The organism is Arsenophonus sp. PmNCSU2021_1, assembly GCF_036919435.1.
Lineage (GTDB): Bacteria > Pseudomonadota > Gammaproteobacteria > Enterobacterales > Enterobacteriaceae > Arsenophonus > Arsenophonus nilaparvatae.
Map to the genome: position 1 here is coordinate 391,016 of NZ_JAZHPL010000011.1, position 52,135 is coordinate 443,150.

At 47.2% G+C, this 52,135-nt stretch carries 76 protein-coding genes and 2 pseudogenes (1 of these 78 only partly in view); 26 read left to right on the forward strand and 52 right to left on the reverse strand.

The window, feature by feature from the left end; translation table 11 throughout:
- From V3224_RS27855 to V3224_RS27915, 13 genes are all read left to right on the forward strand, one after another.
- Window positions 1-1,120 (forward strand): phage tail sheath subtilisin-like domain-containing protein (locus tag V3224_RS27855; RefSeq protein ID WP_334473684.1); only part of this gene is annotated, 1,120 nt, incomplete at its 5' end.
- Between the two features lie 43 nt (window positions 1,121-1,163).
- Window positions 1,164-1,688, forward strand: a complete 525-nt coding sequence (locus V3224_RS27860) for a phage major tail tube protein (protein ID WP_334469187.1) — start codon at window positions 1,164-1,166, stop codon at window positions 1,686-1,688.
- A 25-nt stretch (window positions 1,689-1,713) separates the two neighbouring features.
- Complete coding sequence (locus V3224_RS27865; protein WP_334469186.1) at window positions 1,714-2,037, forward strand: phage tail assembly protein; 324 nt, start codon at window positions 1,714-1,716, stop codon at window positions 2,035-2,037.
- Window positions 2,006-2,134 carry a hypothetical protein gene (locus V3224_RS27870; RefSeq protein ID WP_334470379.1) on the forward strand — a complete coding sequence of 43 codons (129 nt, stop codon included), beginning with the start codon at window positions 2,006-2,008 and terminating at the stop codon, window positions 2,132-2,134. Before V3224_RS27865 ends, V3224_RS27870 begins: the two co-directional genes overlap by 32 nt.
- Before the next feature lie 34 nt (window positions 2,135-2,168).
- Entirely contained in the window at window positions 2,169-4,607 is a 2,439-nt protein-coding gene (locus tag V3224_RS27875) for a phage tail tape measure protein (protein ID WP_334469184.1), read from the forward strand.
- A complete protein-coding gene (locus V3224_RS27880) occupies window positions 4,607-5,488 on the forward strand; it encodes a phage tail protein (RefSeq protein WP_334469182.1) in 882 nt (293 codons plus the stop codon). Before V3224_RS27875 ends, V3224_RS27880 begins: the two co-directional genes overlap by 1 nt.
- 14 nt (window positions 5,489-5,502) lie before the next feature.
- Entirely contained in the window at window positions 5,503-5,745 is a 243-nt protein-coding gene (locus V3224_RS27885) for a tail protein X (protein WP_334469180.1), read from the forward strand.
- Complete coding sequence (locus V3224_RS27890) at window positions 5,733-6,917, forward strand: phage late control D family protein (RefSeq protein ID WP_334469178.1); 1,185 nt, start codon at window positions 5,733-5,735, stop codon at window positions 6,915-6,917. The genes V3224_RS27885 and V3224_RS27890 overlap by 13 nt, the downstream gene beginning before the upstream one ends.
- The gene (locus tag V3224_RS27895) at window positions 6,914-7,555 is read left to right on the forward strand and encodes a phage baseplate assembly protein V (protein ID WP_334469539.1); all 642 of its coding nucleotides are present in this window, start codon (window positions 6,914-6,916) and stop codon (window positions 7,553-7,555) included. The genes V3224_RS27890 and V3224_RS27895 overlap by 4 nt, the downstream gene beginning before the upstream one ends.
- Window positions 7,556-7,575: 20 nt before the next feature.
- Complete coding sequence (locus tag V3224_RS27900) at window positions 7,576-7,938, forward strand: GPW/gp25 family protein (RefSeq protein ID WP_334469176.1); 363 nt, start codon at window positions 7,576-7,578, stop codon at window positions 7,936-7,938.
- The gene (locus V3224_RS27905; protein WP_334469174.1) at window positions 7,929-9,053 is read left to right on the forward strand and encodes a baseplate assembly protein; all 1,125 of its coding nucleotides are present in this window, start codon (window positions 7,929-7,931) and stop codon (window positions 9,051-9,053) included. Before V3224_RS27900 ends, V3224_RS27905 begins: the two co-directional genes overlap by 10 nt.
- Window positions 9,043-9,609: a phage tail protein I gene (locus V3224_RS27910; RefSeq protein WP_334469172.1), complete on the forward strand. Its 567-nt coding sequence runs from the start codon at window positions 9,043-9,045 to the stop codon at window positions 9,607-9,609. The genes V3224_RS27905 and V3224_RS27910 overlap by 11 nt, the downstream gene beginning before the upstream one ends.
- A gap of 95 nt (window positions 9,610-9,704) precedes the next feature.
- Window positions 9,705-10,781, forward strand: a complete 1,077-nt coding sequence (locus V3224_RS27915; RefSeq protein WP_334473686.1) for a phage tail protein — start codon at window positions 9,705-9,707, stop codon at window positions 10,779-10,781.
- 10 nt (window positions 10,782-10,791) lie between these two features.
- On the opposite strand, the gene V3224_RS27920 is transcribed toward V3224_RS27915, so the two are convergent.
- The 5 genes from V3224_RS27920 to V3224_RS27940 are packed head-to-tail and all read right to left on the reverse strand — an operon-like array spanning window position 10,792 to window position 14,499.
- Window positions 10,792-11,874, reverse strand: a complete 1,083-nt coding sequence (locus V3224_RS27920; RefSeq protein WP_334473226.1) for a gp53-like domain-containing protein — start codon at window positions 11,872-11,874, stop codon at window positions 10,792-10,794.
- On the reverse strand, window positions 11,861-12,451 hold the full coding sequence (locus tag V3224_RS27925) for a YmfQ family protein (RefSeq protein ID WP_334472974.1): 591 nt from the start codon (window positions 12,449-12,451) through the stop codon (window positions 11,861-11,863). Before V3224_RS27925 ends, V3224_RS27920 begins: the two co-directional genes overlap by 14 nt.
- 5 nt (window positions 12,452-12,456) lie before the next feature.
- A complete protein-coding gene (locus V3224_RS27930; RefSeq protein WP_334472975.1) occupies window positions 12,457-13,527 on the reverse strand; it encodes a baseplate J/gp47 family protein in 1,071 nt (356 codons plus the stop codon).
- Complete coding sequence (locus V3224_RS27935; protein ID WP_334472977.1) at window positions 13,517-13,927, reverse strand: phage GP46 family protein; 411 nt, start codon at window positions 13,925-13,927, stop codon at window positions 13,517-13,519. The genes V3224_RS27930 and V3224_RS27935 overlap by 11 nt, the downstream gene beginning before the upstream one ends.
- Before the next feature lie 5 nt (window positions 13,928-13,932).
- The gene (locus V3224_RS27940) at window positions 13,933-14,499 is read right to left on the reverse strand and encodes a phage baseplate assembly protein V (RefSeq protein WP_334472979.1); all 567 of its coding nucleotides are present in this window, start codon (window positions 14,497-14,499) and stop codon (window positions 13,933-13,935) included.
- A 47-nt stretch (window positions 14,500-14,546) separates the two neighbouring features.
- Here V3224_RS27940 and V3224_RS27945 point away from each other — a divergent pair, with 47 nt between their 5' ends.
- The gene (locus tag V3224_RS27945) at window positions 14,547-14,927 is read left to right on the forward strand and encodes a hypothetical protein (protein WP_334472981.1); all 381 of its coding nucleotides are present in this window, start codon (window positions 14,547-14,549) and stop codon (window positions 14,925-14,927) included.
- On the opposite strand, the pseudogene V3224_RS27950 reads toward V3224_RS27945, so the two are convergent.
- The 19 genes and pseudogenes from V3224_RS27950 to V3224_RS28040 form a co-directional block, all read right to left on the reverse strand.
- Window positions 14,924-15,986 (reverse strand): annotated as a pseudogene (locus tag V3224_RS27950) (phage baseplate assembly protein). The gene V3224_RS27945 and the pseudogene V3224_RS27950 overlap by 4 nt on opposite strands.
- Window positions 15,983-17,305, reverse strand: a complete 1,323-nt coding sequence (locus tag V3224_RS27955; RefSeq protein ID WP_334472982.1) for a DNA circularization protein — start codon at window positions 17,303-17,305, stop codon at window positions 15,983-15,985. Before V3224_RS27955 ends, V3224_RS27950 begins: the two are co-directional and overlap by 4 nt.
- Window positions 17,306-17,357: 52 nt before the next feature.
- Window positions 17,358-17,609, reverse strand: coding sequence for a hypothetical protein (locus tag V3224_RS27960; protein ID WP_334472983.1), 252 nt, complete (start codon window positions 17,607-17,609; stop codon window positions 17,358-17,360).
- Window positions 17,610-17,614: 5 nt separating this feature from the next.
- The gene (locus V3224_RS27965) at window positions 17,615-17,866 is read right to left on the reverse strand and encodes a hypothetical protein (protein WP_334472984.1); all 252 of its coding nucleotides are present in this window, start codon (window positions 17,864-17,866) and stop codon (window positions 17,615-17,617) included.
- 22 nt (window positions 17,867-17,888) lie between these two features.
- Window positions 17,889-19,772, reverse strand: a complete 1,884-nt coding sequence (locus tag V3224_RS27970; protein ID WP_334472985.1) for a phage tail tape measure protein — start codon at window positions 19,770-19,772, stop codon at window positions 17,889-17,891.
- An 84-nt stretch (window positions 19,773-19,856) separates the two neighbouring features.
- Window positions 19,857-20,180 carry a phage tail assembly protein gene (locus tag V3224_RS27975; protein ID WP_334472987.1) on the reverse strand — a complete coding sequence of 108 codons (324 nt, stop codon included), beginning with the start codon at window positions 20,178-20,180 and terminating at the stop codon, window positions 19,857-19,859.
- Complete coding sequence (locus tag V3224_RS27980; protein ID WP_041866670.1) at window positions 20,177-20,542, reverse strand: phage tail tube protein; 366 nt, start codon at window positions 20,540-20,542, stop codon at window positions 20,177-20,179. The genes V3224_RS27975 and V3224_RS27980 overlap by 4 nt, the downstream gene beginning before the upstream one ends.
- Complete coding sequence (locus tag V3224_RS27985) at window positions 20,542-22,041, reverse strand: phage tail sheath subtilisin-like domain-containing protein (protein WP_334472989.1); 1,500 nt, start codon at window positions 22,039-22,041, stop codon at window positions 20,542-20,544. Before V3224_RS27985 ends, V3224_RS27980 begins: the two co-directional genes overlap by 1 nt.
- Window positions 22,038-22,313 carry a DUF2635 domain-containing protein gene (locus V3224_RS27990; RefSeq protein ID WP_334472990.1) on the reverse strand — a complete coding sequence of 92 codons (276 nt, stop codon included), beginning with the start codon at window positions 22,311-22,313 and terminating at the stop codon, window positions 22,038-22,040. The genes V3224_RS27985 and V3224_RS27990 overlap by 4 nt, the downstream gene beginning before the upstream one ends.
- Window positions 22,310-22,849 carry a phage tail terminator protein gene (locus V3224_RS27995; RefSeq protein ID WP_334472991.1) on the reverse strand — a complete coding sequence of 180 codons (540 nt, stop codon included), beginning with the start codon at window positions 22,847-22,849 and terminating at the stop codon, window positions 22,310-22,312. The genes V3224_RS27990 and V3224_RS27995 overlap by 4 nt, the downstream gene beginning before the upstream one ends.
- The gene (locus V3224_RS28000) at window positions 22,839-23,372 is read right to left on the reverse strand and encodes a hypothetical protein (RefSeq protein WP_334472992.1); all 534 of its coding nucleotides are present in this window, start codon (window positions 23,370-23,372) and stop codon (window positions 22,839-22,841) included. The genes V3224_RS27995 and V3224_RS28000 overlap by 11 nt, the downstream gene beginning before the upstream one ends.
- On the reverse strand, window positions 23,359-23,742 hold the full coding sequence (locus V3224_RS28005) for a phage head closure protein (protein WP_334472993.1): 384 nt from the start codon (window positions 23,740-23,742) through the stop codon (window positions 23,359-23,361). The genes V3224_RS28000 and V3224_RS28005 overlap by 14 nt, the downstream gene beginning before the upstream one ends.
- Window positions 23,739-24,056, reverse strand: coding sequence for a head-tail connector protein (locus tag V3224_RS28010; RefSeq protein ID WP_334472994.1), 318 nt, complete (start codon window positions 24,054-24,056; stop codon window positions 23,739-23,741). Before V3224_RS28010 ends, V3224_RS28005 begins: the two co-directional genes overlap by 4 nt.
- A 63-nt stretch (window positions 24,057-24,119) precedes the next feature.
- A complete protein-coding gene (locus V3224_RS28015) occupies window positions 24,120-25,391 on the reverse strand; it encodes a phage major capsid protein (protein WP_334472995.1) in 1,272 nt (423 codons plus the stop codon).
- Window positions 25,392-25,403: 12 nt separating this feature from the next.
- On the reverse strand, window positions 25,404-26,261 hold the full coding sequence (locus tag V3224_RS28020; RefSeq protein ID WP_334472996.1) for a head maturation protease, ClpP-related: 858 nt from the start codon (window positions 26,259-26,261) through the stop codon (window positions 25,404-25,406).
- A 15-nt stretch (window positions 26,262-26,276) separates the two neighbouring features.
- A complete protein-coding gene (locus tag V3224_RS28025; protein ID WP_334472997.1) occupies window positions 26,277-27,605 on the reverse strand; it encodes a phage portal protein in 1,329 nt (442 codons plus the stop codon).
- Window positions 27,605-29,353, reverse strand: coding sequence for a terminase large subunit (locus V3224_RS28030; RefSeq protein ID WP_334472998.1), 1,749 nt, complete (start codon window positions 29,351-29,353; stop codon window positions 27,605-27,607). Before V3224_RS28030 ends, V3224_RS28025 begins: the two co-directional genes overlap by 1 nt.
- Window positions 29,304-29,771, reverse strand: coding sequence for a phage terminase small subunit P27 family (locus V3224_RS28035; RefSeq protein WP_334473000.1), 468 nt, complete (start codon window positions 29,769-29,771; stop codon window positions 29,304-29,306). The genes V3224_RS28030 and V3224_RS28035 overlap by 50 nt, the downstream gene beginning before the upstream one ends.
- A gap of 162 nt (window positions 29,772-29,933) precedes the next feature.
- Entirely contained in the window at window positions 29,934-30,272 is a 339-nt protein-coding gene (locus V3224_RS28040) for an HNH endonuclease signature motif containing protein (protein WP_334473232.1), read from the reverse strand.
- Window positions 30,273-30,344: 72 nt separating this feature from the next.
- Here V3224_RS28040 and V3224_RS28045 point away from each other — a divergent pair, with 72 nt between their 5' ends.
- Both V3224_RS28045 and V3224_RS28050 read left to right on the forward strand, forming a co-directional pair.
- Complete coding sequence (locus tag V3224_RS28045; RefSeq protein WP_334473001.1) at window positions 30,345-30,848, forward strand: hypothetical protein; 504 nt, start codon at window positions 30,345-30,347, stop codon at window positions 30,846-30,848.
- Between the two features lies 1 nt (window position 30,849).
- Window positions 30,850-30,972, forward strand: a complete 123-nt coding sequence (locus tag V3224_RS28050; RefSeq protein WP_334473002.1) for a hypothetical protein — start codon at window positions 30,850-30,852, stop codon at window positions 30,970-30,972.
- Window positions 30,973-30,974: 2 nt separating this feature from the next.
- Here the strand turns inward: V3224_RS28050 and V3224_RS30425 are convergent.
- From V3224_RS30425 to V3224_RS28110, 13 genes and pseudogenes are all read right to left on the reverse strand, one after another.
- Window positions 30,975-31,103, reverse strand: a pseudogene (locus tag V3224_RS30425) (hypothetical protein); the annotation flags it as partial.
- Window positions 31,104-31,208: 105 nt separating this feature from the next.
- On the reverse strand, window positions 31,209-31,610 hold the full coding sequence (locus V3224_RS28055) for a hypothetical protein (protein WP_334473003.1): 402 nt from the start codon (window positions 31,608-31,610) through the stop codon (window positions 31,209-31,211).
- A 226-nt stretch (window positions 31,611-31,836) separates the two neighbouring features.
- The gene (locus tag V3224_RS28060) at window positions 31,837-32,250 is read right to left on the reverse strand and encodes a lysis protein (RefSeq protein WP_334473005.1); all 414 of its coding nucleotides are present in this window, start codon (window positions 32,248-32,250) and stop codon (window positions 31,837-31,839) included.
- Window positions 32,251-32,291: 41 nt separating this feature from the next.
- The gene (locus tag V3224_RS28065) at window positions 32,292-32,468 is read right to left on the reverse strand and encodes a hypothetical protein (protein WP_334473006.1); all 177 of its coding nucleotides are present in this window, start codon (window positions 32,466-32,468) and stop codon (window positions 32,292-32,294) included.
- Between the two features lie 13 nt (window positions 32,469-32,481).
- The gene (locus V3224_RS28070; protein ID WP_334473007.1) at window positions 32,482-32,619 is read right to left on the reverse strand and encodes a hypothetical protein; all 138 of its coding nucleotides are present in this window, start codon (window positions 32,617-32,619) and stop codon (window positions 32,482-32,484) included.
- Between the two features lie 46 nt (window positions 32,620-32,665).
- Window positions 32,666-33,238 carry a Rha family transcriptional regulator gene (locus V3224_RS28075; protein WP_334473008.1) on the reverse strand — a complete coding sequence of 191 codons (573 nt, stop codon included), beginning with the start codon at window positions 33,236-33,238 and terminating at the stop codon, window positions 32,666-32,668.
- Between the two features lie 211 nt (window positions 33,239-33,449).
- The gene (locus V3224_RS28080; protein ID WP_334473009.1) at window positions 33,450-33,947 is read right to left on the reverse strand and encodes a lysozyme; all 498 of its coding nucleotides are present in this window, start codon (window positions 33,945-33,947) and stop codon (window positions 33,450-33,452) included.
- Complete coding sequence (locus tag V3224_RS28085; protein WP_015873861.1) at window positions 33,940-34,131, reverse strand: phage holin family protein; 192 nt, start codon at window positions 34,129-34,131, stop codon at window positions 33,940-33,942. Before V3224_RS28085 ends, V3224_RS28080 begins: the two co-directional genes overlap by 8 nt.
- A 57-nt stretch (window positions 34,132-34,188) precedes the next feature.
- On the reverse strand, window positions 34,189-34,365 hold the full coding sequence (locus V3224_RS28090; protein ID WP_334473010.1) for an ANR family transcriptional regulator: 177 nt from the start codon (window positions 34,363-34,365) through the stop codon (window positions 34,189-34,191).
- The gene (locus V3224_RS28095; RefSeq protein WP_334473011.1) at window positions 34,362-34,739 is read right to left on the reverse strand and encodes a RusA family crossover junction endodeoxyribonuclease; all 378 of its coding nucleotides are present in this window, start codon (window positions 34,737-34,739) and stop codon (window positions 34,362-34,364) included. Before V3224_RS28095 ends, V3224_RS28090 begins: the two co-directional genes overlap by 4 nt.
- A 4-nt stretch (window positions 34,740-34,743) precedes the next feature.
- Window positions 34,744-34,929 carry a hypothetical protein gene (locus tag V3224_RS28100; protein ID WP_334473012.1) on the reverse strand — a complete coding sequence of 62 codons (186 nt, stop codon included), beginning with the start codon at window positions 34,927-34,929 and terminating at the stop codon, window positions 34,744-34,746.
- A gap of 3 nt (window positions 34,930-34,932) precedes the next feature.
- On the reverse strand, window positions 34,933-35,439 hold the full coding sequence (locus tag V3224_RS28105) for a phage N-6-adenine-methyltransferase (RefSeq protein WP_334473013.1): 507 nt from the start codon (window positions 35,437-35,439) through the stop codon (window positions 34,933-34,935).
- A 2-nt stretch (window positions 35,440-35,441) separates the two neighbouring features.
- On the reverse strand, window positions 35,442-35,681 hold the full coding sequence (locus tag V3224_RS28110; protein WP_334473014.1) for a hypothetical protein: 240 nt from the start codon (window positions 35,679-35,681) through the stop codon (window positions 35,442-35,444).
- A gap of 117 nt (window positions 35,682-35,798) precedes the next feature.
- Between V3224_RS28110 and vapB the strand changes: the two genes are divergently transcribed.
- A complete protein-coding gene (gene vapB, locus V3224_RS28115; protein WP_334473015.1) occupies window positions 35,799-36,035 on the forward strand; it encodes a type II toxin-antitoxin system VapB family antitoxin in 237 nt (78 codons plus the stop codon).
- Window positions 36,036-36,046: 11 nt separating this feature from the next.
- Window positions 36,047-36,433 carry a type II toxin-antitoxin system VapC family toxin gene (locus V3224_RS28120; RefSeq protein WP_334473017.1) on the forward strand — a complete coding sequence of 129 codons (387 nt, stop codon included), beginning with the start codon at window positions 36,047-36,049 and terminating at the stop codon, window positions 36,431-36,433.
- A gap of 220 nt (window positions 36,434-36,653) precedes the next feature.
- Here the strand turns inward: V3224_RS28120 and V3224_RS28125 are convergent, their stop codons facing one another.
- From V3224_RS28125 to V3224_RS28145, 5 genes are all read right to left on the reverse strand, one after another.
- On the reverse strand, window positions 36,654-37,505 hold the full coding sequence (locus V3224_RS28125) for an ATP-binding protein (protein ID WP_334473019.1): 852 nt from the start codon (window positions 37,503-37,505) through the stop codon (window positions 36,654-36,656).
- Window positions 37,502-38,398: a replication protein gene (locus V3224_RS28130; RefSeq protein WP_334473021.1), complete on the reverse strand. Its 897-nt coding sequence runs from the start codon at window positions 38,396-38,398 to the stop codon at window positions 37,502-37,504. Before V3224_RS28130 ends, V3224_RS28125 begins: the two co-directional genes overlap by 4 nt.
- An 80-nt stretch (window positions 38,399-38,478) precedes the next feature.
- Window positions 38,479-38,706, reverse strand: coding sequence for a hypothetical protein (locus V3224_RS28135; protein WP_334473023.1), 228 nt, complete (start codon window positions 38,704-38,706; stop codon window positions 38,479-38,481).
- Window position 38,707: 1 nt separating this feature from the next.
- Window positions 38,708-38,932 (reverse strand): hypothetical protein, encoded by a 225-nt coding sequence (locus V3224_RS28140; RefSeq protein WP_334473024.1) that lies wholly within the window; start codon window positions 38,930-38,932, stop codon window positions 38,708-38,710.
- 248 nt (window positions 38,933-39,180) lie between these two features.
- On the reverse strand, window positions 39,181-39,972 hold the full coding sequence (locus V3224_RS28145) for a BRO-N domain-containing protein (RefSeq protein ID WP_334473026.1): 792 nt from the start codon (window positions 39,970-39,972) through the stop codon (window positions 39,181-39,183).
- Window positions 39,973-40,088: 116 nt separating this feature from the next.
- Between V3224_RS28145 and V3224_RS28150 the strand changes: the two genes are divergently transcribed.
- Window positions 40,089-40,463: a DUF1640 domain-containing protein gene (locus V3224_RS28150; protein WP_334473027.1), complete on the forward strand. Its 375-nt coding sequence runs from the start codon at window positions 40,089-40,091 to the stop codon at window positions 40,461-40,463.
- A 5-nt stretch (window positions 40,464-40,468) separates the two neighbouring features.
- On the opposite strand, the gene V3224_RS28155 is transcribed toward V3224_RS28150, so the two are convergent.
- A complete protein-coding gene (locus V3224_RS28155; RefSeq protein WP_334473029.1) occupies window positions 40,469-40,993 on the reverse strand; it encodes a hypothetical protein in 525 nt (174 codons plus the stop codon).
- Window positions 40,994-41,027: 34 nt separating this feature from the next.
- Window positions 41,028-41,615 carry a DUF669 domain-containing protein gene (locus V3224_RS28160; protein WP_334473031.1) on the reverse strand — a complete coding sequence of 196 codons (588 nt, stop codon included), beginning with the start codon at window positions 41,613-41,615 and terminating at the stop codon, window positions 41,028-41,030.
- A gap of 78 nt (window positions 41,616-41,693) precedes the next feature.
- Here V3224_RS28160 and istA point away from each other — a divergent pair, with 78 nt between their 5' ends.
- Both istA and istB read left to right on the forward strand, forming a co-directional pair.
- Window positions 41,694-42,734, forward strand: coding sequence for an IS21 family transposase (gene istA, locus V3224_RS28165; RefSeq protein ID WP_334471107.1), 1,041 nt, complete (start codon window positions 41,694-41,696; stop codon window positions 42,732-42,734).
- Entirely contained in the window at window positions 42,721-43,482 is a 762-nt protein-coding gene (gene istB, locus V3224_RS28170) for an IS21-like element helper ATPase IstB (RefSeq protein WP_334467780.1), read from the forward strand. The genes istA and istB overlap by 14 nt, the downstream gene beginning before the upstream one ends.
- A gap of 68 nt (window positions 43,483-43,550) precedes the next feature.
- Here istB and V3224_RS28175 read toward each other — a convergent pair whose 3' ends face one another.
- The 5 genes from V3224_RS28175 to V3224_RS28195 form a co-directional block, all read right to left on the reverse strand.
- Complete coding sequence (locus V3224_RS28175; protein ID WP_334473032.1) at window positions 43,551-44,180, reverse strand: YqaJ viral recombinase family protein; 630 nt, start codon at window positions 44,178-44,180, stop codon at window positions 43,551-43,553.
- On the reverse strand, window positions 44,167-44,673 hold the full coding sequence (locus tag V3224_RS28180; protein ID WP_334473033.1) for a hypothetical protein: 507 nt from the start codon (window positions 44,671-44,673) through the stop codon (window positions 44,167-44,169). The genes V3224_RS28175 and V3224_RS28180 overlap by 14 nt, the downstream gene beginning before the upstream one ends.
- Window positions 44,673-44,960 carry a hypothetical protein gene (locus tag V3224_RS28185; RefSeq protein WP_334473034.1) on the reverse strand — a complete coding sequence of 96 codons (288 nt, stop codon included), beginning with the start codon at window positions 44,958-44,960 and terminating at the stop codon, window positions 44,673-44,675. Before V3224_RS28185 ends, V3224_RS28180 begins: the two co-directional genes overlap by 1 nt.
- A 49-nt stretch (window positions 44,961-45,009) precedes the next feature.
- Window positions 45,010-45,393, reverse strand: a complete 384-nt coding sequence (locus V3224_RS28190; protein WP_334473035.1) for a hypothetical protein — start codon at window positions 45,391-45,393, stop codon at window positions 45,010-45,012.
- 172 nt (window positions 45,394-45,565) lie between these two features.
- A complete protein-coding gene (locus tag V3224_RS28195; RefSeq protein ID WP_334473036.1) occupies window positions 45,566-45,838 on the reverse strand; it encodes a Cox family DNA-binding protein in 273 nt (90 codons plus the stop codon).
- Window positions 45,839-46,051: 213 nt separating this feature from the next.
- Here V3224_RS28195 and V3224_RS28200 point away from each other — a divergent pair, with 213 nt between their 5' ends.
- The 3 genes from V3224_RS28200 (at window position 46,052) to V3224_RS28210 (ending at window position 47,462) form a co-directional block, all read left to right on the forward strand.
- Window positions 46,052-46,369: a helix-turn-helix transcriptional regulator gene (locus V3224_RS28200; RefSeq protein ID WP_334473037.1), complete on the forward strand. Its 318-nt coding sequence runs from the start codon at window positions 46,052-46,054 to the stop codon at window positions 46,367-46,369.
- 194 nt (window positions 46,370-46,563) lie between these two features.
- Window positions 46,564-47,193, forward strand: coding sequence for a ParA family protein (locus V3224_RS28205; protein ID WP_334473038.1), 630 nt, complete (start codon window positions 46,564-46,566; stop codon window positions 47,191-47,193).
- Window positions 47,190-47,462 (forward strand): hypothetical protein, encoded by a 273-nt coding sequence (locus V3224_RS28210; protein ID WP_334473039.1) that lies wholly within the window; start codon window positions 47,190-47,192, stop codon window positions 47,460-47,462. The genes V3224_RS28205 and V3224_RS28210 overlap by 4 nt, the downstream gene beginning before the upstream one ends.
- A 61-nt stretch (window positions 47,463-47,523) precedes the next feature.
- On the opposite strand, the gene V3224_RS28215 is transcribed toward V3224_RS28210, so the two are convergent.
- Window positions 47,524-48,429: a replication initiator protein A gene (locus V3224_RS28215; protein WP_334473233.1), complete on the reverse strand. Its 906-nt coding sequence runs from the start codon at window positions 48,427-48,429 to the stop codon at window positions 47,524-47,526.
- An 860-nt stretch (window positions 48,430-49,289) separates the two neighbouring features.
- Between V3224_RS28215 and V3224_RS28220 the strand changes: the two genes are divergently transcribed.
- On the forward strand, window positions 49,290-49,757 hold the full coding sequence (locus V3224_RS28220; protein ID WP_334473040.1) for a hypothetical protein: 468 nt from the start codon (window positions 49,290-49,292) through the stop codon (window positions 49,755-49,757).
- Between the two features lie 171 nt (window positions 49,758-49,928).
- Here V3224_RS28220 and V3224_RS28225 read toward each other — a convergent pair whose 3' ends face one another.
- On the reverse strand, window positions 49,929-50,480 hold the full coding sequence (locus V3224_RS28225) for a recombinase family protein (RefSeq protein ID WP_334473041.1): 552 nt from the start codon (window positions 50,478-50,480) through the stop codon (window positions 49,929-49,931).
- A gap of 164 nt (window positions 50,481-50,644) precedes the next feature.
- Between V3224_RS28225 and V3224_RS28230 the strand changes: the two genes are divergently transcribed.
- Entirely contained in the window at window positions 50,645-51,229 is a 585-nt protein-coding gene (locus tag V3224_RS28230) for a gp53-like domain-containing protein (protein WP_334467938.1), read from the forward strand.
- A gap of 10 nt (window positions 51,230-51,239) precedes the next feature.
- Here the strand turns inward: V3224_RS28230 and V3224_RS28235 are convergent, their stop codons facing one another.
- Window positions 51,240-52,135, reverse strand: partial view of a phage tail protein gene (locus tag V3224_RS28235; RefSeq protein WP_334473688.1) — the 3' portion only. It continues 181 nt past the right edge of the window; the window shows 896 of its 1,077 coding nt (coding positions 182-1,077); its start codon lies off the right edge, out of view — the gene reads right to left on this strand; it ends in the stop codon at window positions 51,240-51,242.

Below are 52,135 nucleotides of genomic sequence, written 5' to 3' on the forward strand. Positions count from 1 at the left end.
CAGTGCCACACTGAGCCAGTTACCCGTGGGCGATATGGTGGTGAAAAGCGTCGATGGGCAGACCCCCTATCAGGTGGCGACCGACTATACCATGGCCGCCGCAACGGGCAACGTCACCCGTGTTACCACCGGCGGTATTGCCCAGGGGGCCACCGTCAGTGTGACCTATAACACCCCGGATGTCTCAAAAATCACCGCCGCTGACGTTTTGGGTGCCACCAATGCCGCCGACCAGCGTACCGGCATGAAAGCACTGGAAAATGCCGACAGCCTGTTTGGCTTTCGCCCAAAGCTGCTGATTGTGCCCGGCTTCTCGCACCAAAATGCGGTGGCTGCCGCCATGATTGCCCTGGCGCACCCCTGTGAAGCCATCGCCTATATTGATGCGCCTGCGGGGACGACGTTTGCCCAGGCGATAGCCGGACGCGGGCCACAAGGCACCATTAATTTTAATACCGCCTCTGACCGGGTACGCCTGTGTTATCCGCAGGTCAAGGTCTATGACAAGGCGACGAATCAGAATCGTCTGGAGCCGCTCTCAGCGCGCGCGGCGGGCCTGCGGGCAAAAATTGACCGGGAAAAAGGGTTCTGGTGGTCGTCTTCCAATCAGGAATTGATGGGCATTGTCGGGATTGAGCGCCCGTTAAGTGCGCGCATTGATGATGCCAATAGCGAGGTCAATCTGCTTAACCAGAACGGCATTACCACGGTGTTTAACCGCTTTGGTAGCGGATTACGCCTGTGGGGCAATCGCACCGCGGCCTGGCCGACCGTGACGCATCTGAAGAATTTTGAAAATGTGCGGCGCACCGGGGATATGATTAATGAATCTATCCGCCATTTCAGTCTGCAATATATTGATCGCCCCATTAATCAGGGGCTGATTGATGCGCTGACCGAATCCGTGAATGGCTATGGTCGGAGGTTGATTGCCGATGGGGCGCTGCTGGGTTTTCACTGCTGGTATGACCCGGCGAAGAACACCAAGGATGCGCTCAGTCTGGGGCAGTTGAAACTGAATTACAAATACACCCCACCGCCGCCGATGGAGCACCTGACCTTTGAGACGGAAATCACTAATGACTATCTCACCTTCCTGAAAAGTGGGGTTTCCACATGAGCGTGACGCACAGGGTCAATAAGATAACGATAAGGAGGAGATGATGGCGGGCAATGCACTGCATTTTATGACCAATGCCAACGTCTACCTGGACGGCAATAGCCTGATAGGTCGGGAAAAAGAAATCAAGCTACCGGAAATCAACGTGGTGCAGCAGGAGCATCAGGCGCTGGGGATGATAGGCAAAATTCAGTTACCGGCGGGGTTTGACAAGCTGGAAGGGGAGATTCACTGGACCAGCCTGTATGAAGAAGTGGCGCTGCGTACCGCCAATCCCTTCAAGGCGTATCCGCTGCAATGTCGCGGTAGCCTGCAGCGCTATAACCCGGCACAGGGTCGCCAGGATGAATTACCCGTCGCGGTGTTTATGACGGTGATGTTCAGCAAAAATAGTCTGGGCAGCTTTAAGCAGCATGAGGTGCCGGAGATGAGCAGCAGTTTTACCTGCAGCTATATCAAGCAGGTGATGGATGGCCAGGTGCTGCTGGAGCTGGATGTGATCGCCAATATTTTTAAAATCAACGGTGAAGATATGCTCACCGATTATCGCGCCAATCTGGGCGCTTGACAGTAACAGGTAAGGAATAACCCTCATGACACCGTCTTTACATTACACCTTGCAATACCCTTATGCCCTGGGCAGTGGTGAAAGGCTAACCCAGGTCAGCTTAAACCGGCTCAAGGTCAGTGACATCAAGGCGGTACGCCGCTTAAGTGAAAACGCCAATGACTGGGACAGTCTGTTGATTGCCCGTATGACCGGCCTGATACCGGAAGATATCGACAATATGGATTTGGTGGATTATCAGCAGTTGCAAGACCACTTTCGCCAGTTTGCGGGGCTGGATGCACTCGCCGAAGGCGCTGCGTCAGGCGCAGGCCCTGTTGGCGAGATGGTTCCGTTGGCAGCCGAGTGAGCTGGATGCGCTGACCGTGGTGGAATTTGAGGACTATTTACAGGAAGCCGCCGCCCAAATCCGGCAGGAGCACGGGCAACGCGGGACAAGTACTTAACCGTTAATCAGACGTAACACAGGCAGGTGACTCGGTGGCCAACACATTTTCGATTGGGGTGGTGATTAAGGGGGCGGTGGCCAGTGCCTTTCGCTCGGCGATGGGTGACTCCCGACGTAGCCTCAATCTGTTAGGGGACACCACCCGTCGTCTGCAGACTCGTCAGCAACAACTGACCCAGGCAATGACCCGCTACGGTCAGTTGGGCGGTCAGGCTGCGCGTAACCTTAATAGCGAGCTGGGTCGGGTGGGTCAGACACTTTCCCGTCTCGAGCAACAGCATCGCCGTTTGCATCACACTATGATGGCCAGTCAGATTGCCGGGCAACAACGACAGGCCCTGATGGGGCAAGGACTGGCGTTAGGGGCCACCACGGCGGCAGCGGTGGGCGCGGTCGCGCCGTCTGTCAAGCAGTCGATGACCTTTCAGGACAATCTGGTCGATATGGGTATCACCGCCGGTTACGACGGTGCCACCCAGGCGGCGCTGGGTAAAGATATCCGCGCCTGGAGCCAGCAATACAACCAGACGCAGGATGATTTACAGGCCGCCACCCGTGCGCTTATTGGCAATAACATTGACAGCCTGGACGCTATTCGCGCCTACCTGCCACACATCGCCCGCGGCGCAACCGCCACCCGCACCTCCGCTGAACTGTGGGCACAGGCGGCGGTGACCACCCAGCAGTGGTTGGGCATTGCCGCGAAAGATTTTGCTGTGGTACAGAACATCATGGCGCAAGGGGGTAAGGCTGGGTCATTTGAAATCGCTGACCAGGTGAAGTGGTTGCCGGAGCTGGCACCACAAATGGCCAACATAGCCCAGGGTAAAGCGGCGGTGGCCGAGATGGTCGCTGCCTTGCAGGTAGCCAAAATGGGTGCCGGTAGCACCGATAAAGCGGCGAACAATTTCAATAACTTTCTGGAAAAACTGTACGCCCCTGAAACTAAAAAACGTTTTGGTGATGTCGGTATCGATATTGAAAAATCACTCATGCAGCAAAAAGCGCACGGGATTTCGCCGATTGAAGGGATGATGAATACCCTGCAAACCTATCTGGCGCAAAAGAGTCCCGAGGCGCTGGCGCAATTTAAATCAGCGATGGCGCTGCAGGACGATACCGCCCGCGATAAAGCGTTACTGGCCCTGCAGCAGAACTTTGGCTTAGGTGAACTGTTTGCCGATATGCAGGTGATGGCCTTTGTGCGTCCGATGCTGGCCAATATGGACAAGTACCGGCAAATCCGCGCCCAGGCCCTGGCGGCCGCGGACAAGGATGTATTAGGCAGTGACTATAAAAAACGGCTTGAATCCCCCATTGAACAGATGAAAAAGTTAGGCATTGCCAGTCAGGATTTGTCGCTGAGTCTCGGTGATGCACTAAAACCAGCGGTAGAGAATTTAGCCGCCACGGTACTCCCTTATGTGAACGCCGCCAATGCCTGGGTCAAAACCCACCCCCAGCTGGTCAGTGGTATGGCTAAAACGGTGGGCGCGCTCCTGTTGTTTAAGGGGGGATTGTTGGCCACAAGGTTGGCGTTCAATCTGCTGGGTTCGCCGATACGCCTGCTGTGGGGCGGGTTTACCCGGCTGCGTACCGGTTGGTTATTACTCAGCACCGCCTTTGGCATGGGTGGGCGCTTAAGCCGCTTCGCGGGCAGTGCGGGACGATTAGGTAAGGTGTTGGCCGGCGGACTGGTGACGGGCCTGCGCCTCGCCGGACACGCACTGCTGTGGCTGGGGCGGGCACTGATGTTTACCCCTATCGGCCTGACTATCACCGCGATTGCCGCCGGCGCTTACCTGATTGTCCGCTACTGGACGCCGATAAGCGCTTTCTTTCAGGCCCGTTGGGCCGAGGTGAAACAGGCGTTTTCCGGCGGTATTGCGGGCGTTGGGGCACTTATCCTTAACTGGTCGCCAGTGGGTCTGTTCTATAAAGCCTTTGCCGGGGTGATGAGCTATTTCCATGTTGAACTGCCCGCCCATTTTACCGATGCGGGTCGCCAGCTGATTGAGGGTCTGGTCAACGGGATCAAGAGTCGTTTAACCGCCGCCAAAGAGACGATTGTCCATTTTGGTGACAGTGTGTCGGGCTGGTTTAAGGAAACGCTGGGGATCCACAGCCCTTCTCGTGTTTTCGCCGGATTGGGGGACAATATTGTGCAGGGGGCGGTGCTGGGCATTACCCGCACCACGCCCGCGTTAGAACGCGCCGTCGGCGGCCTGATGCCGCTGATGCAACCGCCGTCCCCGCGTGTGCCCCACTGGCCTGATACCCCGATCTCCCCTGCCGGTCAGGGGAAGGCTTTTTCAGGCATGCAGATCACCTTTGCGCCGCAGATTGTGATGAACGGTCAGTCGCAGACGACCCCGGCGGCGTTGCGTGATGCATTGGCTATCAGTGTGCGTGAGCTGGAAAAACGCCTGGCGCAGCTGATGCACCAACAACAACGGCGGGCCTTTCACTGATGCTGGCGATACTCGGTGAGATTGAAGTGCAGTTACAGACCGGCTTTACCGCGCTGGAAGCCATCCTTGGCGGTGAGTTTGCCGAGCAGGCGCGCATTGGCCGTAAACCGGGTCTGCAGTGGGTCGGCGACAAGTGCGATGAATACAGTTTAAGCGTGCGGTTTCATCAGCAGTACTGTCAACCGACCGCGCAATGGCAACGGCTACAGGCCGCCTGTCGTGCCCACCAGGCACTGGCGTTTGTGCTCGGCAATGGCGAGTACCTGGGGCATTTTGTGATCACCACGCTTACCGGTCGTACGGTGTTGGCGCATGCCGACGGTATCGCCCAATGCCTGGAGGTCGATATCAGTCTGCGTGAATTTACCGGCGATCTGCGCCAACCACTTAAGCCGCCGGCGATGGCCACGACACTGAACAGAAAAGCCGCCGGGCTAACCCGGGCAATAGCCACCGGTACACCGCTATCGCGGGCGGTGGGTCTGGCCCGTCAGGCGCAGTCGGCACTGGCCACGGCCTCACAGGCGATCCGGGTGGTGCGCCAGATGAAAACGGATCCGGTCGCGGCGTTAACGCGCCTCCCTGGGGTCATTACTAGCTTAGGTGAGGTGGCCACCCCGTTGATACAGGCGCAGCCGTTGTTGGCCGGCCTGGAAGCCCATTTTCCTGCGGCCAGTCAGCTGACCCGAGCGGCGGGCAAGGTGGCGACCACGGCCAGCCAGGCGAAAAACACGCTCAGTGCTCTGACCCCCGGTACCGGCCAGGCACTGCCCGGTGCACTGGATACGGTGGCCGGTCAGGTGGGCGGTGCCCTCAGTACCTGGAACGACGTCACCCCGCTGCTGAGCCGTCTGACGAGCCATCTGGTGACGCGCCGCTAAAGGAGAACAGGACGATGTTTGCAAGCCAACAGGAAGAAGAACATAAGCCAGGTGTCTGGCAGCATATTACCCGTGAGGGCGAGCGCTGGGATACGCTGGCCGCCTACTATTACGGTGACGCATTGGGCTATGTGCGGATCATTGCCGCCAATCCTGATATCCCCATTACACCGGTGTTGCCTGCCGGCATCACCCTGGCTATCCCGTTGATTAACGCACAGGACAGCGTTGAGGAGACACCGCCATGGTTGCGTTAATGACACAACGACAGCAGGCGGTACCGGCCCCGACCTGGACCCTGCATTATGGCCAAAAGGACATCACGCACGATATCACCCCGGACGTGCTCGGGATCCGCTTTACCGATCAGCTCAGTGGCCAGTCTGATGAGCTGACGGTCGAACTGGAAGACAGCGCCGGGCGCTGGCGTGGGGCCTGGTATCCGGGTAAAGGCGACACGCTCTCATTGGCGCTCGGCAGGGTCGGCGCGCCATTACGTCCCTGTGGCACCTTTTCGATTGATGAAATAGAGCTTAGTGGCCCGCCGGATACGGTGTCGCTGCGTGGGTTATCCGCTTCGGTGACCACCGCGCTGCGAACCCGGAGCTACCGGGCGTTTGAGCAGACCAGCCTGGCGGCCATCGCCCGGCGGATTGCCCAAAAACACCACCTGACACTGGAAGGGCTGATTGCGCCGCTGCCCCTTGACAGGGTCACGCAGCAACATGAAACCGACCTGGCTTTTTTGCGCCGGCTGGCGGAGGAGTACGGCTATATCGTTAAAGTCACGCCGAGCAGGCTGATTTTTTCTGAGCGCATCAGATTGCGAGAAGCCTCGCCAGTTAACGTCATTACCCCGCAAGCCGTCAGTCATTACAGCCTGCGCGATACGCTTAACCGTATCTACCAGCAGGGCAAGGTGAAATACCAGGACAGCCAGCGCAAACAACTGGTCACGGTCGGTATCAAGGCCGATGGCACGATAGGCGACGTGGCGCGAGAAACGGCGCCTCAAAAACAGGGACGTTCAACCAGCGCCGATACCTTAAGACTGCACAGCCGGGCACGGAGCCGGGAAGAAGCGACTGCCAAGGTGTGTGCGGGGCTGAACCGGCATAATGAATATCAACGGGTGGCGACGGTAGCGCTGGCGGGCAATACGGCGTATCAAGCCGGGTTAACCGTGCGCCTGGCCGATTTTGGTCGCCTGTCCGGGGTGTGGCTTATCACCGAAGTCCGCCATGCCCTGTCGCGCCAAAGCGGGTACACCTGTGAACTCACCTTGGGCCAGGGGCCGATGGCGCGCATGAACAGGAAAACGATTCGCGCGGATCAGTCGGCGACCCCACCGGTGATGGGGGTGAAAGCCGATGGCAGCGTGGGGCCGCTGAGTGAAAAAGAGATGACAATCGGAGAAAAGCCACCATGAAAGCACTGCAATTGATGTTCGGTACCATCAGCCAGATTGATGAGCAAAACGTCCGGGTACGGGTACGGCTGCCGACCTGTGATAACCTGCGCACCGCCTGGTTGCCGGTATTGCAACGCAACACCCAGGATAACAAGGATTACGGGCTACCGGATTTAGGTGAACAGGTGAGTCTGCTGCTGGATGCTGACGGTGATGACGGCGTGGTGTTAGGGGCGGTGTATTCCGAGGTAGACCCCCCCACGGTGGCAAACCGCGATAAACGTCGGGTGGATTTTGCCGACGGGACTTTTGTCGAGTATGACCGCAAAAACCACGCGATGGCTATCGGGGGCGAGATACAGGCCCTGACGCTGACCACCCAGACCACGGTGCTGATTCAAACGCAAAATGCGACGGTGAAGGCAAGTAAAACCCTGTTTTTGGATGCACCCGATACGGTCGCGACGGGCAACCTGACGGTGCAAAAGCAACTGACGTACCAGGGCGGCATGAGCGGTTCGGGCGGCAGTGGCGCGACAGCCATCATTGACGGCACGCTCCAGGCCAGCGGCGATATCCAGGCAGGTCGGGTGTCGCTGCAAGAGCATCAACATAGCAACGGGCATGACGGTAAACCCACCGGCAAGCCGTTATAAGTGAGGGAGGAACGCGTTTGATGAACACAATGACCGTCCTCAGCGCCGCAGACTGGCAACCCGCGCTGCATGCATCGGGTGAGCGGGTCAGTGGCGTCGAAGATATTCAGCAGTGCCTGCGACTGATTTTAGGCACCCCAAAAGGCAGCGACCCGCATCGACCGGATTTTGGCAGTGACCTGCATCGCTATCTGGATATGCCGGTTGAGCGGGCCTTGCCGCATGTGGTACGGGAAACGGTGGAGGCCATCAGGCGCTGGGAGCCCCGATGCGAATTACATCAGGTGCGGCTTAATGCGCAGGGTGAGCGGGTGAATCTCCTGCTGCGCTGGCGACTGCCGGGCAGTCAGGTCAACGCACAAACGGAGGTGGCATGGCGTTAACCCTCGAGAAGCCGGTTTTTATTGCAGCGGATGCGCAGACCATTACCCGCGAGATGATCACGGACTATGAAGCGGCCAGCGGCAAGACCCTGTGGCCGGCGCAGGCTGAGCGGCTATTGATTGACCTGTTCGCCTACCGGGAAACCCTGGTGCGCAGTGCCATTCAATCCGCCGCCGAACAAAACCTGGTGGCCTTTGCCCGTGCGCCAATGCTGGATTATCTGGCCGAGCTGGTCGGCGTTTACCGTCTACCGGCTCAACGGGCACGCACCACGGTGGAATTTTCACTGGCGGCCCCGCCCTCGGTGACGATACCGATACCAGCCGGCACACGGCTCAGCGCCACGGACAGCCTGCTATTTACCACCGACAGCGAAGTCAGGCTGACGCCGACGGCATCCACGGTGACGGTGAGTGCGACCTGCAGCGAGGCGGGAACAAAGGGTAACGGTTGGCAACCGGCGCAAATCAGCACCCTGATGGAGGCCATCGATGACGGGGATATTCAGGTCACCAATACCACGCCAAGCGAAGGCGGCTCAGACGCGGAGGATGATGAGCATCTACGCAACCGTATCCGTCTGGCTCCGGCGTCCTTCAGTACCGCCGGTTCCCGTGAAGCGTACCGTTTTCATGCCATGAGTGCCCATCCGGGGATTTGTGATGTGGCGGTGACCCGCCCGAAACCCGGCACGGTCAATCTATATCCGCTGCTGACCAGCGGGCTGCCGGACAAGACGGTGCTCAGCCTGGTGACGGCCCTGTGCTCGGAAGAGCGGGTGCGCCCGCTGAATGATACAGTGCAGGTGCTGACCCCTGAAAAGGTTGACTATACGATTAGTGCGCAACTGACCTGTTATGCCAGCCAGCCGGGCGAGCCGGTACTGAAACAGGCGCGGCAGGCCGCTGAGCAGTATGCGGCAAGCCAGGCTAAACAGCTGGGTCGGGATATTGTGCCCAGCCAGATTATCGCGGCACTCTCGGTCCCCGGCGTTTACCGGGTGCAGCTCACGAGTTTCACTACCCTTGAGCCGACGGTACTGGCCGCGCAGCAATGGGCGCATTGTAGCGACATTCAGTTGACCCTGGGCACGGAGAGCGGCGATGACCGATAACAGCCTGTTACCGCCGCTGCTGGCGGCAGAGAGCCATTTTCAGGCGCTGGCGGCACAGGCCGCGCGGTTGCAGCAGATTGACCTGACGCCGCTGCTGGTTTATCTGCTGGATATGACCGAGGCGTCGGCCTTGCCCTGGCTGGCAGAGCAGCTGGCGTTAACCGGGGTCAATGGCTGGTCTCTGGCAGAATCGGATGATGCGCGCCGGGCGATGCTGAAATCGGCCATCACGCTGCATCGCTATAAGGGCACCCCCTGGTCGATTCGTGCCATGATACGGGCGCTGGGATTTGGGGAGGTGACGATAACCGAAGGGGGAGCAGCCCTTAAACCTGAACAGGCCACCGCGTATCCCGATGGCGAGACTCACTGGGCACTGTACCGGGTCATTCTTAACCAGCTGATCACCAATGACCAGGCAGCAAAATTGCGCGAGACGCTGGCGGCCTTTGCGCCGGCGCGGAGCGAACTGGTGGCGCTGGATTATACGGCAGTGCCGCTGCGCTATAACGCTCAGACGACCTACCATGGGCGCTATAATCATGGCAGCAGTTAAAAGTATGCAAAAACAGTTAATCCATACACGAAAAAAGACTACACTGTGACCAACAATCCACCCATGATGGAATAAGCACGATGGAGAAAAAAGACATGAGCTATTTAAAAGAACAGGCCGAATGGGCGGACGGTATCTACCAGATAGAGACCTCCGACCCGGTATTGGGTGGGCCAGACGGTATTACCAACCGGCCCGCGCGTGAACTGGCGAATCGCACCGCCTGGTTAAAGCAGCAATTAAAAGCGGCGGAAGCGGCGTTAAGGGCGCATACACGCTCCCGAAACCACCCGGATGCGAGCGTAAGTGAAAAAGGTTTTGTCAAGCTCAGCAATGCCAATCAGAGCAGCAGTGAAACGGAAGCCGCAACCCCCAAAGCGGTAAAAATTGTCAATGACAGGCTGAATGCGGTGGTCGACCATGCGCCTTCCGATTTAGATACGTTGAACAAGCTGGCCCAGGCCATCAGTAATAACCCGAAATTTGCCGAAAGCGTGACCCAACTTCTGAGCCAAAAGTTGGCAAAAAATGAGAATGGGGCCGACATCCCAGACAAGAATCTTTTTCTAGAAAACCTTGGTTTAACGGAAACGGTAGATTGTGCAAAAAATGCCACACCCAATCAGCGTAAAATTAACGGCAAAACTCTCACTCAGGATGTGCAGCTAACTGCCACAGATGTTCATGCTGTTACACCCGAAGTATTGCGTGTCGAAATCCCGGTAGGTATTCCCCTGCCTTGGCCTGCTGAAAGAGCGCCGACCGGTTGGTTTATCTGCAACGGTGAGCCATTCGATAAGAAAAAATACCCGCTTTTAGCACTCGCCTATCCATCAGGAAAACTCCCTGATTTACGTGGTGAGTTTATTCGTGGCTGGGATGCTGGGCGAGGCGTGAATCCTAGGCGTAAGGTTTTATCGTCTGAAACTGCATCACTCGAGAGCCACGCTCATGGTTATCGGGACAGGTATTATGTTGAAGATGATGGTCCACTAGGCCACGCAAACAATAAAGAAAAAATGCCTGTAGGGTATAATGCAGATACAGGTTCACGTGCTACGGATGGAGATAATGATTCTTTTCTATTCATTGACAAAACAACGTCTAATGCAGGCGGTAGCGAAACCCACCCGCGAAATGTCGCGTTTAACTACATTGTCAGGGCGGCCTGATAATGTTGAGTTAGTAGCAAACCAGCTCCCATGTTCTCGGCGCTTTAATCCCTGTTCTGGTATAATCTGCACTGATAATTAACGATTTTCCGACTATTTCGACATAAGTACCTAAATTGCCCTCGGGAGCAATACCTTTGTATTTTACCGTCGCGTTTGCCGAGAAAATGGCATGAGGGACGGGACAAGGTAAAGATACCGTATAAATCTGTCCGGCATTGAGTGGTGGTGTGATGCCCCATTGTCTGATAAGGCCGCTGTCACCACATTTCCACCATCCATTCGTAGCGAGGTGAGCTGTATTTTTTGCTCCTCGATTGTTAATCTGCATATTAAGCCAGCTGCTTAACGCCCCGCCCCAAATAGGGCCAGTTACATCACCATTTTCTTGATAAACCGCGGTTCTGCCGCCCCATGAGATATGCAAATTGCTATGAGTATTGATGGTTCCATCAATTTCTACACTCTTTAACCAATGCAATCGATCATTATTCCAGGAAGCTACTTTTGCATTATTAGCATAAAATGCCACGTTGCCATCGCCATTAGCCCGTAATCCTGAATCGTTATCGCCGATATGCACAGATTGGGTCACATGGAGGTTGCCATTGACGCTACCACCCGTTCGTTTATCCAGTGCATTTTTTGCACAATCTACCGTTTCCGTTAAACCAAGGTTTTTCAGAAAAAGATTCTTGTCTGGGATGTCAGCGCCATTTTGATTTTTTGCTAATTTCTGATTTAATAAATTAATCACTGTTTCCGAAAATTTCGCATCATTACCAAGGGCTTTAGCAAGCTTGTTTAGCGTATTCAAATCTACTGTGGAGCCACCAATCAGCGCGTTTTTTGCTTTATTCGCTTCTACCTCAGATAATTTTTTCACTGCTTGATAAAGCTGGTCATGCTGGCTTTTATTAAGACGAATACCTGAGCGTTCAATAACGGTACACACTTCCTCTTGTAGTGCATCATAAAGATCACTATTCAATTTTGTTGACGGTGTTCCCGTAGTCGGATCGCCGTTGGTAAACCCGTTTTTTCCCTGCCCGAATTTATCTTTTTGGGCGGTAGAGGTATCAATTCGATGCATCATTTTCTCCTTTAATGTAGGCAAAAAGTACTTGGGTATGTGAAGGACACAGGCGCTCAATAACACATTCCACGGCGCTATCTCCCCACGTCCTAATCGACTCATTGCAAGCACTGGTACAGCTAATCCAGCGTATATTCGCTTCAGCAGGAATATTTATCCGCCAGTAATAGCGCCACTTGTCACCCCAAGCCGGATCGGGTGTACTATCAAGATGTTGAAATTGTTCTATTGTTGCTGTTGGATAGCCCAATATTTCCAACTGCTTTTTGAAAAAAGCCGCATTAATACCGCCCACAGTATTAACCTTGGCATCAAGCACTTGTTGCCTTTCTTCTAGTGTTTGCGCTCTATTAGCCAGGCATTTATCCGGCAATCCGCATAATTTTTCGTAACGGTTAATTAATTCAACCGATTGGGCCGGGTTAATTTCAATCATCAGGCTATCAGCATGTTGATGGGCTTGAGCCAGTGAAGGGGCTAGCCCTTTAATGAGCGGATCTTCTTCATCCCATGCGGGGCCGGGCGGTAATAACGTTCGCAACAATTGCGTATATTCGTCGTCCAGATTTGTCATAATGCTCACTCTTTATATTTTGCCCACGTGACCTCACCCAATACCGGCACTTCCGTCTGGGCTAATTCAATATCTGCCGTTGGCGCAATAAGACGATGAGCGATTTCACCTGCTGCAAGACTGATAGCTTCAGCGAGTCTTGAAAGAAAAAGCTTGCTGCCAGGTTCGCCTTCTCGTTGTAAGAAGGCTTTGATTTCTGCGATAACCGCTGCCCGTATTTCTGGCGTATCCGTTGATAAGGCTATCGAAATAGCAACGGTTTTTGCTGTAACGGGGAAAATAGTTAAGCCACTTCCGGCAACAGGAGCAAGGGGTAAGATATGCTCTCTGACTTTGGTTAAGATTTCCTGTGTGGGGGCAGGATGGTCTACATCATCACTCGCCACCATCACCCCAACCGTGCCGATACCGTTTTTATGGCGATGTGTCCATGCGCGACTTATGCCTAAAACTTCTTTCGCCCAGCGAACATAATCACTATCCGCACCGCCTTGTGGCGTATCGTACCAGCGCGCCATGATGCGTTGTCGCCAGCTATCCAAATCTTCAATATCGGCTCCTGTCCTGATGTTATCGGCATAACCGGTAGACGACAGTCCCGTTATCGGGGTTGCAAGACGTAACGCGATACCATCTTCACAATTGCCAGCCTGACCGCTGCTTTTTGCAACGACGGGCACACGAAGTACACCACTGGCTGAGGTTGTTGGGGCTGTTGTGGTGTAGATTTGACCATCATCACGGTGTATTTCAGTGTCAGCGGGCAGCGATAGGGCATTTTGTACCCCCTCCCAGCGAACAAATCCGCTCGCGTTGGGTGCACCTTTGCGGGGACAACGCTTGATATTACCGTGTCGGGTCAACCAGTCTTCATCCGCTAAATCCGGCAAGATATTGCGCGCTAAATAATCGATATAGCCGTATAGAGTATGAATGGCGGCAGCCTGTACTCTTGCGTACACTTCAGCATCGAGACGGCGCAACACGCTATCTTCATTAAATCGTGTTAGCAAATCACCACGAATCGTGTCTATCAGTTGTGGCAGTGTCGGGCGCGAAAAACCGCTATTTTGCATGGATCACGCTCCACAGGTTGTTGATGGTCATCGTTTTTATATTATGGTCAGGTAAGGTCAGGGTGACGGTTGCGGTTAATTTATCGATGCCTGTGCGCACCACGTCGACATCAACCCGAAGCGCGATACCGTCGTCTGTCATCCATGTGAGCGACTGAGCGATATATTCTTTCGCCTTTTGCACTGTCTGGTTAGTTAAAGTGCTACGTTTTAACAAGTGCAATCGAGAGCCAATCCGGTCATTTTGTACGGTCGGCCAGGTATCGCCCCACCACCCAAACGGCGTATCTGTGTTATCATCCGGTTCAGCGCGTCGCCAGGTGAAAAGCGATATCATCACTGCCCGCCTGAGCCGTTCCTGATCGGGTAACGCTGTATTCACTTTTTTATTCATCAGCATATTATTTACATCGGTTGATTGGGCTTGCCTGTTATGCCACCGCTATCACCTTTGTGATCGTGGGTATTGTACTGCGCTCGCATGGTGCTCAATGAGCCGGTTTTGTCCTGTACTTCTGCCTGTGAAACGATGGAGTGTGCCGCCGTGATCTTTCCAGGCGTTTCTACTTGTTGAGTGTTGAGTACCACCTTATTTTTTGCATTGATAACAAAGGTTTCTGTGGTGGCTTCTATCAACCGTCCACGCTTGAGCACGATGCTATCGCCCTCATCGGTATAGATTGCCACCTCACCACTTTTGAGGCTTTTTAATCGAGAACGTCGGTCAGCAACGTTAATCACAATGCCGTGAGAGCGATCCCCCGCGAGGAATAGCGCTATACCTTCTGCACCGGCATGGGCCGTCGAGGTGAAACCGTAAGGCTCCAGGTACTCCATACCGGCTTTCGTTTCGCCTGCCAGTAATGCCACGTCCACGCTCTGGCAAGCTTTACCACTGTCGAGTCGTTGCACTACCCCCCGCGACCATAGACGCGCAAGGCCGCGCTGCAAAGTAGAAAAAATATTTTGCATAATTCACTCATTAATAGGTTAAACTAAGAAAAACAGGAGATTGTGGAATGGGCCAAGTTGCATTTGATACACTACAAGCATCAGAAGAGCTTCAAACCGCTGGACTTACCAGTCAGCAAGCCAAGGCTATCTCGCTTGTCGTACGCAAATCCCATGAGGTTGCTGATGTGGCAACTAAAGCGGATATTGCAGAAGTTAAGCGTGATATATCTGATGTTAGAAAAGAAATAGCCGATGTCCGTAAGGATTTATCTGCTGAAATAGCCGATGTCCGTAAGGATATGGAGCATCGCTTTGAAAAGGTTGAATTACAAATACTAGATGTACGTAAAGATATCAGCATAATAAGCAAAGATTTACTTTTTAAACTGGGTGGGTTGATGGTTACATTGTTTGGCTTGACCATTGCTGCGATGAAGTTTCTTTAAATATCAGTTTCTTCCTCTAGTGCTTTCAATTTCTCAAGTGGTGGAATATAAGCAGCTTCCGGTGCAACACGTAATTCACATAACGTACCACTCTCATCCTGCGTATAAACAACTTCGCTAATGACCAGTTCCCGATTGTTAAAGCCGAGCACGGGATCAAAAACAATAACCCGCTGGTTAGGTTTCCACAGACTGCCGTCACCTTGCCGCCACCCCTGCACCGTATAAGTGGTTTCCTCGGTTCTGGCTGCCCGTTGCTGTGCTTCAAATTGACTCCGAGCGCGACAACTGGCTCCGGTTGCATTGCCGGATTGCTGGATATGTTGCGGACGATAGCGCGTTATCTGGCTATCCCTGGCTCTGGCGCGGAGTGCTGTCAGCGTAGCTTCCCCGAAATCGTCATCATCACCCGATCGTTGACCGGCTACTTGATATTCAGAAAAGCGTTCACGGATACTTTGCTCGGTATCACAGGTAAGAATATTTTCACCCCAGACCAGCGCGGTGGTGGCTTTGTCATTACCAACCAGACCAATTAACAAATTGCCGTCTTCGTCATCCCAGGCGAGCGCCTGTTGGCTTCCTAGCGCCTTGTTTAATACTTCGTGTACTGTTTCGCCGTAATCGGCCTGAAAAGCCTGTAGCGGCGTTTTTGGGGCCTTTTGGCTAATGACCTTAATGCTAAACGGTTTTGCCAGTTCTGACGCGATTTGATGTAAGGTTTTGCCCGTAAAAAGCGTCGTATTCGCCGCACAGTCGATTAAATCTGCTGTCTTACTACGACCACTGATACCAACCTGGATATTTTTAGCGTCATAACGTATCGGGGTGGCTTCAATCCAGCCAGTTAAGACTTTATCCTGACCGATGAGGACTTCGACAGGTTCACCTTTTTTAATTCTGGGCTGTAACGGTACACTGCCAGATTCACCGGGCCACTGGCGGGTGATTTCCACATTGAAATCGCGTGAGAGTCGCTCTATGCCTGCTGAAATCTGTACCCGCGTCCAGCCCCCCCCATTCGCGCCCGTTGACGCGCAATATCACGTGATGACTCATCTTGCGGGTACTCTCAACGGTTTCACTGGCATAAAGCCAGGATGATTAACGGCATTTCGGCGGGTGATATCGGTTTCCCGTGCCGCATTGTCATACCACTTAGCGGCCAGAACCAGCGCCGGTAGCACTGCCTCGGGCGTGCGTGTTACCGTTTTTTCAACTTGCGCCAGTCGTGTTGCAATATCCCGGTTAGCATCGGTTTTCACCTGTTGCAAGGCAAGGAACAGCGCATCATCAAGCGTTAATGCCTGTTCGTGCTCGATAGCCTGATTCAGCGTTTCTCGCACCGTAACCAACGCATCCCACGTTACCGCCGAGAGTCCTTCAATGTGACTGCCTGCCATATGAGAAACCGCGTGTAATGCGGGATGGGAAATATTGACATGTACTTGACGTTTTCCACGTTGATTAACCGGTAACATGGCGGTACGTGGTGGGGGGAGTTGTGTTAATCGCCACGTCGCCTCATGGATGGCCGTGGCACGCAACAAAGCGGCAATACGATTACTGTGCCTACGTTCAGACTGTACGCTTGGCCTGTCGCTTTTCCATACTCCACGCGGCGCTAAATCATTCCCGAGTGTGACACCCGATAGCGTTTTGATTTGCTGTGCCAATGTAGAAGCATCTTGCGCGGTACGCCTGCCAGCACGCCACATCCGCTGTATCGCTTCGCCCAGGTTTTTACCGGATGAGCCGGACTTTAAGATCACCGAAATATCGCCATGCAATAGCCTTGACGCGGCAGTAATGCCGCTATCAATAGTGTCAAAGGCTTTGGTGACGTTGTTAATCATGCTTTTAGTACGTGCTAACACGCCAGCCTGTGCAAAATCCGGTAAGCTTTTTAAGCCTATATGAGCAAAAGCTTCGCCAATGCGATCATTTAGTGCTGAACTGGAAGAAATTAGCGTTTGTCCCGTCGCAATACCTGCTGTTGGGAAAGAAAGCTCACCAGCCTCAACGACGTTAAAGCTGACGCGACACATCCTTCCATCGCGTCCGCTATGGCTTACTCTCACTTCACCGTCAATACAGACAGCTATTTCACCGTAGTAGGGATGTACCAGCGTTCCCGGCCCTGGCGTATCAATAGCCACAATGAGCCGATCTCGGGCCTCGAAGAAATCATCACCAACCAGATAGGCATTGATAGTAAATCGCTGGGTGGCGCGTCCAAGATCTTCGGTATAGGGCTTATCCCGATTCGGGTATTCGTGAACCTGTACACGCCGTCCGAACGTCCCCTCGTCGTCTTCTACCTGAAACGGTACGCCGCGAAAAGACGCTGGACGCAGGTTATCTTTCCAGCTCGTCATCTAACCCTCTATATTTAAATAAATGTGATTTTAATCAACAAATGTTATTGTATTACCAGGGCTTGTTTTTCAGTTCAACGGTGCGAAGTTTTTCCATTACATAATTGAAATAATTATCTGCATCGGATTTATTATCAAAGGAAATTCGCCTTAGATTACCACTTACATCAATCGAAATTTTAAAAGGGGGATTAGGATTTAGTTTATTAGGATAATATTTATCTATAGATCTTAGTTTAGATAGGCTAATAATAATGTCTTCGTTTTTATTATCTTCACGATATTTTATTCTTACAAATTTCATGATTGTCACTCCTTATTATTTTCTTTTGGTGATAAATCAATCACCTCTAATTTACTGGCTATATACTCGAAATAATCATCACGTTCTTTTGTATTTTTAAAAGATTTCCTTTCGGAAAAAATTAATATCTCAGGAAGAGATACACCTTCCCATTTTCTTATTTCTCCTATAGCCTCAAAATTAATCCCTATCGTTTTTGTTGGTTCATAGGCATTACCATTGTCGTAATTATCAACGTCTATTGTTAAAAAACTCATATGACTTCTCCTTTGTTTTTACTTACTGCCTGGAAAATCGGTTATAGCCGACATCGAAACTCAGCCAGGGTAGGGCATTACCAACGGGGGCGACACGCATACCTGGCGGAGTGTTTTCAAAGATAAATCTGACCTCACCGTCTCGTGGCTCAGTTTTGCTGAATGAATCCAAGGTATTTTTGGGTTCTTCCTTAAATTGCCAGTTACCCTTGTCATCTTTAAGCAAATGACTGTTGCCAATCATTGAACGACCAAACTCGCCCCAATCCCGCGCTGTCCGGAGGTTTTGAAACCATTCATTATCACCGAATGCGGCATTGAGACCTTTGTCGACAAGTGGTTCGACGCCCATCGATACCGCACCTATCAACCCGGCTTTTCCCAGTACCCCCTTGATGCCAGATGGACTGTTTTTAGCCAGTATTTTCATCTCACGGGTGACATTGCGAATCGATTTCACCATATTGACAGCCCATTTTGTCGTCACAAAAACCAGAATGCCTGCGAGCACGGTTTCCCAACCGCCTATCGCCTGAATAACGCCATCAATATCTTGCCAGACCGATTTAATAATCGGGCCGATCGTTTCCCAGTTGTCGACAATAAGTCCACCGGCTATGACCATTGACGTGACCAGTTTACCTAGCCTCGACATTTTCATCACACTGTTAAAAATCCGGAAAGCACGGGTGACTACGCCGATAGCGGTTGCGGTTCCCAACAGATAAACGCCCCACTTAGCGAAGGATTTAATCAGTTCTGGATTAGCTTTTACCCAGGTGCGAAATTGTTCAATCAATGGCTGGATTTTCTTTGTCATTTCGACAATAGAGGGTAAAAAAATTGACCCGATGCTGACACTTGCAACATGCATCTGATTTTTAAACAGTTGTATTGCATTTGCGGTAGTGGCGGCCCGAGCAGCATATTCCTTCTGCATAGATCCGCCGTACTTTTGTTTATCGGCGACCCTATCTAGGTTAACTTCCAGTAATTTAAGGTTGGTGAGCAGCGGCGCAATTGATCCCAGAGATTCAGAGCCAAACAAGTCATTTAATAATGCCATCTGATCTTTTTTAGGCAATTGTTCAAGGGCTTTCAGCACCATCAACATGGCGCCTTTCGCATCTTTCTGCATCTGTGCGGCCAGTTTTTTGGGGCTGATTTTTAAGGTGTGTAGCGCTACTTTTTGTGATTTTGTCGCTGATTTCCCTTTGGTTAACGCCAGCATAAAGTTCTTGATGCCGGTTGCCGCCACGTCTGACTCAACACCCATCCCTGCAATGGTTGCGCCAAGTGCTGCAATTTCGCCAGACGCAAGACCGCCAACTTCACCCAACGGGCCAATCCGTGTCACAATTTGAGAGATTTTCGCGGCATTGGCTGGCCCGTTGTTGCCAAGGGTGTTGATTTTATCGGCCAGCGAGACGACATCATTTTGCGTCAACCGGAAGGCGGTACGCCATTGTGCCATCATCTGCCCAGATTGCTCAGCAGTTTGGTCAAAGGCGATACCCATTTTTACGGCAGATTGCGCGAAGGACATTAGTTCTTCTTTTGCTATTCCTGCCTGACCACCTGCGGCCACAATCTGACCAATACCGTCTGCGGCCATCGGCAATGCTGTCGACAGCTTAAGAATATCTTCCGACATCTGTTTAAATTGCTCGGGTGTATCAAAATCAACCACCTTGCGGACATCAGCCATCGTCGACTCAAAGTCTATCGCCTGCTTGATAGGGCCAGCCATTGCGGTAACAACGCCAGCCCCTAATGCAGCAGCCCCTGCCAGTCCTGCGCTAAACTCCTTCTTGAAGGACTTCATTTCACGCCGCATTCCCTTTAACGGGGCAGAGAGCTTATCGACGGCAGTGATGATTGCTTTTAACTCAAAACTATTAGCCACCCTGTCGCTCCTCGTTGATGCGAACAGCCTCCGCTTCCAGATCAAAGAACTGGCTTAGCGGATGCTGGCGTAATTCAAAGGGGTTTATGCGCCAGAACCAGGCAACGTTGTAAAATCGTCGTCTGAGACTACTAAGTTCTGGGCACTGGTAAAAAAACTCACGATGGTCATCGAGGCGACAAATACATCATGTAACGATAACTGTTGCGCTGAAGAGCGTGGGATATTAGCCAGTTCAGGAAGATAAGCGAGTGCTGAGCGCGTATCCAGGCGTGTATCGCCTCGCTCCGAATAACTAAACGGAATACCAAATTTTTCTACCTGATCAAACGTGGGTTCCTGAATTTCCAGTACGGTGACTTTGTTATTGTGTACCTGAATCGGCTTACTTAGTGCTATTGATTTCATTGATAAAATCCTTCATCTCCGTGAAATTCCATCTCGACAGTGCCTTCATCAGCATTATGTGAAGATTCGCCGGATAGCCACGCGCCTGACAACACATAGACCATACCGTTAGCTAATTCAGCGGTAATGGTCATTTCATCTGCTGTCGTGAGTTTTTCTATCGGAAAACTTCGTTCAACTTTAAATTCTGCTTTGATATAAGGGGCACGATGCGTTTCTTTGTAATGCACACTGCCATCAATACCCACCAGATCTTCACGGATAACCGTATTCATCGGTACTTCTACACTGCCATTCAGTGAGAGTTGTTGACCATCTACCTTAAAATAGCAAGTGCCGCCTATTTTTCTTTTGCCTGTCATCACACCACCTCACCCTGGTTATATTGCAGCCTGAATTGATTCGCTAACGCAAATACCCGCAGTTGGTTGATATAATCCGCCGGAAAGACCACATCAATCCGATTAGGATCATTGGCGTTGCGCTCAACGATGAGATGCTGCCGAAAAGCGTCGAAATTTTCGACAATCCCTTCATTTTCCAGTTGGCGATAAACCGCACAGAGTTCGCCTTTAATCACCGCTGGCGTAGCAATCGCTTGCCCTGACCCAAATCGCGTACCATCACTAGCCAGTTTTTGCCGCCCGTATTTGCTGGTTATGACGGATTTTAATCGCCGCAAAACATAGGCACTGGTATAGAGTGTTTCACTGTCCAGATAGCTGTTATCGGCCACGCCGTAACTGTTTTTCTGGTAGGTCGTCACATCGCGCTGAATGCGTAATACGCCGCCTTCGACATTGGCGGTGGCGATACCGTGTGAAAGGAGGGATTGCTGCTCTGTCAGGGTGAAGCGCTTGCCAGACGGTGCGGGTAACACCCCGTTTAACTCGCCCGTGTGGGTCGGTCTCGCCGGGTCATTACGCAAAAATATCGCGCACCGTGCCAGTCGTGCCGCAACCAGTTCATCAAGCGCAGTTTGTGTCGCTTTCTCATAGCCTGCAATGGTGAGATGCGGATCATTAAGCGTGTCGCCAAAAGCGACCAGTTCACCGACCGTCCCTTTTTTGGCCGTATAAACATGGCCGTATAACTGTTGATAAGGACTCCAGCGACCGTTCGTGTCGTTCATCTCCGCACTCATCTTTTGCAAAGAAACAGCATCAGAGAAAGGCAATCCGATAAAATCAAATAATAAGTCACCCATTGCACTGATAACGCTATCCATATCGGGTGAGCCAACGCCACCACTCATGGCAGTAATGGTAATATTAAGACCGTGAGGCGTATTCTCACCGCCTGTCGGGGCATAATAGTTCATCATCAAAGGAATATCGTTACCGGTTAACCCTTTATGTTTCGCCGTTAAGCTGATTTTTTCAGCCGCTATTGTCGCGGTGACGGGTAAGTCCTCGTTATCGTTAATCGCCTTGCCAAGGGCGGTGGCAACCGTATTCGCCGTATCCGATTTCTTGACGGCCGCTAAAATACGTTGATTACCGATATAGAATGTGACGACACCGGAATCGGTTGCAGTGCCACTTATCGCAATCTCACCTTTTGCTTCAGTGCCTGTCGTTTCAGGTACGGCAATGACAAACAGTTCACCGACGGCATCAATCCGGCGATACGCTTGTACCATGCGGTGTAATTGGCTGCCACGACCGGCTAATTGTTGCATCATTTCTGCCGAGGGCATGATCATGGGTAAATTTAAGGTCATTTGTGCAGTGGGTAATGCATGACCAATAAGCAACGCCGGCCCACTGACTTGCATCGTATTGGCAGCACTGTTATCCATTTCGGGATAGAAGCCAGGCACACGCAGATTGGCGTTCACGGTATTAAAGCTAATGGTCATTCCTGCGTCTCCTCTTTAATAATTTTTTTTAATTTAGTTTTTACGGGATCAGTCGTTTCTTGCACGATGGTGGGATTATCAGATTGACTTACTTCTTCAATATCATCGTCCTGTTTCCTTCTGATCCAAAAAAGCGTTTTTTGAACCTGCAAACCTTCTTCGGGCAGATATTCCCCAAAATATTCTTGGGTATCGCGCATATATTGCGGAATAGGCACTTTTCGCCCGTGCTTGGGTTTTATAAAAACAATTTCTGGTTGGGTACCCATCATTTTATCTTCATCTCCAGATGCGATTTTACGTTGCCTGGCTGTTCGTTCAGGTCAATAGCAACGGTATGCAAATCGGGTAAATTGTTCAGGTCAGCATCGTGGCGGGTATCTTCGGCGTTGATGTCTGTTTCAGTATTAAATTTAAACAGGTAGTGATATTCGGCGCGGTTTGAATCGGCTTCCTCTGCACCGGCATAATTAATTGCACCACAACCCGGCTCTGGCTGCCAACCCAGTAATGCCCGCCAGATTTCAGACCTGACTTCATTTAATGTGTCGACAGAGGGATAGTGTCCCTTTTGATTACGGGCATTATTTAAAATCACCACGACATAAAAACTTTCGGTTAATGATTGCCAATAATCCGTTTGTGACCGTTGTTCACCGACAACATCTTCTCCCGGAATAACGTAAGCAGCGGGTAAAGCCAGTTTGCCGCAATCCGGTAAATCCTCATATTGAGAGACACTGCCTACTCTGTTTTCAAAACGGGGACACAAGGTTCGTAATGCCGCAATAATGGGACTAAGTTTCATGATCCTTTCCTTTTCGTCTCTCTGCCCGCAGTGATTGACGCAGTGCTCTCTTTAGCGTGTAGCTCGTCCAGCTTTTCAGCTGCGTTAACGTGGCGACCATGTAATTTTGACGTTTCTCAATACGCCAACCTCCGCGTTGGTGGTGACGTTTTTGTCGTTTGTGCTGTTTAGACATACCGCGAGAAGCGCTACGTACCCCGTAATGCAGAAAAACAGGATAAAAATCGCCTTCAATCGGTTTACTGCCGACACCGCGTTTCTGATTGGGGGCGATCTTAACCATTAACCCGGGTCGGCGTGATGTCGCTTTCGGAACGTAATAACCAATAGATCGCGCTAATCGTCCGGTTTGCCACCGTGGGGTTTCACCGGGTCGTGAACGGCCACCCCGCTTCATCAGTTGACGACGTGCGGCTTTCAGATGCATTTGACCGACTTTCACAAAAGCACGACGGATCCTGGCGCGATTAAAGACAAATTCTTTGGGTTGATGAAAATCAATATGGAGATTATCCAAAATCATTTCCCCTTTCTGGTTGACTGCGCATTTCTTCACAGGAAAAAGACAGAAAACGCCCCGCACTGTGGATATCAATAACGCCCCGTATGAGGTAGACGACACCGTTAATCAGTGCTTGATCACTTGAGTAAAGTGATTGTCTGTATCTCACAATGATTTTATGCGTGATGGTTTTGTTGATTTGAAAAGAATGGAGGCGAAGTGTGTCACTCACGGGGATCAATTTTCCCCAGACGGTATGCTCGTCTAGATTTGCTGTCTGTATCCCGCTGCCGCCTATCGGTTCATCCTGTCGCGTATAAAACAAAACGCGCTTATTTAACTCCCCGGGATCGGGGAAACGGGAATACGGTCTGCTATAATGCAGTTTCATAATCCGCTCAGCCTGTAGTCATCAACTAAAAACTTAAAAAACGGAAAAATAGACCACTGTTCCATATCGGATATACCTCCACGATGCTCATATAACCCGGTCACCAATAGCAACATACCCTGAATAATCGCCGCATTGATAACCAGGCCGTTAGGGTCATTTTTCGGTACGGAGGCTTTGTAGAGATGACGGTTAAGATGTGCGATGGTTTTTTGCTCTACGGCGGCGATATAACTATCAAGCAGCACATCTTCACTGTTATCGTTTAATTCAATCCTGCATTGTCGTTTGACCTGTTCTTTGTCAATAAACATGTTGGTTTATTTCCAGTAAAAAAATGGCCTACATGGGTAGGCCATCGAGTTTAATGTTGATGACTAGCCACCACTACCTGATTGACCGCCTTTCCCAGCCCCCCCTGCATTTGACGGTGCGGCAGGCGACACCGCTATTTTGGTTAAATCCCCTTTGATAAAGGCTTCGGGGCGGTAAACCGCGAGTGCCAGACGCTCTTCACAACGAATCGAGATCATGTTCTTCTCAAAATCATCGGTATTTTCGGTGCTAATCACCACGTTGGCTTCTTCACGGTCAAACAGTTGAGCACCTAAACTAAACGAACCCACCAGGAATTTATCTTTAAACTCAGTGGCTTCTGTGACAACAACGGGTAAGCCCCACAACGTCGGTGTCGTCAGGGCTGCCGGATTGGAGAGGAGATAACGCCCCAGCGTATCCTTGATAAGTTCAATCTGTGCCCAGTTAGTAAAGTGCAACACATGGCCTGTCGCCGGGATCCGTGCCAGTTGCGCTTGTAGCATGGCAAGCCGCAGATCATCAATCGCGGTGCGATGTGCCGGTGTTAATTCCGCTTTGAATGCTGTGGCCTGAGTAAAGATCCCGTTCAGGTTTAAACTGGTACCGTCACCGAAGAGAATTTGCTGCTCTTCAACGTATTTCAGGCCATAACGTAGCTCCATATCGATAAGGGAGGCCAGTTGCGAAAAGTCATCCAGAATTTGCTTGGAGGCTTTAAACATATGGGCAATCGTGCGAACGGGGACTGTTGCCTCTTCAAATTCAATCGTGCTATAGGGCTTCGCGGTATTTTCCGCGACAGTCTTGGCATTATTGGTAAATCCTTTCTGCTTCACGTAATAAATCGTGTTACTTTGCGTCTTTCCACTGGCAATCAAATCACGAATAAACAACCGTTGCTTCGGCTTGGTCAAGATGTCTGATTGACGGTCGGGGGCGACAATCGTTCCGGTGACATCCGATGAAATAAGTGCGGCGTTAATCGGCGCGACTATCCGTTTGCTGGATTCCATGCCCGATCCTAAAGCCTGCACGACCTCCATACCAACCACCTGTTGACCGATAGAACTCACCACGTTCAACGCATTGGCGACGGGCATTTGGGCAATATGTTGTTCAACTTCGCCTACCTGGGCTTTCAGGGTTTTTTCTGCTTCGCGTAAGGCGTTTAATTCGACCGCCATTTTATCAACGGCCGCCTTGGTTTCTGCGGAAATTTCACCGGATTTTTGCGCTTCTTTCAGGGCTTTCTCTGCCTGGGCGCTATATTTGCTGCTGGCTTCTTCAATAGAAGCCGTTACTTTCTTAAACATTTCATTAATATCAGACATATTGTCTCCAGTTTAATGGGGTATCGACACCAGACGACGCAAGGCATTATCCAGTTGTGTCACGGTCTCGGAAGAAACATCAGGGGTAGCGGACAGCGTACCGTGATAGGGCGTGATAGCGCTCGGCATATCACCCCGTAAAGCTTTAAATAATCGTCGCCGTTCAGCGCGAGGTGTATTGGTTTTCGCCAACAGAGCATCCAGTTTTCTCAGTGCGGTGGTAGGCGAATCGTTATCCTGTTGTGTGCTATCAGCGGGCAGGAAGGCATCCGCAAACCCTTTCTCCACCGCTTCGCCGCCATTAATCCAGGTTTCACTATCCATCATCGCGGTGATCGTTTTTTCATCCATCCCGGTTCTGGCGACGTAAATATCCCGCATGGCAAAATCAAAGGGGGTCATTTTTTCGGCAATGTCGGCAAAGTCATGGCGATTACCGACGGCCATACCCCAGGTGTTGTGGATCATCAGAAAAGCACTGCGCCCGATTTGTATCTCATCGCCTGACATGGCAATGATTGAAGCCGCAGAAGCCGCTAATCCCAATATTTTTACGGTCACTTTGCCCGCATATTCACGGAGTTGATTGAAGATAGTCAGCCCTTCAAACAGATCGCCACCCGGCGAATTGATATTGACGGTGACATCTTGACCTTCCAGTGAACGCAATATTGCGCCAATCCGTTTAGCGGTGATCCCTTCGCCTGCCCAATCCTGCCCAATCGTCTCAAATATCGATAGCGTATTATCATCCTGGCTTGATGCCCTGATGCTGCTGTTCCATTTTTCCAATGCTGACGGTGAAATTTCACTGGTCATTTTTGGACAGGGAAAAACCGCCGGTAATCCCGGAAGTGCATTTTTTTTCATCGGGAAAAACTCCAGTTATTCTGTTTCTTGCTGGTTGCCAGTCGGGTGATGAGAAGGGTTTTTTTCAGGGAATAACCAAGCACTTAGCGCGGCTCGTGCTTTTTCGCCGTCATTTTCCTGCCCCAGTTGATTGAGGGGCGTCAGGTTCAACTGAACGGTATACAGGTCTCCGCCATCAATCGGCGGCAGATTTTCCAGTCTCCGCACATCATTGCGATTCATCCAGCCATTTTGTAGCGCGGTCGTGTAATAAGCCGCTCTACCACTACTGTCGGTTCTGAGCAGTCCTTCAACAGAAAATTCCGCAAAATAATCCTCGTCATTATCCAGCAGACAGCGGGCGATTTCCTGTTCAATATTGACCAGTAAGGGCCGTAAGGTATTGGTCAGGAAAATCAGGTTCATCCCTTCCACGCTCGAAGCCCAACTGCTTTGTTTTGTAATATGACCGACCATAAACGGCGGAACGCGACACCAGCGGCAGATTTCTTCGACGCTATGATCGCGGCTTTCCAGCATTTGCGAGGTTTGTGGATCGAGGGTGATACCATTAAATTTCATTCCAGCTTCCAGCAGCATCACTTTGCCGGTATTTTCTGACCCTGAAAATCGTTCAAGTTCTTTATTAAACGTTTCTCGTTGCTCCTTGCTGAGTAATTTGTCGAAAGTGACAAAACCGGATGCCGACATGCCTTTCTGGAAATACCGCGCTGCCGTTGTTTCGAGTGACATCGCGGAGCCAAATACCTCACGACCGGTTTTTAACGGCATCATGCCGCAAATGCCGTCTAATCCGAACCCCCGTATGTGCATCATGTCATTATCTGCAATCACTCGCGGTTTTAATGAGGAATAACCGGGCTTGCTGTCGTGGGTATAATGGTATTCCAGTCGCCCGTTATCACGCCGTTTAACAATGATATTTTGGGGTAATAGTGGGACGAGGGAGACCAGACGCTGACCGACCTTCTTTTTTTCAACAAAGGCATTACCGCGTAAACACAAGCTGGCAACAATCATTTGGATAAAACGCGACGGTGTCATTTCCAGGTTGGGACGACGACACAGGACAGGATAAGCAGGGTGTTGCTGTGCGAGGCTGCGTGAACCATCCGACTCACGGTGATAGAGTTTGAGCGGTAACGTGGATATCGATTCACTCAGCAGACGCACACAAGCCCAAACCGCAGAAAGTTGCAGGGCTTTATCCGTTGTCACCACTTGTCCGCTCTTACTCTGGCTATAGTCATGAAACGATGACAGCGTATCCGTTAAATTCTGTGGCACCCCTAGCCAGTTGAGCACCGCGCTTTTAATTTTACCCGGAGATTGATGTTTTTTCACTACAGTCCTACCATAATCGGATTGGTTAAAAAGCCATCCAGATCGCCGCTTTCTTCCTCAACAACCTCGGCGGCCCCGATGGCCATCGCCAGTGCTACCACACCGTCAATACGTCCGTTGCTACGGCGTTTGCTAAAAACACGATTGCCGTTTTTATCTTCTTCAATAACCGTATTCGCGGCGTTCCAGCGTAGACAGGGGTTGAAATCAATACGTAATTCGCCACCGAGAAGATGCTGCTCAAACAATTCAATGGATCGCGGCATCCAAAGTCTGGATTGTTTTGATTTGCCGAAGCCTTGTCCGTGCGGCGTTAATAGCGTATTCACCCCTTCGTTTTCCAGTTCTGGCCGTAAATAATCAATATGATACGCATCGTAGGCAATACGATTGAGGGTATAGCGTGCGGATAATTCGGCTATCCGTTGGGCAACAAAGCTCAGATTAATCGCATTCCCTGGCGGGGCGTTAAGATAACCCGCTCGCAACCAGGCATCGTAAGGCACTCTGTCGACCCTGGCACGCTCCAGTAAGGTGTCTTTCGGTGTCCAGAACTCGACATAAGCCACTTTTTCTTCCGGCCAATAAAGCGCCAGCGCCGTTAAATCCTGCTTGCCGGATAAATCCAGGCCACCGTAGCAGGGGGAGTTTGCCAGCGCCGCTAAATCCAGCGAGGTCTCCTCACACGCTATCCAGCTATCACTATTAATCCAGGGATTCTCAGCATCGACCCACTGACAGAAATTGAGACGACGAACCAGGCTCTCTTTGGCGGGCATCCCACGGGCTTGCGTGACTTGCTCCTGTAAATAGCGTTCGCTGAACGTATGCCCTAATGAGGGATTCGCTTTTTTCCAACAACCGCTATCTTTAAAGGGGTCATCGCCTTCGTCCAGCGAACAGATAAATGCGAAAAAGCTATCATCTTCAATGCTGCCCTCTGCCACTTTACGTCCGTATTCGTGATAGTCGTAACACACACTGGTTTTGTTGTGGCCGCTATTGGTGATCATGAAAATCAATGCCTGTTGGCGGCCTTTTGTGCCTGCCCGCATCATTTCAACGACCTGATTACTTTTGTGTTCGTGAATTTCGTCAATCAAGGCACAGTGAGGACGCGGGCCGGATTGCCCATCATCGGCACTGATAGGCCGAAAAAAAGCACGGGCTTGTAAGAATGCCAGATTCCATTCCTTACCCGCCCCACCGGATTTCTGGATACGTTCGGCCAGCTTTGGCGATTGGTCTACCATCGCGACGGCGTCACGAAACAGGATCATCGCCTGGTCTTTTTTGGTGGCAGCGGCGTAGACTTCGGCTCGCGCTTCATTATCGGCAACCAGGCAATATAGCCCTATCCCCGCCGCCAGCGGCGATTTTCCTGATCCTTTTCCGGCTTCAACGTAGGCCATACGAAAACGGCGTTGTCCTTCGTTGTTTCGCCAGCCAAAAAGGGAGCCAACGATAAAACACTGCCAGGGGAGTAAATTAAACGGTTTGCCTTCATAGATACCGCCGTTCAATTTCAATACGTTGGAAAAAAAACGGATGGCACGCTGTGCGGATCCGACATCCCACAACAGACCCCGCGTATTACCCGTCGATAAATCCCGCAAGTGACGTTGACAGGCATGACGAATATCGGGGCCAGCAAGCTCCTGACCTGAAACCACCAAGGTGGCATAGTCGGTAGCTAAATCAGTGAGCGAAGAATTCGTCGAGTTCTTCGGGGTCTTTTTCTTTGTCATGTGTCCTCACCTTGGTTCTTGCCGCGGGTGTTAAGCCAAATTCAACCAGATAGCTTTTAAAGCGTTTATCGGCATCTGACAGCATCGAAACGGCGGGATTCGCCTTGATTAATACGCCGTTTTGAGAATGCACCTCAAACGTTTCACCGTTGGTCTCTATCAAGGTGCGATACCGCAGGATCTCAGCGTAAATATCACACAGCCTTTCCAGCGCAAAAGCATCGGCGATCGTTAATACGCCCATGCCATTTAGCAGCAGTGTTAGCCGTTCCCAGGTTTTTTTTGCCGTATTGGATAAGTGTTTTGGGGGAGGGGCTGAATAGGATGGTGGGGTAGGCTCTGCGCTATTGAGCGGTCGTCTACCCGGATTACCGGCGATTATTTTACAGGCAGTCGGTTTAGGTCGTCTTCCTGCCATAAATACGTCCTTTTTTGTTAAATAAAACCATCAATTTTAAAATATATTTATTTTCAATAAGATAAGGCGCGATCAAAAAAAGTTTTCATTTCGCGACTGTGCGTACAGAGGGGGCCCTCAGGTCAGTAAGCTTTATTTACTGGAACTTTTAACCCACCCTCCCTATTTATTCTGTTGATACCAGTGACTATTGGGATTACTCGGCATCCCGTTTTCATCACAGCCAAAGCCCTTGTTACCTTTTTCCATCCGTTGCTTGGTTGTGTTGTGATGCTGAACACAGAGTGGTTGCCAGTTCTTTTCATCCCAGAATAGTTTTTGGGCTATCTTCAATTCTTCTGTCGTCTTAGCCACGCGCAGACGATGCGGTATGATATGATCAACCACGGTTGCCGGATTGATGAAATTATTGGCTTGACACATGGCACATAAAGGATGTTTGGCAAGAAATGCCCGCCGCGCTTTATCCCAGCGAGAATTGTACAGTTGGGTTTTCTTCATAAGGACAGCCATGTTTTAGAGGAAGGTCTAGGAATTTGGCTGGGCATATTCCATCATCCGTGTTGATGTTTCATGCAGGATGGCATCTGTTATATCCCAACAACAAAAGGAATAATCAAAGTGATAACTGAATTCTCTGCGGCTATGGTCGCTCTTAAAGAAACTATTAGTCTTGCGAAAACCATAAGTGAAGCTAAAACTGATGCGGACGTTAAAGCAACCACTTTTGAACTACAAGGAAAACTTTTTAATCTTCAATCTGACTGCTTAGGTCTCGGTGAGGTGATCCAATCGCAAAAAGAACAAATAGCGCATCTCAAAGCAAAAATTACCGAGTTTGAAAACTTTGCACGCGAGGCTGAAGGTTATATTTTGAATCAACTTGAAACAGGTACATTTGTTTATTCTAAAAAGCAAACTGTGAATGATGCGGAAGTAAGTGTGCATCTTTGCCCATATTGCTTCACAAAGAAGATAATATCTATACTTCAACCAGACCTGAAGGCCTATTGTAATTCTCATTGTCCCTCCTGTAAAAATAATTACGAGATGCAAAAAAGAGAGATAGGTCTCTAATATGAAATGGTATCCAATTATTAAAAAGCTAAGCACCATTATGAACGCTTTTGTGATTTATTCACTTGGCGTCTCAGGTAACGGCATCCAATGGCTGGCTGTGCACGTTTTCTGGATACCTTGACAACAATCTGCATGGTGAAAGTGGTAATTACCAAGATAAATACCGACCAGACATTCTTTTCTATCCTTGCGATAAATAAGTACTTTATTGTTTATCTCTGGCATACGTATACAACAATCAATCCAGTTCATTCATTCTTCGCTTCCTGTTGATGAGACAAGACGACTTGCCGCACATAGTCTTGCAAGCCGTTTATTTGCTGCTCGGCAATCTCAATTCTATGTCGGAGGATGAAATCAACAAAAAGCCCGAACATTGTCGGGCTTCCGTACTCTGCGTATTGCAAGATGCTTAGTTAGCGCATCTTCTGGTTCCATTACTCTTAATCTTGCTGCTAGGCACCCCATGCTTAATCCGTACATTTTTGCCGTATCTTTAAAACAAAGGGTTTTACCAAAGGCAGTGATAAATCTATTTGTTCGCTTGTTCCTTGCTTGCTCATGCGCCGTGGCCCATCGGCAGTTGGCAGGACCATATCCTTGGTTATTATCTATTCTCTCAATGGTTGTACCATATGGCCTGCGCCCCATATCAGATAAAAAATTCTCAAATTGAAGCCACCTCTCATCAATCATTATCCCTCTGCCACCATAAGAAGGGTAATTGACATTTTCGGGGTTGCAGCAGCGGCTTTTCATGTCTTCCCAGGTGAAATATTCAGGAGTTTTCTTTCCGGCTCGAGCATGTCCGTGTTTTATCTTTAGGCATCCACAAGAACGAGTATTACCACTAGTGAGATTACTGTGTCGGACAACAGTTTCGTTACCACACTCGCAGAGACACAGCCACATTTGTTGATTATGCTTATTTTTACCTGCGGAGCAAACCACTGTTAAACGCTCAAATACCTCTCCCGCCAATAAATTATTTCTTATTAGTCTCATCAATAATTCGCCTTATGTAATCCTGAAGGTATTTTATTTTTGCTTGGTCGCTGATGATTCCAGATCTAATATCGAGAACGTTTCGTCCAGCAATTGAAGAGAGTTCGATGGTTCCTGCATGGCCCAGGCTGCTGGGGCTGGTAGTACTGATTGGACAGTTACCTTTGACGAGCACCCGCCCGCCGCTATTAAGCTTACGACGCAAATCATCATTCTTAGCTTGCACATCGGCTAATTCCTTAGTGTGTCTGGCATCCAACGCTGAGATGGTCTGCATTTGATGGTTTAACTGCTCAAATGCAACTTGCTGTTTTTCCCTATCCGATACAGCAATCTTTCGTGCTTTCTCAGCATCATAATACAGTGTCCGGTAATACAGGGTTGCGCCTAGCATTGAGGTCAGTAGCAAAGCGATAATAAGAGGAATTTTCCAGTTCATTTTTCTACACAATACGCTATACCGTTAATCGCCCTTGCGGTTTCAAAATTTAACTCAAATATGGCTTTCGCTTTTTCGCACCGCTCTTTTGATGAAAATTCCTGACTACTCACTGAGGCAAAATCAGTCTCTGCAAAAGGGGCTGCATACATAGCAAAAATTAATATCCACATGGAGTACTCCTCGTTATCTTTTGATTTGAGGCTGATACCTTCCAGCCCAGACTTTGGCAACATGTAGGCAATCGGCAAAAATCTTACCCTTTGCGCTAGCTGCATTACGGCGATAATGTTCTAGTGCCACGTCTGCACTAATTCGTGCCACTGATTGCTCGTACCCCTGCTTAACGAGTTCAGTTACTACGTGTTTCTCAATGAATTCGATATAGTTCTTCATGCGGTTTTTTCTCCTCATCTATATCAGGAAAATCACCCAAGTCGCAGAGCTTGAATTGAATAAGGTCTTTCACCAGTTGTTCAGCTTTTTTAATTGATTTTTTCTCTTTCTGGCGTAGCGTCATCAGATTGCTACCTTTTTGGCCGTGCTCCGTGAAAGAATACTTTTCAGCCAGTGCGACCCGATCTTGCATCTGCTTAATGGTGAGTTCTGTTAAACCGGACAAGTCGAGAAGGTTAATATCTTGACCACCTTCTAACTCAGTCATCCTGTCGAACACGGTGGCCTGTAGTTCGTAACTGTAGCTCATAGCCATCAAACAGGCTTCACGCTTGGGGAAGCGGTAGCAAGGAAGATCACGACCGGTGCTGTCTTTGTACTGAGCAAAAAATTTTGCTGAGTGCTCGCCTAACACTTTCGGTACTTTTGTTAAAAAGCTTCTGTGTTGTAATTGTCTGTATTTCTTGCAAGGGAACGCCAATCCTTCACTTTTTGCTTTTGATGCACGGTCAGCGTTAATGTAGTCGATCATTTCAAGGCTACTCATGGTAGGTTTTCTTGATACAGGTAGTACTATAACATTTGAATATTGCATTGCGTTTTCCTTTTGAAATGAACCTTTGCCGCACAGGAAATCAGTCCATCGAGGCTCGCCAGCACTAACCGACTTCCTCAAAGGCTCATTTCAAATGGTTCAGGTTCGATGTGATTCTTTACGCAGCGGGGCGTATAGAAAAGCCTTGAACGATAACCAAGGCTCATTGAGTTGGATTGATTAGTGCATTTGGATTTAAACAAAGTTCCCGTTCTACCTCCCGGCGTTTAATTAGCCCGTTTGATAGCTTTCCTTCATCGTATTTCCATCGTCGCATCTGGTCACAAGCGCCTTGAATATCTCCGGCATTCAACTTTTTGAGTAGCGTTGAATTGGTAAATGCTCCACTGCCGATGTTATAAACAAATGAAGTCAAGGCGGCTTTTTGTAAATCGGTGAGCGGCACAGTAACATAACGTTCAACGGTAGAGTGTGCTACCTGCAAATCCTGCTTCATCAAATCGTTGCATTCTTCTTCGCTATAAATTTCCCCGAGCGTAACGTCCTTTCCGGTATGACCGTGACAGACGGTGAGCACACCGCCACTATCACGATAAGGTTTATAGCGCTTACCTTCGTGCCACTGCACCAGGACGGCAGCCAGTGCTAGTACACCTCCTGCCGTTGCCGCCAGAAGGCGTTTTTTAAGTTGGCTATTCATTAAGATTTCTCGTTCGATAACGATATTCCTTGTGTCGGTAATACCAGTTCAGTCCAACAGTCAGCACTGAACAGATAATACCCGTCACCAGCGCCCATTCACTAAGCGATAGCGCACCGCATAGAAACGTCGTCGCGCTGGCACCATAGGCAGTGCCCGTTGTGTATTTTTCAATGTTATTCATAACAGATGTGCTTATTTTAAAATGCTTGAGTGATAAAGGTATATTTCTGTGAAGGGGTTAAAATGACCGCTTCGGATAGCCAGAGCAACGCTTAATGGCGGCAATGCAAGCTTCCTGCTTTTTTTCTGAATCCGCTATAAATGCAGCCTTGCGCCATTGTGTTACGGCGCGACGGAAGAAGCCTATTTTCTCGAGATTTTTCGCTGTTTCTGTCAGTTTTTTATATTCTGTCATAATGATCCCTCACAATACTCATCAATAATCACCACACACTTCCCGCCCTTGGTACCGCCGTTATCATCAATTTTCTTTACCGTCATCACGCGAACCTGGCTATCATCGTCCCAAATATCCGCCCCAGTTAAAGAATCGAGTACGCCTTTGGAGTAATTGTCCACATCACGCTTTATCTTGTTCGGCAGATAGAGCTGCATCAATACAGAGACCTCACCTTCAAATTTTTGAAGACCGGATTTCTGGCGCATCTCATTGACAATTTTTGCCGTTGTTGCTTTAAATGCTTTAGCTTTATCACTTAAGTAGGGGCGTTTTGAATTATGTCGCCAATAAGTATTAACGCTGGGCGGGAAAGGGAGTTCGATTATCATGTTTTCATTCAAACCTTACTGGGAAATATTTATCTAAAAACTTTTGGATTGATGAAATTATGTCCTCAGCTTTGCTTTCCCAGCTATTAGCATTCTCATTCACATACCGTAGTGCGCCAAGATACAAAATGACTGGGAGGGTTGGAATAATAAATAAAAACCGGATAAAAATGTTGATATAGTTACTCATGCTTCACGCTCTTTTTAATAGTTTTTTTCTTTGGACATATGTCATTCTGCACCCAAGCCTTCTCCACGGTCGCCAGATAAACAACACGCTGCCCTTGCTGTTGCCCGCCTTTCCTTCCTTGCCTGTTTCGGCAGAGATAAATGAGAGTCGCCCCTCGGTGATAAATCGCGCTTCATGAGAGGTTTTTATCGCTTCCTGAAACCATGCCGTAGACGTATCGGAAGGGAGTAACATCACTATCGTTTGATTCTGCCTTCGGTATTGTTCGGCGGCTTTCTTAACCCAAGGCATAATCTTGCTATAGGGGGGATTGCAGAAAATGGCCCCGTCGCTATTCCAATCGCATCTCAGTGCGTCTTGCTGTTCAGTTAAAAATTCTTTGCATAGCGCGTTACTTTCATCGGCAGCAACATCCAGCTTAAAACCAAATTCAGCATCCAGTGTTTTAAAAACGTCAACAGGTGTTCGCCATCTGTCTTTGAATGACTTTGGTGTATTACTGATTAGCATATTTAAACCACGGTAGGATTTTTATATAACGGAGAATTCCAGACTTTGTTAATCATGCAGCGTGGCGTGGGTTTATTTTTACGGCTTTCTTCAAGTTTCACCGAAACATCCCACAGTTTTTTATCGATATTTAGTGTTTTTTCAACATGAAATCCTTTCTCAGTATATTGCTTAACCAGCCTATTGGCTTGTCGTGTGCTAATGGCTTCGTATCGAAACCAGCTTTTTCGTAAATATGTCATAGTCTTATTTGATAATTTGTGTGAAAATTTTAAATAGAGATAGGTATGTACTTTAGTGTGTACATTTTATTGGAGTTGAGTTAATGTATATCCATGTACACATATGGAGCATTAAGAATGCAAACAACAAAGATATTCAAAAATGGCAATTCACAAGCCGTCAGAATCCCTGCTGGGCTTGCTTTTGAAAATACAGATATGGAGCTTGAAATCGAACGCATTGGCGATGAAATCCGGATTCGGCCCGCTCGTCAGTCCCTAGAAAATGTGATGGATATATTTGCTAACTTCTCATCTGATTTTATGTCTGAAGGTCGTGACACCCATGAACAAGTAGACAGGGATACCATCTGATGCCTCGCTACATGCTGGATACAAACATGTGTATTTACCTCATCAAAAACCAGCCAAAACAGGTAGCAAAGCGTTTCGCAAATTGCTTTGTTGGCGATGTTGTTATGTCGGCGATTACCTTTGCTGAATTAGACTACGGAGTAGCGGTATCCAAAGATCAAGAACGAGAGCAAAATAACCTTAATCGACTCGTAAAACTAATAAATGTAATACCATTTGATGTCAATGCTGCTCGTGCCTATGGTGCAGTTCGCATGGCCACAAGAGAGCGGAAGAAAGACCATCTAGACAAGCTAATAGCTTCACATGCTATTGCATTAAACATCATACTAGTAACTAACAATGAACGTGATTTCATCGCTTATCCCGGTCTTCAAATCGAAAATTGGATAACATAGACGCAAACAATTTGTCAAGCCATAGCGGTTTTTTGATAGCATCTAATGCTGAAAACGCCGCTCGTGCTTCTTAGCCGCCTTAAAATCGACTTCCGAGTATCACTCAACGCCAAAACCTCTTATAAGCCTCTCTACGGCGTTCAAACTCAAAATCGCTAGGGGTTGGTTGCCTATATCGAGAAAACTCCTTATAGAGAGTTTTAGGCCGCTTAAAATCGATTTATGCAGCCATCCGTGAACGGTAACTTCCCCACGTGAACGTCAATGTACAACCGCCCCCGTCGTTCATACGGTCGATAACACGCTCCCCGATAAATCCGGCCAGTTCGTTCAATGCCAGATTGCTGATGATTATCGTTGGCTTCATGCTCTCGTAGCGCGTGTTAATGACCTCGAATAAGATCATTTTTTCCGCCTCGCTACCAAACTGAACGCCTACCTCGTCGATGATGAGCAAGTCAGGTTGCGTATAGCGCTTGATAACATCAGCTTCTGAACATTCTGCGTTTTTGCTCCAGGTTGATTTAAATTCGCGGGCAATTCGCAAAACTGTCGTGAATAGCGCTGAATTTTGGTGTTCGTTGATAACGTGCTTGGCAATCGACAGGGCAAGGTGATTCTTGCCGGTTCCTGGCTTACCGCACATCACCAAGCCGCCACCACGCTTAAGGCGTTCAGGCCAATGGGTGGCATAGGCATTGCAGAATTTTAAGCAACGCGCCGCATCAGGATTCACTGGCTCGTAGTTATCCAGGGTCACATTGGCAAAGCGTTCCGGCAGGTTCAGGTTATCCATGAGCGTTTTAATTTTTGAGCGCTTGCGGTGTTTTTCCTGCTCGGCTTCGGCTTGCTCCAACTGGGTTAATTTTTCGGTCAGGCAAGCAGGGCATTCACTTCTTGTTTCAATCCCTTTGCCGTGCAGTGCCATCCTGCGGCAACGTTGTTTGAATAAGCCGTGCCTGTCACAGATGGCCTCCTTCTCCTCGTAAACCGTGTGCTCTAGTGGCTTGGGTGGCGCATTCAGGTCTGCCAGTTTTTGGCGTACGGCGGTAATTTCTGTGTTGTAGTTCATAGACCCTCCCTCGACAAACACTCCCTCGCCCAATCGGGTAGCCGCGGTTCCCCATAGTCCTTGTCAGCAAAGCTATCTGCGACAGAGTGGGCCTTGGCCTGCTGGGTTCGTGCGAGCTGCTGAGGCTCGAAGAGTCCTTGCCAACCGTTGGCGATACTGGCGTTGATAATCTCTTCCGGCTGATGCCCATTGTCTCGGCACTTGCCTAGCAGCTTGATAGCCTGAGTCACCGTCTGCTGGGATTTGATCGGCTTTTTGATTTCCTTGCGGTACTGCACCCAGGAATCCCAAACTGGTTTGGGTAGCCAAGTGGGAAGTTCTGCCGAGCTTGGGTCAAACGATTTTGATTTTGCCGAAGGAGGGGTTTGGGGTGGTTTATATATATTGTCTTTTTTGTCTTTTGTAATAGTGTCTTTTGTGTTTCCCTGTTTTGGGGAAGAGCTATTACCCATTTTGGGGAAGGTTTTATTCCCTGTTTCGGGGAATGTTTCCCCCTTTTGGGTATTACCTTTTTTAGGGAATGATTCCTTCCCCTTTTCGGGTAAGTTTTCCCTGTTTTGGGTATTACCCTTTTCGGGTAAACTTTGCCACTCAGAAACAACTTTGTTAACCCCTATGCAATTTCTATCCATAAAAAGAAATTTACGTGCCAGAAGTTGGTTTTTTGCAGTACAAACCCGCGTCTCTGGAATGCCTGTTATTTTAGCTATCTGGGAATTAGTGATACGGTCAACTTTTTTATTAAAGCCGTAAGTTTTACGAATAATCGCAAGCATTACTTTTTGTTGATGAAGTGTAATATTTGCCATTAACAAGGCATCAAGAAGCGTATTCGCTAACTTTACATACCCTTCTTCCAATTCAGCAGCATGAGGCTCTTTGTTCTCGTTCACAGTGCCAAAATCCGCATAAGCAACGTTAGTCATAGCAGACTCCTATAATTATTTTAAATCGATGTGGAATAACTTATGGTTCAGCTGTACTTATCAATTTCATGTAAAATGCAATCGATATCCGCACATAAGTAATCCATTATTTCAGGGAGCCAAGGATTCGGTTTGCTGTAACATTCATCCGCATCAAAGTACTTGTAAATGTTAGCGGCGACTTCTCTTGCTCTAATTAATCTGCTATGACTTTCGTGGCTAATTTCCAGCTTTATTTTTTCCTGTTGGGCAGGCGAGATATCAACAATTCTCATGTTAATTGCCTCCCATGCCAGCGTGTACAGGTTGACGACCAGCCCAGATAAGGCGGCTGTCTTTGAATAGGGCGGTGAAGGTACGGAAATCCCTATGCGTGAATGACACTTTGCCGTAGGGAACAGCTGAATTTAGAGGAATAATCCAGTAAGTATCGGTAAATTTAGGATGAGTTTGGATTGGGGTAGTAACCATAGCGGTTGCCTCTCTACTAAGTTCTTTCAAACCTCACCAACCTGAGTTCAAGCAGGGTGGCGAGACGTAACGGGATTGAACTACCGGTAGTAGAGAACCCGGCGAGCCTTACGGCTCCCCCGCTACGCCTCACCATTATAGGAGCGCAACGCTGGTTATGACGGACGTAAAAAAACCGCATACTGCGGCTTATATCCGCTCTACAATTCGGGAGTTCAAACCCGGCACCCGTTTTGTTAAGGTGCTGGGTACAATATAGCTCATTTTTGTTCTTGCCGTCAAACGAGTTCGCTTGCCGTTGCTTCCTGCTCAGCAATAAGTATGTCGTTGAATTTTTTCAGCGCTTTATCGTTATAACGAAAGGATTCAACCTGTTTAGTGCTATAGCGTGACTTGTCCAGATAGTACTCACCGTATGAATGGGTCTTCATATTGTTGTCATTGGCGATACGGCCAATCTTGTTCGCTGAAACATTGAACATCTTGCCAATTTGCGTTGCGGTATAGCTCTTCTCTTCAAGCACAGGAAGAGGGATAACTTCACTGCCTGCTATAGGATTAATCAGTCCAGCAATAACGGCTTGACGGGCGGTGTCGGAAAGACCTGTGGCCCACTGGAAGGTCTTTTCGGCTATCTCCATCTGGATTTGCATCGCTCGTGCCTTACGGTACTCCGGTAAGCCGCTACCTTCGTCACGGTGTACTGTTTTCATGCTGTAGCTGCCCTGCTGGCGTAATGCAGGTAACACCTCTTCGCATACCCAATCTTGTACACGTTCAGCAGAGGGAAGTTTGCTTTTCAGTATCAGCCGGTAGAGAGCGGATTCTGGCGCAAGTGCTACGCCCTTGGGATAAACACCTAAATTCAATTCTAACGATTCGTTATAATCAAGCCTTATCAGATGCTTACAGTGATCAGCTAGTGCTTTGGAAGGATTTGTGTAGCCCAGCGCCTTCGCCAGTTCGACCGCAAAGAACACAGGCTTTCCTTGGTAAAGCGTCCCTTGTAATTCAATATCTGCATCAGCAGACTTAAAGAGCATGAGTTGTGTTTTGGTGATTTTGGTCATAATAATTTCTTCACTATTAAATGAATTTCGTAAAAGTCTATTACCGAGCTACTTGTAAAATTTTGCTTGTTGACCCTAAAAGGGTTTAAACTAAAGAAAAAATAGGAGATTCCTAAATGGGCCAAGTTGCATTTGATACTCAAGAATTTGTTGAGACACTAGAAAACGCTGGATTGCCAAAAGATCAGGCCAGAGCGATCTCTATCGCTGTTCGCAAGTCACACGAAGTGGCAGACGTAGCTACCCGGCGTGACCTTGAGGACGCGCGGAAAGATATTGATGCCAGATTCGATAAAACGGATGCCAAAATTGCGGATGTCCGTAAGGACATGGAGCATCGCTTTGAAAAAGTTGAGGCTCAGATTGCCGATGTTCGTAAAGATATGGAAAATCGATTTGACAAACTGGGTTTACAATTAACAGTCAGATTAGGGGGTATGTTAATTTTGGCAATCGGTGCGCTTACAGCCATTTTAAAACTTGTTCACTAGACGAATTAAATCCGCGTTGGCATAACGATAACGAATGTCTTTTTGTTTAATTCGGCAATTGCAGCATTGTCATTACCGTTAAGTTTAATCTTTATTGATTTGTATTTGGGGTTATAAATTTTTGCGGCCTTCTCGATATCCGCAAGATAGCTAGCATTGAAGCCAATTTCTGAAACGGGCCTGTTTTCCTTGGGTATTATTCGACTAATATCAGGGTATACCCCATCAATAACCTCACAAATTGCTACACCAACCCTTATACCGAAACAATCAAGATAAGTGATAATGCCCAATTCGGTGTCTATTTTTGCCTTATCAAATTTGACGAACTTAGGCCCTTTGATAGCAACGATAACGTTTTCTTTCAGATCTTCGGATTCATGCTCACCGAGAAAAGCACGATGACCGTCAGTCGAATAAAGTTTTTTCTCAGGCGCAAAACAAATGCCGTTTAAATAATATCTTTCATCACATTTAGCCTGAAAAATCATCGCACTAAGAAGCGCCTGCTTACTAACAGTTAGAATCATTTTTATCCTCGATAAGCCTATTGAACTTTATAATTTATTCACTAAAAAACACATCATCACCGGGATATTCTGATTGATATTGCTGATAGCCTTTTTCTGCAATTTTCCGCTCGTCTTTATCCTGTAGTGTGGCAAGCTTCTTATCGATTGTTTGAGCGGGTAGCCCATTAATCTGTTCATCTAATGTTTGTTTTGTTTGAGCGATGAAGGGTAAGAGAATATCGAAGCTATAAGTATCCTGTCCGTTCGATTTTGTCTTTAGTGTTTTTTGCAGCACCAGTCCAACACGCTTATTGGTAAGTTCCGGCGCTATATGGGTATGGGCATTAATCATTTTGGTTGTTAACTGCTGAACGCCAGCACAGCCCATAATAGCGTTAATCATATTGACACCGAATTTATTTGGCGTACCGTCTTTTTTCTTCGTGTATACATTCAGATAATTTGCTTTTTTGCCATCATCTGCTTCAACCGAAAATTCAATTGATTCAGCGCCGCCGCTACTGGTCATATATTTTGCTTCCTGAATCGTGACAATATAAGCGCCTGATTCATTGATAAAAGCACTTTGACCGGCAGCTAAGGCGGCTTCTTGATTGTACGTAAAGGTGATATTGTTCAAGATACGTCTCCTTAATGTCACCGATCATGCAAAACTGATCCACTTGGTATTATTCGCACATTTTTGTACGGATAATTTATGTTAACCAAGGAGATATTTGTGGATATTCATGTTCGCTTTGCACAAGGACAAAGCCTTCGAAAAATTGCCCGTGAATTGGGCATATCCCGTAACACCGTAAAACATCATTTACAACAACAGACAATGCCAACTTATGCTAAAAGAAGTCAACAACCGACTAAATTAGCACCCTTTAAACCTTATTTGCTTCATCGAATTGAACTGGCTAAACCTGATTGGATCCCTGCAACAGTCTTATTTGATGAAGTAGTTGAAAGCGGCTATCAAGGCGGTATTGCTCAATTACGCCGATTTGTTTGTCAATTTAAACCAAGCATTGTTCCCGAAGCTGTCGTCCGTTTTGAAACACAGCCAGGTCAACAAATGCAAATCGACTTCACCAGCATCCGGCGAGGTAAAAAATCACTAAAAGCGTTTGTTGCAACGCTAGGCTATTCGCGTGCGAGTTATGTAAAGTTCTTTGACAATGAACGAGCAGAATCGTGGCAACAAGGTTTACGAGAAGCTTTCGACTATTTTGGTGGTGTACCACAGGAAATATTGTGTGATAACGCAAAATCCCTCATCATCGAACGGGATGCTTATGCAGAAGGTGAACATAAATTACATGTCGAAATGCTTCAAATGTCGAAAGATTACGGGTTTAAATTGTGTGCTTGCAAGCCCTACAGGGCAAAAACTAAAGGGAAAGTAGAGCGCTTTAACCACTATTTAAAAAACAGCTTTATCGTACCATTAAATACCGACCTTCGTGCTCATAATCTTGAACTGGATATTGAGATAGCTAATGCAAGAGTGGGGCCCTGGTTACAACGCGTTGCCCATCAGCGGATTCATGGAACAACGTTAGAGAAGCCAGCAGATAGACTAGCTAAGGAAGTTAAGTATCTTCTACCCTTACCAGCAAGGGTTTGCCAATCTATCCCGCAGACTGATACGCTTAATATCCGTATCGTACCGCCCCTTGAATCTGTCAGTTTGCAACACTCAATCAGCGTATACGAAGCATTGCTGGGAGGTGAACATGTTATTGCATGAACAAATTGAACACCTGTGTGAGTCATTGAAATTAAATTCTATTCCGACTCATTGGTCATCACTTGCCGAACAATGCATTGCCCAAGACAAAAGCTACGGAGAGTTTTTACTGTCCCTATTAAAATGTGAGCAACAACAACGAGATGAACGAACCCGTAATCTTTTGAGTCGGATGGCAGGATTCCCAGCACATAAAGAACTTAATACGTTCGATTTTAAGTTTGCAACGGGGATCCCCAAACAACACATACAGGAATTAAGCGCATTAACGTTTATTGAACGTAATGAAAATGTCGTGTTGCTTGGCCCAAGCGGTGTAGGCAAAACGCATTTAGCTATTGGGTTAGGATTAAAAGCAGTACAGGCCAAGAAGAAAACCCGCTTTACCACGGCAGCTGAACTGATGTTGCAACTCTCAACTGCCAAACGACAAAATAAGCTCAAACAATATCTATCACGTTCGGTGATGGCCCCGAAATTGTTGATTATCGATGAGATTGGATACCTGCCGTTTGGGCGAGAAGAAGCAAACCTGTTTTTCAATGTGATTGCCAAGCGTTATGAGCATGGCAGTGTCATATTGACGAGTAACTTATCATTTGGGCAATGGCCAAATGCTTTTGCTGATGACGCAACATTAACTGCCGCTATGCTTGATCGTTTACTTCATCATTCGCATGTACTGCAATTAAGCGGTGAAAGCTATCGATTGAAAGATAAGCGGCGCTCAGGAGCAATGACTGAGTAAAAGTGGATCAATTTTGATTGATCGGATTTAGCTAAAAAGTGGATCAGTTTTCGGTGATCGTTGACACCTTAAGATGCAATAGTCTGTTTTATTCTATTTTTGGTGGATTGGATAAAGTCAAGAAACTGAGTGCGGCGCATTTTAAGTTGATTAATATCTTCCCCATGATTTTTTCTATACAACCTGTTTACAATTAACTGTCCTCCCTCTGGGAAATCAGAACAGTAGCTGACAAAATCAACCCAATCACGTCCTGTACAATCAAGGTGGCCTATAAGTTGCCATTTGTATGCAGGGTCAAAAGATTCACGTTGCAAAGTGGCATAATGCACGGGTGCGGTAACTGACTTAATTTCAATAACACCATCATTTCCAACTAATCCGTCTGGGCTATCGCCATAATCACCACAATCAAAAAATCCGCCATTGGTTACATCAAAAAAATTTGTTTCTTCGTATAGCCTTCTGGCGATTGGCTCCTGTTCGTGTCCGCGTAACATGTGGTCATTAGTGAAACTAAATTCTGATTTTTTCTCTGTTATAATTTCTAGCGCAATTTGTAACGCATATCGCTTTGCCGGTTCGCCAAAAGCTTTTCCCTGGTTGGCCATAAAACAGTTAAATTGCGATACAGTAACTTTTCCTAAACGAAGCGCATCCCACACTTCCGTATTTTGCTGCACATCATGCCATTGCATTAGCGCACTCCTTCGTGAGACGTTCCTGGTCTTCCGGCGACATCTCAACATGTGCTAATACTTTTTCTAGCGAGCCAGTATTCAGATAACTTTGTTTGGCTCTTTCCCATGATTCTACTTTGCTTGGCGTTAATATTTTTTTCTTGATGATAGCGGGGTATATTCTTAAACCATCGACATATTCCTGTCGATTTTTTACCCGCTCAACGCAAATCATGACTTTCACATTTTGCCAATCTTCAAGAAACGGCGAACCGGTTATTTGTCTAACCATTTTGCTATTAGTCGCATTGAGAATCATTGGCTTAACTGCCTCGTCGGGTCTAATTTCTTTCTCTTTAAAATAAGCCGTGTTAAAAACATATTTTGTTCTTCTGGTCTTATCCGGTTCAAATAAAACCTCAGAGATGGTTAATACTGTTGGTTCAACAATATCGGCGCTGCTCAAATAAGGTGAATCGAACGCCTTTCTATAATGCGTTTTTTCTGTCATTAAGCTGGCACCTCGTAGTAAGCATCACGGCATCGCATCAGATATAAAATTTGTTCAACTTTCTGGGTAACGTCGTACAAGACTTCATCGAATCCGTCGGTAGTTTCCAGTGCCAGTAACCATGCGTCGTATTCATCTCCTTTATCTGCATCGGCGAGTTTTTGAGCAAGATAAGCGTTGGTTAAACTTTCGTATAAATACTCGCCGCCCGGCTGACAGAATTCTGCTTCTTCAAACGTTAATTTTTTCAGCGCCCGAAGAATTTCATTTTCAATTTGAATGTCCATGCTGCTTCCTTCTTCGGCGATAGTGGTTATTAATCCTAGCTTACATTGCTTATTCAGCTACTTTGTAGCTTATGTCATCATTTCTCATGACATATTCGTATTGTGCAGCTAAATTCACTAACTCGAATGGTAATAACTTAAGATTAGAGTATTTTTCTAATGCCAATTTCCATGCTTGATATCGACAGCCCATAGTTTTTTGAGTAAGTAATTTTGCAACATCACCGTCACGCAAAGATTCGTACAAATCTTCCGCATCTTCGATACAAATTTCTTTTTCTTCTACAGATAACTTATCTACAGCATTAAATATCGAATTTTTTGTTAATGTTTCCATTATTGAACCTTTGAGTTGGTGTATGAAAATATTTGTAATGAATGCACCTCTATCTATAAGAAGTGCATTGGTTATAAATATTTTATAGTGCATCATTGCCGCCCATCCTAGGCCCGCCGAGCACCCGACGCAGGGTTTAAAGTCGCGCCGTTCGACTATATTTAAAAAATTACCTGTACACCTATCGGTGTACGCTAGTTCAATTTGTTAAAGAGCAGTTCCGCAGCAAACGCTGGCTATGGATTTTTATTCAAATTTCTTGCTTGGTTCACAACCCAAGCCATTTAAGCCAAGCGTCACGTTCTTCTGCGGGACGATTAAAGTAGGCTTCTCGGACTATGCGATTGAATTCAGCGAGGTATATCCACGTTTCGCTTACCCGTGAATTAGGTTTGTTAGGGTCTTGAAAATCCACCACAGGTAATTTTTCTCGTTTAATCATCACTCTCACGGCTTCATCTGTCTTACCGATCAACTCGGCAAACTTTTCTATCGTTACCGCATCAACGGGATATTGCCCTGTGTAGTCACTCTTAATCATTCGTGCCTCATATATTTCAGACCCTTCTAGACCGCTGTAGACCGTTCCTGACCTTTTAAACATCAAAAAATAGAGCTTTAATCTGTTATGCTTAAACTGGGTGCATTTGCTTGAATTGACCTAATTTGTGGTGGATTTCTCGGCATTTGCTTAAGGTTCTTAAATAAGAAGCTTCTTTTTTTAGAAGCTAAGGTTGCTTCTTGTATGAGAAGCATGTCAAGAGATTATGCAAAAAAACTTTTTCAAATTAGAAAAGCTGAAGGAATGACTCAAAAAGCTTTTTCTGAATTAACAGGAGTCTCATTGGGGACAATTCAAAAATATGAAACAGGGCATCAACAGGCGCGGGCTGAAATCATGGAGCGTGTATTAGATGTTGAACAATTTGAAAAATATTCATTATGGTTGACTATCAATAAAGTCGCGCCATCAGCCGGACAAATTGAACCGGCTTTCTCTCTCAGTGGCTCAGAGGTCTCGGAGAAGAAGGATCAAAGAAAATCGTTCCATACGAAGGAGAATGGATGTTAGCACTACATGATTTTTGGATGGTGAGTGAAACAATAGTTATCTAACTAAAAGGGATTTTTTCGCCTCATATAGCTATTAATTACAGATAGTTATAATAGATATCAAGATATCACATTATCATTATATCTTGATATCTAAATTCTATCTTGATATAGTGATATCTTTATATAAGGATAGCTAAGGTAGAAGTTCTTATGATTTATGCTGTAGTTAATACAAAAGGTGGAGTAGGGAAAACAACTACCGCAGTTCATTTAGCTACAATGCTATCCCGAAACGGTAAAGTCCTACTGATTGATGGTGATCCACAAGCAAGCGCCGCTAGTTGGGCAGCTTGGCGTAGGGATAACCCAATCTATACTCCTAGCCCCACAACTACTTGTCTTACAGGAAAAGCCATACTTAATGAAGGAAAAGCATTAGCTTTGAATTTCGATCATACCGTTGTTGATGTTGGAGGGCGTGACGCTTCGGGATTACGCTCTGCTTTATTGCTAGCTGATATGGCTATTATACCTATTGGGGCTTCTAATCTCGACGCAGCAGCGATGGCAGATATGTTAGAAATTTTAGAATTAGCGAAAGATTACAATCCTAACTTAGACGTGCGAGTGTTGCTGACTCGCGTAGATCCAAGAACGAAAGATACAAAAGAGATGTTAGATTTTTTAACTGAGCAAAACATTACGGTACTTAAAAGTTATGTTTGTGAGCGTGTAGCTTTTCGTAGAGCAATCGGAGATGGAGCAACAGTATTTGAATTTGGAAAAGACAGCGCGGCGATAAAAGATATTGAATCATTTTTCGCGGAGGTTAAAAAATGAAAAAGAAACCGGATTTAAAGCTGTTTAAAGATCCTGAAAATTTTCTGAATGGAGGTGCAGCTGATATAGCTGAAAAGGATTACACGGTTAAATATAAAGGTAAAATTTCAGAAAAAAAATCAACACAACAAAAGATATTTCGGTTATCAGTTGAAGTTTCAAATGCTCTTAAGCTTTATATTGCTCAATCTCAAGCAAATACAGGAATTAGGATGACAGAAACAGAAATAGTAGAAAAACTATTAAGAGAGTATTTAAATTTAAAATGATATCAAGTTATCTAACTATCTTGATATCAAGATATCTAATTTAAAATCAATTAATTATTTTTTAAGAAATTAATTTACTTAACAATGTTTTTTTAAGCTTATAGACCTCTTTCTTCCCTTTTTCTCTCTTACGGGAAGCTTCAGCTTGTGGGGTGTTTTGATTACGGTTTTTGAAAGTGACTTTGTCTGTAGAATTATCTAGAAAGATTTCATAATCTGGAAGGTCATTTGTTACACATAGATTTTTAACTAATCTTTTAAATTCTCTTTTATTTGATGAGCTACCTGTTTTTAAATGAAGTTTTTCTAAACTAATTAAAAATTCAGACTGACTACCACAATGTTTACGTGCTATTTCGTACAATCGCCTATCTATTGCTTTACGGATACGAAAATAATCAGGACTAATTTTTAACACTTTAGTTTTAGTGATTGCTTGATAGAGCCAATCAGGTAAAGTTACCTCTACCATACCTATATCTAATTTACCTTTTTTTTCTTCTAAAATTCTAGCTTTTTCAATCAATCCAAAGATAACAGTTTCTTCTTTATCTTCTGAATATATTATATTAGTTTCAATAGTAGTACCTCTCAGCCTTAGCAAGGCTTTTTTTAATTCTCGATAACCAATACCACTAGTACTTCGATTAGTAGTTACAAAAAAATCATAGGGAGTAAAAGTAATAGTACGACTAATCGGCAATCCGCTATTGATAGCTTCTTGCAATTTTGAAATAACATAAATCCAAATATCCTTATCAAAAACAGTGGCTAATCCATCAGATGTGGGTTTTATTTTTACAGTAACATTTTCATTTTTATACTCTCTTGTTTTTGTGTCTCCTCCCTTTAACGCAAAAAATGGATGCTCCATGCTTGCTACTTCATCTCTAAAGCTGCAAATACCTACCTCATCTGCAATAAAAAATTGCAATTCCTTGTGTTTATGTGGACGTAATGTCTTCATTTTATTTGTATAATTAGCCACAGCCTTGATCCTGTCATAGTTAGGATTATTGGTTAGAGCTTATTAAGTGATAGCACACCTAATAAGCTCGTCATAAAAATCTTTTCGTAACTTACACACACGCATTATATAGTAATTTACACACAAAGACACGTAATTTACACACAAAAACGCTTTATCTGACAAAAAAATTGGGGATAACTAAAATTCTATTCGTAATTTACACACATTCTATTCGTAACTTACACACAAAGACACGTAATTTACACACAAAGACACGTAATTTACACACAGATGGTCGATAAAAAATAACCATATATCATATACTTAAACCTATCTTTTTTTCTCTTAACTGTTTTAACTTATACATAACTATATTTAACTACGCGCGCGCGAAGCTTGACTGTGGATAACTTTTCTTGGCGATCGACACAGGAGGGTTTGGTGTGAACGTGCTAAATGTAACATCTGATGCTCTTCCGCTTCCTCGCCAAGACAGACTCGCTTTGCTCGCTAATCTTGGCTTGCGGCGAGCGGTGAGGGTTAAAATGAAATGACTATCGGAAATCCTAGCTTAAAATCGATTTTAAGCAGCCTAGAACGCTCTGTACGACGTTTTCACCTTCAAGACAAACAAAACCCACCACTTCAACCATCGCGCTGTAACCTCTTTTTGTCTTCGACCGTCGCACACCTGTGTTGCTGCAAAGCCCGTTAAAACCAAAACCCGTCTATCAGGGCGGCGCAAGCGCCTTAAGGTCAACAACAGTCGCAGTTCGCACTGCTCACTGCTCCAACCCACAGCTTTGTATTGCTTAAGAAAATCAGTTACAATTAACAAAAAATGAGGAACATCACTTATGGCCCAAGTTGCATTTGATACACAAGAGTTCGTCGAGACATTAGAGAACGCAGGCATTACGAAAGAACATGCTAGGGCTATCTCTCTTGCTGTACGGAAATCTCACGAGGTAGCCGATGTAGCAACGAAAGCTGATATTGTTGAGTTGAAACATGAAATTGCAGAAGTAAATCGGAATGTTGCAGATGTTCGCAAAGATTTATCTGTTGAAATTGCAGATGTTCGCAAAGATTTATCTGTTGAAATTGCAGATGTACGCAAGGACATGGAGCATCGCTTTGAGAAAGTTGAAACACAAATAACTGATGCAAGGAAGGAAGCCGCGGCTCGTGCTGATAAAACTGATGCAAAGATAGCCCTGTTGCACAAAGATATTGAAAGTATATCAAACAAGCTAATCATTAAAATGGCTAGTATTATGGCTGCTATTGTCGGGCTTGCAACAGCCATCATTAAACTGGTTTAAATTGATTAATACTAAAACCGCCTGTAAGACTTTCTGCGGCATTTAAATTCAAAAGTGCTACATTGGGTTACCTATATCAAAAAAACACCGTAGAGGGCTTTATAGGTGCCTTAAAATCGATTCCTGATGCCTACTCGAAGTCAAATCTGGCACTGAACGCGATAACACTCATCAGTTAACTGGAAAATATTTGTATATACTAGCCAGTGAAACTCCATACAGTAATGCCAACTGTTTTCTAGTATTGCCGGCCTCAAGTAATTTTTTAGCCTGCTGTTGCTGTGCCGAAGATAATGAGCAAGGTCTACCGCCGATGCGCCCTTTGCTTCTCGCTGCGGCCAAACCTGCCTTAGTACGCTCAACAATTAGCTCGCGCTCCATTTGTGCCAACGCACTCATCACGTGAAAGAAAAAACGACCTGCTGACGAAGAGGTGTCGATAGAATCCGTCAAGCTGTGAAAATGAATGCCTTTATCTTCCAGTTCAGAGATTAAGCCGATTAAATGTTTGATGCTGCGCCCCAGCCTATCGAGTTTCCAAACAACTAAGGTATCGCCCGTTTTTAAGCAATTTAAAGCGCGTTTTAATCCGGGTCTCTGGTCTGTTTTTCCGCTGATTTTATCCTCAAAAATCTGTTCACAATTTGTACAAATAAGTGATTTTCGCTGTAAATCGGTGTTTTGGTCATTTTTTGACACCCTCATATAGCCTATTTTTGCCATTTTATCCCCGTATAATCCCTCTTAAAGCCTTGTCATCGCTGGTTTTGGGCAAAATATTAGCTAAATTCCCGATTTAATAAAACCTTGGTTTAACGGAAACGGTAGATTGTGCAAAAAATGCACTGGATAAACGAACGGGTGGTAGCGTCAATGGCAACCTCCATGTGACCCAATCTGTGCATATCGGCGATAACGATTCAGGATTACGGGCTAATGGCGATGGCAACGTGGCATTTTATGCTAATAATGCAAAAGTAGCTTCCTGGAATAATGATCGATTGCATTGGTTAAAGAGTGTAGAAATTGATGGAACCATCAATACTCATAGCAATTTGCATATCTCATGGGGCGGCAGAACCGCGGTTTATCAAGAAAATGGTGATGTAACTGGCCCTATTTGGGGCGGGGCGTTAAGCAGCTGGCTTAATATGCAGATTAACAATCGAGGAGCAAAAAATACAGCTCACCTCGCTACGAATGGATGGTGGAAATGTGGTGACAGCGGCCTTATCAGACAATGGGGCATCACACCACCACTCAATGCCGGACAGATTTATACGGTATCTTTACCTTGTCCCGTCCCTCATGCCATTTTCTCGGCAAACGCGACGGTAAAATACAAAGGTATTGCTCCCGAGGGCAATTTAGGTACTTATGTCGAAATAGTCGGAAAATCGTTAATTATCAGTGCAGATTATACCAGAACAGGGATTAAAGCGCCGAGAACATGGGAGCTGGTTTGCTACTAACTCAACATTATCAGGCCGCCCTGACAATGTAGTTAAACGCGACATTTCGCGGGCGGGTTTCGCTACCGCCTGCATTAGACGTTGTTTTGTCAATGAATAGAAAAGAATCATTATCTCCATCCGTAGCACGTGAACCTGTATCTGCATTATACCCTACAGGCATTTTTTCTTTATTGTTTGCGTGGCCTAGTGGACCATCATCTTCAACATAATACCTGTCCCGATAACCATGAGCGTGGCGCTCGAGTGATGCAGTTTCAGACGATAAAACCTTACGCCTAGGATTCACGCCTCGCCCAGCATCCCAGCCACGAATAAACTCACCACGTAAATCAGGGAGTTTTCCTGATGGATAGGCGAGTGCTAAAAGCGGGTATTTTTTCTTATCGAATGGCTCACCGTTGCAGATAAACCAACCGGTCGGCGCTCTTTCAGCAGGCCAAGGCAGGGGAATACCTACCGGGATTTCGACACGCAATACTTCGGGTGTAACAGCATGAACATCTGTGGCAGTTAGCTGCACATCCTGAGTGAGAGTTTTGCCGTTAATTTTACGCTGATTGGGTGTGGCATTTTTTGCACAATCTACCGTTTCCGTTAAACCAAGGTTTTCTAGAAAAAGATTCTTGTCTGGGATGTCGGCCCCATTCTCATTTTTTGCCAACTTTTGGCTCAGAAGTTGGGTCACGCTTTCGGCAAATTTCGGGTTATTACTGATGGCCTGGGCCAGCTTGTTCAACGTATCTAAATCGGAAGGCGCATGGTCGACCACCGCATTCAGCCTGTCATTGACAATTTTTACCGCTTTGGGGGTTGCGGCTTCCGTTTCACTGCTGCTCTGATTGGCATTGCTGAGCTTGACAAAACCTTTTTCACTTACGCTCGCATCCGGGTGGTTTCGGGAGC

Excerpts from the sequence above, each read along its gene's own strand:
- V3224_RS27860 (WP_334469187.1), top strand. The coding sequence starts at position 1,164 with ATGGCGGGCAATGCACTGCATTTTATGACCAATGCCAACGTCTACCTG.
- V3224_RS27865 (WP_334469186.1), top strand. The coding sequence starts at position 1,714 with ATGACACCGTCTTTACATTACACCTTGCAATACCCTTATGCCCTGGGC.
- V3224_RS27880 (WP_334469182.1), top strand. The coding sequence starts at position 4,607 with ATGCTGGCGATACTCGGTGAGATTGAAGTGCAGTTACAGACCGGCTTT.
- V3224_RS27885 (WP_334469180.1), top strand. The coding sequence starts at position 5,503 with ATGTTTGCAAGCCAACAGGAAGAAGAACATAAGCCAGGTGTCTGGCAG.
- V3224_RS27890 (WP_334469178.1), top strand. The coding sequence starts at position 5,733 with ATGGTTGCGTTAATGACACAACGACAGCAGGCGGTACCGGCCCCGACC.
- V3224_RS27895 (WP_334469539.1), top strand. The coding sequence starts at position 6,914 with ATGAAAGCACTGCAATTGATGTTCGGTACCATCAGCCAGATTGATGAG.
- V3224_RS27900 (WP_334469176.1), top strand. The coding sequence starts at position 7,576 with ATGAACACAATGACCGTCCTCAGCGCCGCAGACTGGCAACCCGCGCTG.
- V3224_RS27905 (WP_334469174.1), top strand. The coding sequence starts at position 7,929 with ATGGCGTTAACCCTCGAGAAGCCGGTTTTTATTGCAGCGGATGCGCAG.
- V3224_RS27910 (WP_334469172.1), top strand. The coding sequence starts at position 9,043 with ATGACCGATAACAGCCTGTTACCGCCGCTGCTGGCGGCAGAGAGCCAT.
- V3224_RS27915 (WP_334473686.1), top strand. The coding sequence starts at position 9,705 with ATGAGCTATTTAAAAGAACAGGCCGAATGGGCGGACGGTATCTACCAG.
- V3224_RS27920 (WP_334473226.1), bottom strand. The coding sequence starts at position 11,874 with ATGCATCGAATTGATACCTCTACCGCCCAAAAAGATAAATTCGGGCAG.
- V3224_RS27925 (WP_334472974.1), bottom strand. The coding sequence starts at position 12,451 with ATGACAAATCTGGACGACGAATATACGCAATTGTTGCGAACGTTATTA.
- V3224_RS27930 (WP_334472975.1), bottom strand. The coding sequence starts at position 13,527 with ATGCAAAATAGCGGTTTTTCGCGCCCGACACTGCCACAACTGATAGAC.
- V3224_RS27935 (WP_334472977.1), bottom strand. The coding sequence starts at position 13,927 with ATGCTGATGAATAAAAAAGTGAATACAGCGTTACCCGATCAGGAACGG.
- V3224_RS27940 (WP_334472979.1), bottom strand. The coding sequence starts at position 14,499 with ATGCAAAATATTTTTTCTACTTTGCAGCGCGGCCTTGCGCGTCTATGG.
- V3224_RS27945 (WP_334472981.1), top strand. The coding sequence starts at position 14,547 with ATGGGCCAAGTTGCATTTGATACACTACAAGCATCAGAAGAGCTTCAA.
- V3224_RS27955 (WP_334472982.1), bottom strand. The coding sequence starts at position 17,305 with ATGACGAGCTGGAAAGATAACCTGCGTCCAGCGTCTTTTCGCGGCGTA.
- V3224_RS27960 (WP_334472983.1), bottom strand. The coding sequence starts at position 17,609 with ATGAAATTTGTAAGAATAAAATATCGTGAAGATAATAAAAACGAAGAC.
- V3224_RS27965 (WP_334472984.1), bottom strand. The coding sequence starts at position 17,866 with ATGAGTTTTTTAACAATAGACGTTGATAATTACGACAATGGTAATGCC.
- V3224_RS27975 (WP_334472987.1), bottom strand. The coding sequence starts at position 20,180 with ATGAAATCAATAGCACTAAGTAAGCCGATTCAGGTACACAATAACAAA.
- V3224_RS27980 (WP_041866670.1), bottom strand. The coding sequence starts at position 20,542 with ATGACAGGCAAAAGAAAAATAGGCGGCACTTGCTATTTTAAGGTAGAT.
- V3224_RS27985 (WP_334472989.1), bottom strand. The coding sequence starts at position 22,041 with ATGACCATTAGCTTTAATACCGTGAACGCCAATCTGCGTGTGCCTGGC.
- V3224_RS27990 (WP_334472990.1), bottom strand. The coding sequence starts at position 22,313 with ATGATGGGTACCCAACCAGAAATTGTTTTTATAAAACCCAAGCACGGG.
- V3224_RS27995 (WP_334472991.1), bottom strand. The coding sequence starts at position 22,849 with ATGAAACTTAGTCCCATTATTGCGGCATTACGAACCTTGTGTCCCCGT.
- V3224_RS28000 (WP_334472992.1), bottom strand. The coding sequence starts at position 23,372 with ATGATTTTGGATAATCTCCATATTGATTTTCATCAACCCAAAGAATTT.
- V3224_RS28005 (WP_334472993.1), bottom strand. The coding sequence starts at position 23,742 with ATGAAACTGCATTATAGCAGACCGTATTCCCGTTTCCCCGATCCCGGG.
- V3224_RS28010 (WP_334472994.1), bottom strand. The coding sequence starts at position 24,056 with ATGTTTATTGACAAAGAACAGGTCAAACGACAATGCAGGATTGAATTA.
- V3224_RS28015 (WP_334472995.1), bottom strand. The coding sequence starts at position 25,391 with ATGTCTGATATTAATGAAATGTTTAAGAAAGTAACGGCTTCTATTGAA.
- V3224_RS28020 (WP_334472996.1), bottom strand. The coding sequence starts at position 26,261 with ATGAAAAAAAATGCACTTCCGGGATTACCGGCGGTTTTTCCCTGTCCA.
- V3224_RS28030 (WP_334472998.1), bottom strand. The coding sequence starts at position 29,353 with ATGACAAAGAAAAAGACCCCGAAGAACTCGACGAATTCTTCGCTCACT.
- V3224_RS28035 (WP_334473000.1), bottom strand. The coding sequence starts at position 29,771 with ATGGCAGGAAGACGACCTAAACCGACTGCCTGTAAAATAATCGCCGGT.
- V3224_RS28040 (WP_334473232.1), bottom strand. The coding sequence starts at position 30,272 with ATGAAGAAAACCCAACTGTACAATTCTCGCTGGGATAAAGCGCGGCGG.
- V3224_RS28045 (WP_334473001.1), top strand. The coding sequence starts at position 30,345 with ATGCAGGATGGCATCTGTTATATCCCAACAACAAAAGGAATAATCAAA.
- V3224_RS28050 (WP_334473002.1), top strand. The coding sequence starts at position 30,850 with ATGAAATGGTATCCAATTATTAAAAAGCTAAGCACCATTATGAACGCT.
- V3224_RS28055 (WP_334473003.1), bottom strand. The coding sequence starts at position 31,610 with ATGAAAAGCCGCTGCTGCAACCCCGAAAATGTCAATTACCCTTCTTAT.
- V3224_RS28060 (WP_334473005.1), bottom strand. The coding sequence starts at position 32,250 with ATGCTAGGCGCAACCCTGTATTACCGGACACTGTATTATGATGCTGAG.
- V3224_RS28065 (WP_334473006.1), bottom strand. The coding sequence starts at position 32,468 with ATGTGGATATTAATTTTTGCTATGTATGCAGCCCCTTTTGCAGAGACT.
- V3224_RS28075 (WP_334473008.1), bottom strand. The coding sequence starts at position 33,238 with ATGAGTAGCCTTGAAATGATCGACTACATTAACGCTGACCGTGCATCA.
- V3224_RS28080 (WP_334473009.1), bottom strand. The coding sequence starts at position 33,947 with ATGAATAGCCAACTTAAAAAACGCCTTCTGGCGGCAACGGCAGGAGGT.
- V3224_RS28085 (WP_015873861.1), bottom strand. The coding sequence starts at position 34,131 with ATGAATAACATTGAAAAATACACAACGGGCACTGCCTATGGTGCCAGC.
- V3224_RS28090 (WP_334473010.1), bottom strand. The coding sequence starts at position 34,365 with ATGACAGAATATAAAAAACTGACAGAAACAGCGAAAAATCTCGAGAAA.
- V3224_RS28095 (WP_334473011.1), bottom strand. The coding sequence starts at position 34,739 with ATGATAATCGAACTCCCTTTCCCGCCCAGCGTTAATACTTATTGGCGA.
- V3224_RS28100 (WP_334473012.1), bottom strand. The coding sequence starts at position 34,929 with ATGAGTAACTATATCAACATTTTTATCCGGTTTTTATTTATTATTCCA.
- V3224_RS28105 (WP_334473013.1), bottom strand. The coding sequence starts at position 35,439 with ATGCTAATCAGTAATACACCAAAGTCATTCAAAGACAGATGGCGAACA.
- V3224_RS28110 (WP_334473014.1), bottom strand. The coding sequence starts at position 35,681 with ATGACATATTTACGAAAAAGCTGGTTTCGATACGAAGCCATTAGCACA.
- vapB (WP_334473015.1), top strand. The coding sequence starts at position 35,799 with ATGCAAACAACAAAGATATTCAAAAATGGCAATTCACAAGCCGTCAGA.
- V3224_RS28120 (WP_334473017.1), top strand. The coding sequence starts at position 36,047 with ATGCTGGATACAAACATGTGTATTTACCTCATCAAAAACCAGCCAAAA.
- V3224_RS28125 (WP_334473019.1), bottom strand. The coding sequence starts at position 37,505 with ATGAACTACAACACAGAAATTACCGCCGTACGCCAAAAACTGGCAGAC.
- V3224_RS28135 (WP_334473023.1), bottom strand. The coding sequence starts at position 38,706 with ATGAGAATTGTTGATATCTCGCCTGCCCAACAGGAAAAAATAAAGCTG.
- V3224_RS28145 (WP_334473026.1), bottom strand. The coding sequence starts at position 39,972 with ATGACCAAAATCACCAAAACACAACTCATGCTCTTTAAGTCTGCTGAT.
- V3224_RS28150 (WP_334473027.1), top strand. The coding sequence starts at position 40,089 with ATGGGCCAAGTTGCATTTGATACTCAAGAATTTGTTGAGACACTAGAA.
- V3224_RS28155 (WP_334473029.1), bottom strand. The coding sequence starts at position 40,993 with ATGATTCTAACTGTTAGTAAGCAGGCGCTTCTTAGTGCGATGATTTTT.
- istA (WP_334471107.1), top strand. The coding sequence starts at position 41,694 with ATGTTAACCAAGGAGATATTTGTGGATATTCATGTTCGCTTTGCACAA.
- istB (WP_334467780.1), top strand. The coding sequence starts at position 42,721 with ATGTTATTGCATGAACAAATTGAACACCTGTGTGAGTCATTGAAATTA.
- V3224_RS28175 (WP_334473032.1), bottom strand. The coding sequence starts at position 44,180 with ATGCAATGGCATGATGTGCAGCAAAATACGGAAGTGTGGGATGCGCTT.
- V3224_RS28180 (WP_334473033.1), bottom strand. The coding sequence starts at position 44,673 with ATGACAGAAAAAACGCATTATAGAAAGGCGTTCGATTCACCTTATTTG.
- V3224_RS28185 (WP_334473034.1), bottom strand. The coding sequence starts at position 44,960 with ATGGACATTCAAATTGAAAATGAAATTCTTCGGGCGCTGAAAAAATTA.
- V3224_RS28190 (WP_334473035.1), bottom strand. The coding sequence starts at position 45,393 with ATGATGCACTATAAAATATTTATAACCAATGCACTTCTTATAGATAGA.
- V3224_RS28195 (WP_334473036.1), bottom strand. The coding sequence starts at position 45,838 with ATGATTAAGAGTGACTACACAGGGCAATATCCCGTTGATGCGGTAACG.
- V3224_RS28200 (WP_334473037.1), top strand. The coding sequence starts at position 46,052 with ATGTCAAGAGATTATGCAAAAAAACTTTTTCAAATTAGAAAAGCTGAA.
- V3224_RS28205 (WP_334473038.1), top strand. The coding sequence starts at position 46,564 with ATGATTTATGCTGTAGTTAATACAAAAGGTGGAGTAGGGAAAACAACT.
- V3224_RS28210 (WP_334473039.1), top strand. The coding sequence starts at position 47,190 with ATGAAAAAGAAACCGGATTTAAAGCTGTTTAAAGATCCTGAAAATTTT.
- V3224_RS28215 (WP_334473233.1), bottom strand. The coding sequence starts at position 48,429 with ATGAAGACATTACGTCCACATAAACACAAGGAATTGCAATTTTTTATT.
- V3224_RS28220 (WP_334473040.1), top strand. The coding sequence starts at position 49,290 with ATGGCCCAAGTTGCATTTGATACACAAGAGTTCGTCGAGACATTAGAG.
- V3224_RS28225 (WP_334473041.1), bottom strand. The coding sequence starts at position 50,480 with ATGGCAAAAATAGGCTATATGAGGGTGTCAAAAAATGACCAAAACACC.